Origin of the sequence: Kitasatospora sp. NPDC098652 (genome assembly GCF_044760155.1) — a bacterium.
Lineage (GTDB): Bacteria > Actinomycetota > Actinomycetes > Streptomycetales > Streptomycetaceae > Kitasatospora.
Genome location: NZ_JBIWAQ010000029.1, coordinates 1 through 54305 on the forward strand (window position 1 = coordinate 1; position 54305 = coordinate 54305).

Consider the following 54305-nt stretch of genomic DNA (forward strand, 5'->3'; position numbering starts at 1 on the left):
GGGGCAGGCCCTAAGGGCCTTACCCCCGGCCTGGCGGCCGGGGCGCCGCTGACGCGGCGTCAGCCGGGGGTGCCGCCTACGGCGTCACCGTGCGTGGTGTGGCCTCGGCTGCGCCTCGGCGGGCGGTGGGTGGTTGGGGAAATTCGCCTGCGGCGAATTCGTGGGCGCGGCACGCGCCGTTGGGGTGGGCGTCGGGCGTCGCTGCGCTCCGCCAATCCGGGGCATTGTCCCGAGCCTACGGCCCGTCAATCGGTCGGCTTTCCCGGTCAATTGGCCGGTGTTTTTCACGGCCCTACGGGCCGGTTTGCTGGCAGGGTTTCCCGGGCTGCGCCCGGGGGTGAGCGTTGACGATGTGACGCGGAATTCGGGTAGTAGCCCCTTCCCCCGATCGGGAGGGGTGCCGGCCGGGGCCTGCGGCCCTCGGCGTTGACGATGTGTCGCGGACTTCCGGTATCAGCCACAACCCCACCCCCGGCCCGCTCCCCCGGTCCCGGCCGGTGGCCGGTCCCGCCTTGCGGTTGCTGGGCTGTCGGCCCATCCGCCGCCCTCGGGGCGGGGCCTGCGGCCCTCGGGTGCCAACCCCGGGCCACCCGCCCGGCCCGCTCCTCCCCGGCCCCTGTGGCGGGCCCTCACGAGCGGCCCGGACGGCGGTCCCTGACGGGCCCTCAACCGGGAATCTCGGCCGGACACTCGAAGCGTTTCCGGCGATGCTTCCCGGAGCGCCGTACGGCTCTATCCTACCGGTCCGCGAACGGGCGCGGGACGCGAACACACAACCTCGCGGCAACCGCCCGTCCCGGCCCTATCCGGCGACACTCACGGCGGGAATATAAATTCCCTTCCGCTCTCTTTCTGACCCCCAATCCGAAAGCCCCGAGCGGCGCAGCGGACAGAAATTCCATTCAGGCACGCCGGAAAGGGGCCTACGGCCCTCGCCTCCGACACCACGACCGCCATTCCACGCCGTCCAGAAAATCCCGCCCCGCGCCAACCGAGCAATTCCCGGAGCAGCGCCACCAAACCGAACACCGAGCCAGGACGGCCGGGCCCGGACGGCGGCCCCGGGCAGCAGCACGGGCGGCGGGCAGAGCGCGCCCGGAGGCGGCCGGGACGGCCAGGACCGGCCACCAGGGCCTCCAAGCGGCACCGCCTGGGCGGCGGCCGAGCCGGGGCGCAGCGCGGCCCAGACGGCGGGCGGGGCCGGGACGGCGGGCCCGGCCTGGACAGCGGCGACCGAGCAGGGCGCAGCAGGCCCGGACGACGCGGAGCCCGACCCCCACCAAACCGAACACCCACCCTCGCCACCGCCTCCACCCCGCAAACCCGACCCGAATTCACACCACCACCCAGCCGCCAATCCGCCAAAACAACCAGACGGAATTAACGGCGGAATTCACCCCCAAATGCAGGCCCGCAACACCCGACCGGCCCCCGAGCACCCCCACCAGACCCCCGACCCACCCAGCCACCACACACAGTCACCAAACCAGCCCGACCAGCGCCACCCGCCACCACCTCAACAGGTCCAACCAAAGGTCCAGACAACCCCGCGTACGAGGCCAAAACACGCCCACCACAACCAACAGGTCACACCCTGCGGTGGAGGATGAGCTACTTCTCCCCGTGGCTCGCCCGCGCGGCTCGGCGTCGGGCATCCGCCTCTTCTGCGCGGGCCTGCTTCGCTGCCCGCTCGGCCAGGCGCGCGGGACAGAACTCCTCCTCCGTCCGGTAGTTCACCGCCTGGCGCAGCTTGCGGCCGGCGGGCCAGCGGGAGCCGCGGGCGTGGCGGCGTACGGCTCTGGGGGACACGTTCAGGAGGGCCGCGAGCAGGCGGACCGCCCGCTGGGTGGTCTCGTCGGGGCTGAACCTGTAGTCCATGCTCAGCGTGCCGTCGGCGTACCGCTCCAGCAGCGCCAGGAGCCGTGTCTGAACGGTGCGCAGCTCTGCCACCGGGCAGTTGCCCCAGCTGTCGGCGCCGTGGGCCTGGCAGGGCGCCGTAGCCTTCTTCGTCGTCATCATGGCGGCCACCATGGCCGAGGTCGGCTGTGGACAGCGGTGCCGACGACGCAGCAGCGCGCCCCAGCCAAAGGTCACCGGCTTGGGACGCGCTGCGGAAGGGTCGGTCAGAACTGGCTGCGGCGCCCCCTGGTCACGGCCGTTCCTCCTCAACACGCACGATCCGGTACAGGCCGTCGCCGTAGAGGTGGCCGTCGTGCTTCTTCCTGGTCAGGCGTACCGCGTCCTCCACCGAGGTGGCACAGGCGTGCGTGACGATCACGGAGACCCCGGGGTGTGCCGGGTCCACCCGCCTTGCCGTGAGCTGGTAGTTCCACAGCTTCCGGTCGGGGTCGTCGTACTCGTCCGTCGGGTCGAGGCGCAGGGCGTCGGCGGACATCTTCCGGAGCAGGAGGAGGAGGCGGTCGGCGGTGCCGGGCGAGGTGGGTCGGCGAAGGTCGCCGGTGCGCGGGTTGAGGTCGGCGCGCCACTGGGTGGCGGCCGAGTACAGGCTGTTGACGCGGCCTTCGGGCAGCAGGGCGGTGTTGAGCTTGAGGCGGCGCAGGGCGTCGTAGAGGGGGTCGAGGTCGATGGGGGTCCACAGGACGACGGTGCGCTCGGCAAGAACGTTGGTGAGGTCGGCCAGGGCGGGGGCGGGGTCGATGGCGTGGTCGGGGGCCCCGGGGGTGCGGGGGCCGGTCAGGCGCACGGTGCGGTCGTAGAGGGTGGCGCCGGTGCGGTCGATGGCGGTGAGGCGGGCGGCGGCCGGCGGCCGGGGCGTTCCGGCGGCGGTGGGCTCGCCGGGGGTGTAGTCGATCTGAAGAACGGCCAGGTGCTCGTCAGCCAGGAGGCGGGCGGCGGTCTCGGCGACGTCCTGGGCCGCGGCGCGGATCTCGGCCTGGCGGGTGCGCAGGCGGGTGATGTGGGCGCAGGTGCCGCACAGGGCCCGGCCGTCGGCCGCCGGGGTGCACGGCGTCTCGGGGTGGGCGCCGCAGTCCTCGCAGGTACGGGTGTTGGTGGTGCGGCGCGTGCCGGCCGCGAGGAACTGCGCGGCGGTGGCTGCGGTCGGGACCGACTCGCGCACGTCGTACAGGTCGAATTCGTCCTTGCGTCCGGTGCCGGGGTTGCGGGTCTCGATGGTGGCGCGGACCGGGCCGGCCGCCTGGCGCGGCAGGTCCAGCGCGGCGAGCTGGGTCCTGGTTCGCAGGTGGTCGGGTACCTCGGCCCACCGGGCGTAGGACGGGACCGGCTTCACGGCTTCTGGCATGTTGGTGCCTCCCCTTTTCTCGGCTGTGCGGTTCAACGCGGCCGCCACCGGGTGGTGGCGGGTGGTGGCGGTCAGCGCCTCCACGGCTCCGGGGCCAGATCGGGCGGCGCGGCGGGGGTGAGCGACTGATCGGCGCAGCGGGTGATCTGGTGGTTGCGTACGCCGCACTCGGGGCCGCGGTCGAAGGCGACGACGTACGGGAACGGGGTCGGGTAGCGGCGGACGTGGGTGATGACGCCGAGCGTGCCGGCCGGGACGTCCGCGCGGACGCGGGCGTCCTCCTCCCAGTACTCCTCGGCCGCCAGGTCCTCGTCGATCCACGTAGCGCGCACCGGCTCCAGCAGCTCGACCCGGTCACCTTCCTCCAGGCGCACGTGGCTGGTGAGGACCTGGGCCTGGTAGCGGAGCAGCTGCACGAACGCCTGCTCCCGCTCGACCGGGTCGGCGATGGTGCCGGGGTCCAGCACCAGCACCCGCGGGGAACTGGGTGTGCTGGTGCCGGTAGAGGCCGGGGAACGCTGGGCGCCCGGCCGGGCCGCTGTCGGTGCGGGGGTGGGCCGCGTGGTGGTCGAGGTGGTCGGGGTGGTGGTGTCGGTCATCGCGGGTGCTCTCCGGCAGGTCGGGGCCTGGGTGCGGGGTGGTGGGTGGTCAGCTGCGGAAGGGCCACGCCTCTGCCATGTCCTCAAGGAGGACGTCGGGCAGGACGCCGTTCCATGCCTGGGCGAGGGCCAGAGGCTGGCGGGTGAGCAGTTCGGCGAGGAGCAGGCCCTCGGGCTGGCGGACCAGGACGTAGCGGGGGCCGGGCCAGCCGTCCGGGTCGCGGTCGTGGGTGGTGCCGTGCCCGAAGTCGCGGTGGAGTTCGCGCAGTTCCCGTTTCCGGGTCCGGACGAAGGCGGTCAGGGTGTCGGTGTAGCCGGGGTGGGTGGTGAGAGGAACGAGTGCGTCGAGGACGGCGTCGGTCAGCTCGGCGTCGTGCGGCTGCGGGCCAGCCAGGCCGTGGAACAGTGCCAGTGCCGTCTCCAGCACGTCGACCGGCTCGGTCGAGGCCGCCGTGGCGGGCTCGGGTTCGTGCGGCGTCGGTCCCGGTGGGACCGCGAGGCCGCCGCTGCGGGCCTGGAGGCGGGCCCGCTCGGCGTACTCGGCCAGGCGGGCGCTCGCCGCCTCGGTGGCCTCCTGCCAGCCCGCCTCGTAGTCGGGCGTCCGGCCGTCCGGGCATCGCCAGCCGGTGCTGGTGACGTTGCTCTGCGCCCAGTCCAGGATGTCGAACTCGGCCCGTGCGATGGCCGCCGCGGCGGCCTCGGGGCGGTGGCCGGCGGCCACCAGGAGCCGGCTCAGCAGGGTGTAGCCGGCGCCGCGCATCCGGGTCCTCCTTCGCGAAATCGGGGCGGGGCGGCCAGGCACGCGGGCCGCCCCGATGGCGTGGGTGCTACTGGTCGGCGTGGCAGTCGTGGTCGGCCTCGACGTAGTCGCCGTCGGCGAAGTCGGTCTCCAGGGACCAGCCGCAGCTGCCGCACTCGGCGCGGCCTTCCCACGCGATCTCGGGTTCGCCGTGGTCGCAGTCGTGGTCGGCGTCCACGATGGTGCCGTCATCGAACAGCGCGTCGCCGCCGTCGCCGCAGGTGTGGCAGAGGTACTGCGCGTACCAGGACACCTTCGGCTGTTGGGTGGTGGTCACTTGTCTCCTTCCAGGGAGCGAGCCGTCCCGGCCTGGGTGGGCTGGGACGGCGTGCGGGGTCTTGCGGGGTGGGTCAGCCGGTGACGGTCTCGGCGTGCCGGGTGAGCGCGTCCAGGAGCGCGCTCTGGTGGTCGGTCAGCTTGCCCTCGGTGCGGGCCCCCGCCTGCTTGCGCAGCCAGGTGCCGGGACGGAAGGCCGGGTCCGCCTCGCCGCCGGTGCGGTTGGCGGGGCCGTCGAGGGTTCCGCCGGCGGCGAGGTAGGCGAGCAGGCGGCGGTACGACCTGTTCCAGTCCGGCTCCAGGCGCCACAGCTCGTCCAGCGCGTCGAGCTTGGCGGTCTGGTCGGTGGTGAGGTTGTCGGCCTTGCGCTGGCGGCGCATCCAGGCGCCGACCGCGTAGTCGTCCAGCTTCGCCGTGGCGGGGATCGCCAGGTGGCCGTGCTGGTGGTGGAACGCGGCGGCGTAGGCGTAGCCGCGCTCCCAGGCGTTGGCGTTCTTCGACCAGATCATGCCGAGCGCGTCCAGCTCGGACACCCGGGCGGCGTCGAGCAGGCCCTGGCCGTAGAGGTGGCGCTGGCGGGTGAGCCAGGAGATCAACTCGGCGTGCTTGGCCTTGTCGGTGGGGTCGAGGTGGCCGTGCTGGAGGTGGAAGACGGCGGCGACGGCGTGCATGCGCTGCCACTCGACCGCGCGCGGGTTGAACGCGCGCAGCTTGACGGTCTGGAGGATCTTCGCGGCGTGCTGCTTGGCGTTGATCCGCAGCCACTCGATCGGCGATTCCACCGGGGCCGGCGGCTGCTCCCCCTCGCCGCCGGGCTCGCCGGCCTCGCTCTCGGCCGGCTTGGCCGCAGTGGTGTGGGCGGTGCCCTGGGAGCGGCTGGCGCGCAGCTCGGTGATCCGGCCGACCACCCGGGCGTCGTGCGCGGCGAGCGCGCGCAGGACCCGCCAGATGGTGCGGAAGGAGCTGGCCTCGATCTCGGCGTCGGCCTCGGCCTTCACGGCCTCGCCCGCGTCGTGGACCTCGGCCGGGTGCGCGGTGGCGGTGTCGTCGCCGACCTCCGGGGTCGGCAGGTAGACCGGGATGATGACCCAGCTGACCTTGCCCTGCCGGTAGGACTGGCGCAGCGCCCGCCCGACCGCCTGGACGATGTCGATGACGCTCGACTTGGGATCCGCGAAGCAGATGGCGTCCACGGCGGCGACGTCGATTCCTTCCGTCAGGAGCCGAGCGTTGCAGAGGATGCCGCACTCCTCGCCGTCCTCGCCGGTGTGGGCCTTGAAGTCGGCGAATGCGGCCCGACGGTCCTTGAGCCGGTCGGTGCCGGCCACCGCCTTCGCCCAGATCCGCTCCGGGCGCTCCGCGTCCTCCAGCAGCTCGGAGGCCTCCAGCAGGGTGCCGGCGAACTCCCGGGCCGCGGTCACCCGGGAGTGGAAGGTGATGACCCGGCGCAGGCCGAGATCGGCGACCGCGCGCAGCACCGCGATCTGCAACGCGAGGCGCAGCAGTTCCTCGTTGCTGCGCTGGGAGCGGAGGTCGGCGACGGCGGGGAGGTTGAGGAGCTCGCGCAGGTCCTCATCGGTCACCACCGGCACGAGCACCCGGTAGTCGGCGAGGTAGCCGTGCTCGATCCCCTGTCCGAGGGTCCAGGTGAAGCAGACCTTGCCGTAGATCTCCTCCGAGTCCATGGAGCAGAGCACGGGCAGCGCCTGGCCGTCGGCGTCGGCGAGGTCGGCCAGGCCGTCCTTCGCGCGCCGGTCGTCGGCGATCCGCGGGGTGGCGGTGAAGTACAGCCGGCGCTTCGCCGGGACCTGAGCGTCGTTGTGGATCGCGGCCCACGCTTTCCCTTCGGAGCCGGCCGTACGGTGGGCTTCGTCGATGATCACGAGGTCCCACTGGGCCAGTCCCCAGCCCTGGTGGGCCTGGACGATGCGCTCCAGCGAGGCGTAGGTGGCGTAGACGGTGACCGGCTGGTCGTCGGGGGCGCCGTTGACCAGATCGGTGATCCGGACGGCCTGGGTGGTCACCTCGGCGTGGACCCGGCCGCCGGCCTCCGCGCTCTCCAGCGCCTCCTCCCGCGAACACGCCGCCACCGCCAGGCCCCGGCGCCCGCCCCGCAGCGACCACGCTTCGGCGGTCTGCTCCAGCAGCTCGATCGTCGGCACCAGCACCAGCACCCGGCCGCGAGCGGCCAGCCGCCGGGCGCAGCCGGCCGCGATGAGGGTCTTGCCGGAGCCGGTCGCGGCCACGACGGTGGCGCGGCCGCCGTCCTTCACTTCGCGCACTGCGGCCGCCACCGCGTCCTTCTGGAACCAGTGCAGCGGCAACGGGTTGAGGGCCGCAGACGGCTGCTGCGGGACCGACTGAGCGGCTGCGGCGCGGAACGCGGCCGGCACGTCGGCCTCGGTGGCGGTGGTGGTCTCCACGGCGGTGCTTCTCCTTCGGATGCTGGGACGGCGGGGCGAGGCGCTCGGTGCTGTGGGAGGGTCGGGGCGGGCGGCCTCTCCCCGGGGCCAGGTCATGGATGGGGAGAGGCCGGCCGGACCTACTGCTGGTCCTCGGGGATCCAGCCGCGGACCTCGAGGTAGGCGATGTCGGCTTCCTCGACCGCGCGGCCGGTCTCCACCAGCCAGGCCCGCATCGCCTCGGTGACGTCGCCGTGGTGGTCGGCGACGCGCTGGGACCACTCGGCGGCGTCGAAGCCGCCGGTGCTGGCGGAGCCGTAGGTGCGCTCCTCCGTGCCGTCGGAACGCGGGATGAAGCCACGGCGGATGCCGCCGGAGTCTTTCTCCGACCCGGCCGAGTAGACGTACTGGTCGGCCTTCATCCGGACGGTGAAGGCGAGACGGCCGCCGGCCTGGCCGGTCTCGTGCACCACCGGGGCGAGGTGGGAGGCGCCGGACTTGATGGCCTGCTTGCCCGCGCGGCCGGCCATCGACTCGCCGGGCTTGCCGACGACGTCCTTGCCCCGCACCCGGGCCTTCTGGCCCGTCTTGGTGGTGCGGCGCTTGGTGTTCGCCTCCGCGATCCCGGACAGCGCCTCGGTGTCGCGCTCGCCGCCGCGCACCGCGCGGACGACCTGGCGCAGCGCGCCGACGAACGCCTTGCCCTTGCCCTTGGTGAAGAACTGGCTGACCAGGCTGGCGTCGCGGCCGAGCATCCGGGCGACCTGGCGCCTGGTGAAGCCCTGGTCGATCAGCTCCTGCGTCAGGCGCGCGGCCTCGTTCGGCTGGTCGGGGTCGGCCGGGCTCACCGGTCAGCTCCCGTCTGCGCGAGTTCGGCGCGGCCCAGGCCGCGCAGCTTGAGGTACTGCTCCTGGCTGGTCGGGTGCTCCACCGGGCCGGTCAGGTGGCCCTTGAGGAGGTAGTCACCCGGCTCGCCCCGGTAACGGCCAGGGCTGGCGCTCCGTCAGGGCGATACCGTCCGTACCGAAGTACACGACCGTGCCCGGCTTGGCGTGCAGGGCACCGGCGTAGCCGACGATCTGCTTGCCGTCGCGGTACTTCATGTCCAGCAGTGCCGCCCGCGCCCCCGACCACACGGACGCCGCCCACTCCGGGTGCGCGTACGGGTCGCGGGAGAACCCGGCCTGCCGCTGCCAGGTCACCACCTCGCCGTCCTGGCCCAGGATCTCCACCCCGGCCGGGAGCGCCTCGCCGACCGGCGTGGTGCCTGAGACCAGGCGCGGGCGCTGCGCGAAGCCGCCCAGGCCGAACAGCAGCACCGACCGGACCGCGCGGGAGGCGAGGTAGGCCGCCTGCCGCTGCCGCTCGTCGCCGTGCAGCTTCGACAGGTTGGTCAGGTCCGCCCACGCCGACTTGAGGCGCTTGCCCCACTCGTCCAGCGGCTTGCCGTCCTCGAACAGCAGGCCGCCGAGGACCTCAATCCGCCAGGGAGCGAGGTGGTTCGACAGCGCGAGGTAGACCTCCGCCCCGCCCGCCCACGTGGTGAACGTGGTGCCCGGCTCCGAGGGGTAGACCCAGGCACGGTCACCGGTCACCGGGGCGGGCAGCAGGCCAACGTGGTTCCAGTCGGCCGGGACGGTCACCCGCACATTCCAGTGCGAGCACGACATCAGCGCCTTCACCTGCTCCTGCCCGGTCATCGCGGCGAACGCGGCCGCGGTGATCCGGCGCGGGGTGCCCACCGGCGACTTCCACAGGTGCTTGGCGTAGGCGAAGGTGCGGTCGTACTCCACCAGCGCCGGGAGCTGCTCGGGGACGCGCGGGGGCAGGATCAGCTCGGTGCGGCCCTGGCCGCCGGTCGCGTGCAGCAAGCCCCGCAGCTCCTCGGACAGGACCGGGTAGCCGCCCGCCCACCTCCCGGTGGTGGGGATGGTGCGCGACCACAGGTCCCGGCCGGTCTGCGACGGGGAACCCATCAGGACGGCGTCGTCCCAGTGGCGGCGCAGCGCCTGCCACAGCAGGGTGAACGCCTGACGGCAGGTGACCACGTCGGCGCCGTCCGGGTCGAACCACTCCCCCATGCTCCGGATCTCGGTGCTGCCGCCGTCCGGCGCGGCTGCGGGGGCGTAGCGGCCCACCGGCTGGCGCTGGTGCACAAAGTGCCCGGCCAGCTTGTCCCGGCCGGAGCCGACCGCCGTCGTCCACCGCTCGCTGGGGGTGTTCAGCCAGGCGGCGACCGCGTCCTTGAGGGTGCTGTAGCGCTCGGCTCCGTCGTGCCACGGGGCGCCGGCCGTGATGTAGATGCGCTCGGTGCCGGGCGCGGCGTGCAGGACGGCGTCCAGGATCTCGCCCGGGGTGCGGGCCCCGAGGTCCAGGCGCACCACCCGGTCGCGCACCGCCAGATCACCGGTCGCGGCGTCCAGGAACACCGTGCTGCGGGCCTGCTGAACGAAGTTCGGGCGCTTGGAGACCAGGCCCGTGGTGACGGCCTCGAACCGGGCGCCCGCCGGGCCCTCCGGGAGGGTCGGCAGCTCGCGCGGCCCGGCAGCGACCGGAGCGACCGGAGCCGTCGGGACGACCGGCGCAGCGGCGGGCGCGGCCGGGACAGGCTGTTCGACGACGGCGGCCTGGTCCTCGACCTCGGTCGGCGCCTCGGTCACCGGGGCGGCCGGGGCCTGCTGCTCGACGACGGGGGCCGGGCGAGTCAGCGCCGGGGCGACCGCGGTGGCGGGCTCGGCGACCGGCGCGGTCTTCGGCGCCTCGACGGGCGCGACGGGCGCAGCGGCGGCGGCCTGGTCGTCGGCCTTGACTGCGCGGACGGCGGCCGGGGTCGGGTCCAGCAGCGGGGCGATCCGCACGACGTCGCCGACCGACAGCCCGGAGGCCTTCGCGATGGCCGGCGCCTGGGCGCCCTCGTACCCCGCGAGCCCGGCAACCCGGCGCGCGCGCTGGGCGGTGAGCTTGTCCAGCTCCTTCTGCGCGGCCGCGACCTGCTTCTCGGCGGCCGTGATCTCGGTACGCAGCTCGCGCAGACCGGCGAGCTCGGCGGTGTACGACTTCCGGTCCATCAGCGGGTCACTCCCCCTCGTCGGCGGTGTCGGTGGTCGGGTTGGTGGTGACGTAGGCGATCGGGCCGCCGGACACGGAGGCCAGGCGGGTGCCGAGCAGCAGGCCTGCCAGGCGGGCGTCCTCCGGGTCGGCCGGGTCAGCGGCGTTCGCGGGGGCGGTGAGGTCGGTCAGGTAGCCGGCCATCCGCGCCTTCGGGAAGCGGAACCGGGCCGCGGTTCCGGCGGTGCCGTCCGACTCCCACTCGGTCAGGCCGGTCAGCACCGCGACGACGAACCCGGCGACCGTTACCGGCAGCACTTCGCCGGCCGCGACGCGGGCCGGGTCGCAACGCCACCAGCCGGACAGCGCGGCCAGCAGCTGCGCCTGGTCCAGCCCGGCGCCGAAGCCGATCCAGTCGCGGTCCGGTTCGTCGACCCGGGTCGGGGCGTCCGAGCGCAGCACCGCCACCTCCGCCGTGCCGAGCACGGTCAGGTCGGCGGCCGGGCGGGTCTGGAGTGCCTGGAGAGCGGCCAGCGGGAACACCTGCCGGCCCTGCTCGCGCACGCCGGGGACCACGCCGGTGGCCATCAGCTTCTTCACCGTCGGGATCGAGCACCCCAGTGCCGTCCCGGCTTGACCGGTCGTCACGAACACACCCACAACCTCCACGCCTATTCATCTAACTTGAAACGCTAGGGCGACTCTACGCCTCCCCTCCGACACTGTCCACGCCTTTTTAGTAAGTCGTACAAGCATGCCTTGGCCGTTGTCCCTCGGAAGTGGCCATATCCGCCGAACCTGCCTCCCCCCACTCGTGCTGCCCGTACGGTCACCACGAGCGCGGCCCAACTGGCAGCGCGCAACATGGCGAAAGGGAGAGTGCGTGTACCGTCCCCCACCAACCGGCAGTCAGCAGACAGGTCTGGTCGCACGGTTCGAGCGGCCGGAGAACCGGATGGTCTCGAAGCCGGTCGTGACCTTCGACGACGGCGCGGCGATGATTCTCAGCGCGGAGAATCGTCTGGTCGCGGCCTATCGGCAGCCCGGCTACGCGGGGTTGAAGGCTGTCCCGACCGCGATCGGTGCTCTGCCGGCGGAACCGGGCGTGCGGGTGCGCCGCTGGAGCACGGGAGACGACCAGGATCCGGCCTGGACCACCTGGACCGTACCCGTCGTCGGCTGGCTGGCCTACTCCGACGGTGGCACCCTGCCACTGCTTGCGGTCGGTTCGGTTGAGTCTGGAGGCTGGGTCCTCGTTCACCAGGACGGGACGGAGTCGGACGGCGGAGAGGTCCTCGACTACCTCATCTCCTGGTGCGGCCAGTGCGCCTCCATGGCTCGGCGCTACACCGCCGACGGCGGCTTGTGCCCCACATGCCATGCCGACCACCCGGCCCACGGCGGCACAGAGCCGAAGAAGGCCGAGGAAGCACCGCTGGACTGATCAAGCGCAGCGCTGCCCCCGCCGCCAGGTACTCCCCGTGTCCGGCGTGGGCAGCGCTGCGTTGGCAGGGTGTGACGAAGACCGCCCCCGCCTCCGTGCCGGCGCCGCGCCGACGTGGCCCCGACGGCCGCTTCCCCGCCTACCGCGGCCACACGTGCCAGCCCTACACCGGCTACGAGGAACACTGCTGGCACCTGGACTACCGCCTCCAGGACGATCCCGACTTCCGGATCACTTTCAAGCGCAATCCCTGGTGCTGGTCACCAGAGCTCGGCTTCCACCGCGCCCGCACGCCCCACGTCCCGGAACGCCTGACCGGGCTGACCGACGGCAAGTTCGTCGGCCCGAAGGGCATGAACATGTGGCAGGCCGTCCGGGTGGGTGCCGGGTGGGGCACCAACAGCGGCGGCCCGGACCCAGCGCGCTGGAAGGAGCAGACCTGGCGGGTGATGGTCGCCGTCGACTACCGGTGGAGCGGCGACCTGGAGCCGGTCGCCCAGCTCGGCCGACTCATCGGTGCCCTGGTCGACGGCGGCGGCCAGAAGCGCATCGCGGACGACGACGATCTCCTGCGCGGCTGGTTCCGCGACAGCACCCGCGAGTTCCTCCCCCACCCGGCCATGGGCGGATGGAACGACGTTCTGCTGCGGGCCTGCGACGGCCAGGCCGACCTGGAACAGGACGGCGCCTGGGTCCGCTCCCAGCAGCCCGCGCCGGTGCCGCGGCGCCCCGGGGAACCCGAGCCGTGGGAGTACCGGATCGACCTGTGGAACAACCTGGTCGGCATCGCCGCCCACCCCGGCGGAATGCGGATCGTCTGCGAGGTCTACAAGCTCACCCAACCCAGCCCCGAACAGGCCATGAACTGGATGACCACGGCCGTCCGGCACGCCCTGCGCTGGGGCCAGGTCGACACCATCCCCGCCTCACGCCCAGCCCCCGACAACGAGGATGAGGACGACGACTGACGACCAGGCCCCGACCGCCACAGCAGACGGCCGGGGCAGCCACAGTCACGGCAGCAGACGCAGCAGCGCGGCGGCCATGGCGATCAGTGACTCCACCTCGGTGCGGCTGTACCGGTAGTCCCTGGTGCCGGGGTCGACGTGCATGGCGCCGCTGGCCTGGTCCTCCAACGCGCAGCGGATCAGCGCCCACCGCTCGTCCGCGGTGATCTGGCCCTTGTCCTTCTTGCTGCCCGGCCGGTTCCAGCCGGTGATCTTCTCGATGGTCTCCAGGGCCTTGCGCACCATGAGCATCGCGGGGTCGATCTCGCCGGCGCCGAGCAGGCGCTGGGCCTCCCGCAGGAAGTCGGCGGCGCCGCGGCCCGGTCCGTCATCCTCGGGGAAGGGGATGGTCATCTCCACGCCGAGGTTGCGGCCGAGCGCGGCCAGTTGCTGGCGCCAGCGGCTCTCCGCGACGCTGATGTGCACAGTGGCCTGGCTGCCGCCCGGGTGCCCAATGGCCTGGGGCAGGACGGCGCGGACCTCAAGCTCGAGGTGGAGGTCACCGCTGCGGTGCTGCTCAAGTGCCAGGATCTGAGCGCCGGTCAGCAGGAAGCGCAAGGTCGGGCGCTCCAGCCCGGTATCGGGCACGAAGGCCAGAGCTTGGGACGTCGAGCCGAGCCATGCCTTCGGGCCGGCATCGCGGGGTGCGAACAGGTCCGTGTCCAGGTGCAGCACCCGGCCGGCGTCCCCTCCCTTCGGAACACCGACTTCCAACTGCATCTGCAGGCTGTGGGTGCCCAACGCCCGGTGGATCATCAGGGCGTTCTCCGGGACGTTCACCGTGAACGTCCCGATACCCCCGTCGAACCTCAACTCGTCCATGCCTTGCCCGTCCTCGCTGTTCTGACTGTGCAGCGATTCTGGCGTGAGCCGGCGGTCGGCGTGAGGGGATTTCGGGCGGCCGGGCTGTGTACGGGCCCGACCACCCGAGGGCTTCACCATGCGGCGCCCGGACCGTGGGGGTGTACGTGCCGGGCAGTGTGGAGCAGGCGCAACCGCACGCCCTGGTCGGGGCGCTCGGCAGGTTCAACGAACGGGTGGCACTGCGGATGCGGCCAACGGCCCGGGGACTGTGGCGATCGGGGAGTCTGCGACAGGTGATCTTCAACTTGCCCTAGGGTTGCGGGAGTTCCCGGTGGCGAGCCTGCTGCCGGGACTTCGTGCTTTCCGGACGGGTGTGGATCTTGCGATACGTGCGGCTGCTTCGGCGGGGCCCGGTTCTTCTCCTGTGGGGCGCGCAGACGGCGTCGGTGTTCGGTGACCGGCTGTACGCGCTGGCGGTGATGTGGCTGGCCTGGCAGAGATCCGGCGGCGCGGCGATGGGCCTGGTGGCGATCGCGGAGTCGGTGCCGTACATCGTGCTCGGCACCGTGGGACGGCCGCTGATGGAGCGGTTCACCACGTTGCGCTCGCTCGCCGGGGTGGACTTGGTCCGGATGGTGCTGGTCGCGGCGCTGCCGTGGACGTGGGAGGTGTTCGGCACGCCGGGGCTGCTGGTGTCGGCCGGTCTGCTCGGTGTCGGCGGGGCGTTGTTCGATCCGAACCTCGGGGCGCTGGTGCCGGACCTGGTGCGGCCGGAGGAGGTCCAGGCCGTGAGCGGGTTGATGGACTCGACCAACCGGATCGCGCGGGTCGCCGGCCCGGGTTCGGCCGGTGTGCTGCTCGCGGTGATGCCGATGGCCGGGCTGTTCTGGCTGGACGCGGGCACGTTCGCGCTCTCCGCCGTTGCGCTGGCCGTGCTGGGCGCTGGTGCCGTGCGCAGGCAGGCCGGGCCGGCCGGAGCGACGGCAGCGTCTGCTGCCAGGCCGCGGGCCCGGGCGCTGGTGCGCACGCATCCGGAGACCGGGGTGGTGCTGGCCGTCCACGGGATCGCGATCTTCGCGGGTGCGGTGTCGATCGTGATGCCCGCGCTCGTGGCGGTACGGCTCGGCGGCGGGGTCGGCACGTACGGCGTGATGCTGGCCGCCACCGGGGCCGGGTCGATCCTCGGCAACGCCGTCGCCGGGAACGTCCGTCTCCCCCGGGCCCTGCCGGTGTTCTACTGCGCCGCGTGGGCCGCCTCCGGGGTGCTGATGGCGGTGACCGGCTCGGTGAGCACGGTGGCCGAGCTGGTGGCGGTGTCGGCCGCGTACGGGGCCGTCTCGCCGTTCCTCGCGGTGTCGCTGTCCACGCACCTGGCGCAGTTCCCGCCAGCCGCCCGCAGGCGGCTGCTGACACTCGACCAGACGGTCATCCGGACCATGGGCACCCTGGCGATGGCGGGGATCCCCGCGCTGGCCGCAGCCCACCCGCGGGCCGGCTTCACCGCCGGCGGCCTCGTCACCGCCCTGGTGGGCGTCGCCGGGTGCGCGGTCGTGGTGTGGTGGGCGAAGACCCGCACGCCGCTGCCGGGAGCAGAGCCGGTGCTGGAGAGCGTGCGCGGCTGAAGACGCGAGCGGGGCCGGACTCCTGGTGGTGCGGGAGTCCGGCCCTTTCGTTCTGTTCGGTCTCAGATCACGCGATCAGGGACCAGTGGGTGACGGTGATGTCCTCCAGCGGGATGCCCAGCTGCTGGTAGATCCGCTGGTGCATCGCGCCGAACCAGGCGTCGCGCCGGTCGGCGAAGAACGCCGGGTCGTACCAGGCGACGCCGAGCAGCACGGTGCCGCCGCCGTTGGGGTTGCCGGGCTCGGGCTCCCAGTAGGTGCACTGCCAGTCCCAGAGCATCAGCTCCTCCGGCCGGCTGCGCAGCCGCTCGTCGGACTCGCGCAGGGCCTCGATGCACCGCTCGGCGGTGGCGGCGTCGGGGCAGTAGTAGGTGCAGTCGGACTTGCCGATCGGGGTCTTGTCGGCGCGGCGGGCCGCGTCGGCGTCCTCCCCGGTCAGGACGCGCACGCGGGTCACCGCGGTCGCCTGGTCGAGCGTGTCGAGGATGGTCACAGTGGTGCTCTCCTCTCCCTTGTCCTGCCGGACTGCCAGCCCGTGCCGCTGATCGGCACGACGCTGGGGCTCTTCGGGTCGCGCCGCACGATGCCGCCCGGCGCGGTGTAGCGGACGTTCAGCCCGATGCGGGCGCCGCTACTGGTGTTGGTGGCGGAGCGGTGCACCAGACGGCTGTCCATGAGAACGGCGCAGCCGGCGCGCAGCGGCACGGTGATGGTGGTCTCGGGGGTGAAGCCGACGGCCTGGTCGGCCCGGCCGCGCCCGGTGCCGTTCGCCGGCTCCTTCTCGACCGGCAGGTAGCCGGCCGACTGCGATCCCTGGGCTACCTCGAGACAGCCGTTGGCCTCGGTGGCGTCGGTGACGGCCAGCCACGCCGAGACGGAGCGCTCGGGGTCCAGCTCCAGGCGGGCGTCGATGCCGTCCTGGTGCCAGGGGATCTGGAACGCCTTCCCCGGCCACTTCGCGACGAGGAACGTGTTCTCCACGGCGACGTCCGGCCCGAGGACGGCCTGGACGGCGGCGAGCAGGTTCGGGGCGCGGACAGCGGAGGCGGCCCAGTCCTCGGTCAGGTGGGGGTTGCGGACGATCTCCTGGTCGCGGTGGGCGGCGACCAGGAGGGCGCCGCGGCCGCGCGCCGCGCCGGGAGACGACCACTCGATGGGCGAGCTCATGCCGCGTCGGCCGAGGATGCCGTCAAGCTGAGTGAGCACGGTTTCCTCCGTGGATCGGGCAGGAGCAGGTTGGCCAGCCGGCGGCGGGGTGGGTGGAGTGGGCCGGGACGTCGTCGGGGTCGAGGGTGACCTGGCCGGTGTCGTGGGATCGGGTGCCGTCAGGGCCGACACAGTAGGTGCGGATGGTCAGGCCCGGCCGTCGCTTCTCGGGCGGGACGAAGTCGGCGCTGTTCACCGCGGCCGCCGGCCGCGCAGCTCGCGGAACAGCCGGGCCCGGCGCAGGGCGGCGCTGTGGTTCGGGATGCGGACCACCGTCTGGCCGTCGACCGTCACCACCAGGTCGTGGCCGGGGTGTCGAGGATGCGGTCTGCTCGCGGGCATAGCGGTGCTCCAGCACGTCGCGGGGGTTGGTCGCCGCCCGGGGCGTCCACGGTGCCGAGGGGGATCGGTTCAGTCCTCGCACCGGGCGGCATCAACGACGGTAGGGAGTAGCGAAGTAGTCACTCAACGAAGTTGCACCGGATTACACGGATTCATCCGAGGGCGTCGATCGCCGCCGTGATCAGGGCCCGTGCCGGCGCGCCGCGTACCGCAACGTCGGACAGCTCGGCGAAGACCTTCTCGTACATGGCGATCTCGCTGGGCTGGGTGATCGTCAGATACCCCGAGACGAGCTCGACGTTGACCTGGGTCTGGTCGTAGATCCAGAACCCTTCCACCGGCCAGCCGTTGTCCCGGTCCGGCCGCATCGGCACCACGCCGAGGCTGACGTTGGGCAGCCGGCCCACCGTGAGCAGGTGGCGCAGCTGCTCCAGCATCACCGGGCGCCCGCCGAGACCGTTACGCAGAACGCTCTCCTCGATCAGCAGGGCGAAGCGGTGCCGGCCTTCGTAGAGGATGTGCTGGCGGTCCATCCGCTCGTCGACGGCGGCCTCGACGTCGTCGACCAGGCCGCGGCGGTCGCGGATCGCGGTGAGGACCCTGGTGGTGTAGGCGCGGGTCTGCACCATGCCGGGCAGCACCCACGGCGCGTAGGCGCGGAAGGAGCGGGTGCGCTCGTAGAGCGGCCGGACGGCCTGCTGGGCCTGGCGCAGGCCGGAGCGTTCCATCCGGCGCCACTCCAGGAACATGGCGTCGGCCTGGCGGCTGCGGGCGATGAGGTCGGCGGCCTGGTCGTCGGCGCCGCACGCCGCGCACCAGGCGCGGATGTCCGCGTCCGAGGGCGGGGTCTTGGCGTTGATGATGCGGGAGGTCTTGGCACCGGTCCACCCGCACCGGGCGGCCAGCTGCTTGCCGTTCAGGCCGGCGTCCAGCATGAGCTCGCGCAGGCGCTCGGCGACGGCCTTGCGGGCGGCCTGGGCGCTGGACGACGGGGAAGCGGGCATGGGACCTGGCTGCCGGTGCGGGTGGGGGTGCTCGGGTCAGACCGCGTACCGGTCGTGCGGGACGGCGCGCTCCCACACCGCCTCGAACGCCGCGGCGCAGTGCCTGGCCAGGGCGGGATCCTGAAGGATCTCCTCCCCGTCCTCGGCGAGCTGCCCCTCCCCGGTGAAGTGGTGATAGTGCACCACCTGGTCGTCGAAGACCCAGAAGTCCAGCCCCGGCAGGCACAGGTCCTTGGTGTTGCGCCGGGGCAGCCAGCGGACCTGTTCGCCGGCGGCCAGGTTGCCGAAGGTCAGGTCGTGCTCGTAGCGGATGTAGTCGTGGACCGGCTCGGAGACGATCCGTGCCCGCCGCACCACCACCCCGCGGCCAACCGCCTCGGCCACCGCGTCGTGCCACCCGTGCCACCACGACCCGCGATCGGCCTCATCCAGGCGCTTGCCCTGCTGGAAGGCGATGAACTCCGGGTCGTCCAGCATGTAGTGGTCGCGCATCTCCAGATGCACCGCCGAGCGCTGCGCCCGGGCGAGCGCCTTACGAACCGGTGTTGCCACGTGGGGCCTCTCCGTCGGGCCGCGGGATGAACTGGAGCATGTTGGCGGGCAGCCGGATCACCGTCTCGTGCTCCGGGACGTCGGTGGTGTGGCCGGGCACCGAGCCGACCTCCTGGGCCTGCCGGACAGTCTCGTCGTCGGCCTTCCAGGACTGGATGATCAGGTCTCCGGTCTCTTCCTCCACCCAGATCGTGGGGGACTGGTCGGATGGGGTGTTCGGCCAGATCCCCAGAAAACGTAGCGTCACGGTGGCCTCCCGTACCAAGTCGGTTACACGGACTTGCACGACGCTCCACCCACGGGTGACGACACGTCAAGGGGCGTGCGGGCGCAGCAGAGCGGCACGCGCCGTACGACCGGGCCCGAAGCGGAATCGTCCGGCCTCGGGCCTGCGGCGCGGTCAGGCGGTGCGGATCTTGCCGTCGGCGATCAGGCGGCCGATGTAGCCGGGCCAGTCCCGCTCCAGGGTCTGCTGCATGAACGCGCGGGCCTTCTCCCGGGTCTCGGGGGTGACTTGCTCGACCGTGCCGTCGCCGAAGTAGATCTTCGTCCCCTGGCGACTGGAGTCGGCCAGGATCGCGTGGTGGTACTGGCTGAGGGTCAGGAAGAGCGCGGGGGCGGGGGCGTCCTCCAGCTGGCGCAGGCCGCCCTCCCAGTCGGTGCCGCGCCGGCCCCAGTCGCTGCCGTGGCCGTCCAACCACAGCGTCAGGTCACTGAAAAAGACCAGGCGCCGGGTGGGGTGTGCCTTCTGGTAGGCGTCGGCGACGGCCAGGATGTCCGCGACGTCCCGGGACACCATCTGCCTCGGGATGATCGACGGCGCGAGCGCCTGGGCGCACTCCCGGTACGGGCCCTCACCCTGCGGCCACTCCAGAGCGTGGGCGAGCCAGTAGCGGGGCTTAAGCAGTGCAGTGGACACGGTGGTCCCCCTTCGCCGCGGGCGTGGTCCGGGCACGGCCGCCCGGACCCGGTCACCGTAGCGAGAACGCCACCGAACGTGTCCGCGAACGAACAAGACGCCCGCCGTCTGCGGGCACAGGACAGCCCTCGGGCCTGGACCCGTCACCCCGCCACCACGGGAATTCAGCCCGCAGGGTGGCCCGGCCGTTTGACGGCGACGGCCTGCGGCAGCTCAGCCGGCGCTGTTCTGCTCGGCCTGCCACTGGTCGGCGAGCTGTTGCTTCCAGCCCTTGGGCGGCGGCCACGGCACACCCCAGGCGGCAAGCTGCGCCCGGGTCCAACCGCCGGCGGGCGTACGGGCGGCTTCGATCTCGTCAGGCGAAGGAGTCATGATCCGATGATGCCCGGAGCGCGGCTGTCCGATGGCTCGGGTAGGGTGCGCTGAGTACGCAAGAGGGCGCCCGGCCACCACATTTGGCCGGGCGCCCTTTCTTGCTCTGCTCAGCTGGCGGCCTTCTTCATCCGGTCGAAGACGGCGTCGAAGACCCGGCTGTCGTCCTCGTCTGCGAACGCGGCGAGCAGGTGCCCGAGGACCTCCTGGCGGTCGATGCGCCGACGGTCGAGCCGGTCGGCGAGGGCCACGGCCCGGCGGTCGACATCGCGCTTCAGCTCGGCTGGCAGGGCCGCGGGCGGCTTCGGCTGCGGCGGCTCGGCCGACTCGATCGCATCGTTCAGCGCGTGGGCGATGACCTCCGGGTCGTCCTCGTCACTGAGGGCCAGGTCGCCGGGCAGCAGCCGCACGGTCTCGCGGATGCGTTCGGCGGTGACCTTGTCGGCCCCGACGGCGTCGACCACCAGCTGGTAGACCCCGACGGCGGCCTTGAGGCCGTGCCGGTTCTTGAGCGGCACCAGCTCGCGGACCTGGCCTTCGGGCGCCTTGTAGCCGCTGGCGTTGAGGACCTCGCCGAGCTCCCACCCGGCGCGCAGCTTGCTGGCCCGCGACTGCTTGATGCCGTGCTCGAGGTTCGCCCACTCCTCGATCGTGGCGTAGCAGCGGGACGGCTCCAGCTTGTGCGGGAGGCGGCGGAACAGCCGGCCGACCGCCATGGTGTCCAGCGACTTGCCCGCCACCCAGTAAGCCGTGGAGAGCAGCTCGACGCCTGCAATGCAGGCGGTCAGGCGCTCCTCCTCCTCCGGGGTCAGGTCGCCGTCGCCGGAGGGCTCGACCGGGTCGGGGACCTTGTCGAGGCCTGGCCGGGCGGCGTCGACCGCCTTCTTGATGCGCTCGGCCATCTCCTGGTCGGCCGCGGATCGGCGTTCCTCGGTGGCGCGCCGGGAGGTGTTCTCTAGGGTCTTGACGGCGGCCTCGGTGGCCTCCTCGTCGTCCCAGCCGTCGATCTCGTACTCGCCGCTCATGCCGCCTTCACCAGTCCGGTGTTGACGGCGATCTCGCGGAAGAAGCCGGCGGTGTCGGTCCGGGGCCGGTGCTGGACGACCGGCAGGCCGACGGCGCGGGATTCCTTCAGGTCGGTCGACCGGATCGGCACCTCGCCGATGCAGCGGATCCGCGGGTGCTGCTGGAGCTGACGGTAGATCCGGGCGTCGATGTCACCCATCGGCTTGACGATGCGCCCGATCACCAGGCCGAGGATGGTGAGGTCGCCGTCCGGGCGCTGCGCCTTGCGCATGACGGTGATGTGCTGCGCCGTCTGCATCTTGACCGCCTTCATGGCCCACTCGTCGACATCCACCAGGATGATCGCCGCGTTCGCCGCGGCGGTCTGCGCGTCGGTGTCGGTGTCCAGCGCCGGCCGCAGGTCGAGCAGGATCACGTCGTAGAGGTGCAGGACGTGGGAGAGCAGCATGCGGTACAGGGTGATGCTGATGCCGGTCTCGCGCATCCGGCTGGGCAGGAAGCACATGTCCATGCTCGCGGGCAGGATGTGGATGTTCGGCACCTTGGTCTCGGCGATGAGGGGGCGCGGGTCGCCCATCTCCAGGAGCACCGTGGCCTGGGTGGGGCCCTTGTCCTCGTCGAGCAGGGGCACCTTGCACGCCATGGTGGCGTTGCCCTGCGGGTCGCCGTCGACCACAAGAACTCGCTTGCCCTGCTCGGCGAGTGCACCGGCAAGGTTGATGGTGGTGGTCGTCTTGCCGACGCCACCCTTCTGGTTGCACATGGCGATGATGTACGCCTCGCCCGGGCGCGGCCCGGGCAACGACGGGGCGCCGGTGAAGGTCGCTGTTGCGATTTCGGTCATGCAGGGACGATAGCCACTGGCCCCACGGCCACAGGCCGTCCCCTCCGGACAACACCCCGACGAGTGCCCCTTCATCACGCGCGCGCTCCACTCGACCAAGATCATTCTTGCCCAATTGTGCAAGAATGATCTTGGTCGAGCTCCCCAGAAACGCGAAAGGGCCCGCTTCTTCCGGCGCCGAAGCCGAAGGAAGCGGGCCCTTCACTGTGCTGGAGGTCAGGCAGGGATGAGAACGCCTGCCCGGTCGAGGCCGATCGCGTGGCTGACGGTGACAAGTGTGTCAGCCCAGTCGCCAGCGTGGTGGACAGCGCGGTCGTCGATGTAGCAGGCCGCACCCAGCTTGGTGCTGGTCACGAGCACCGGCCCGCGGGTGGTCCAGTACGCCCTGCCCTCGGACTGGTCGACGAAGGCCTCCAGCCCGCTGTACCAGGTGACCCAGTCAGCGATCTCCGGCAGCCAGCGTTCGGGCCGCACGGTGAACACGAAGACGGCGCGCTGCTGGGCGATGGTGCGCAGCGCCTCGATGGCGCCGGGCTGGGGCAGGCCGATGCGGCCTCCCTGCCATCCGTTGTCGACGGCGAGAGTGCCGTCCAGGTCGAAACCGACGGCCTGCGAGGCGGGGCTGTCCGGGCGAGGGGCGATGACGGTGCGGTGCATGCGGTCCTCCATCGGATGCTGGGCTGGTCTACAGGAAGGCGAGCTGGTTCTCGTCCGGCTGCTCGGGGGCGTCCTCGGGGCGGGCCTGGGCACGGGCGTCGTCGTGGGCATCGTCGGTGCGCTCGCACACCAGCCGGCCATCGGGCAGCTCGTCCCACTCGCGGCTGCCGACGGCGTCGTCGGCGGCGGCCTCGGGGGTGTCGTGGTGGGGGATGAACTCGTCCTCGACGACGTCACCGCAGATGCTGCACTTGGCGGTCCAGCACAGCGACGGGACGGCGATGCCGGCACCCGGGCGGGCCGCGCCCTCGCGGCGCCAGGCGTAGCCGTGGTGGAGGACCAGGGCGTAGGTGACGGGCTCGAGCGGGGAGCCGTCGTCGAGGTCGGCGGTCAGGGCGTTGTGCTCGGCGGCGGCCATCAGCGCGGTGGCGAGGTCGGGCATCGGCAGGAGGGCGTTGGGGCCGGTGAGCCACAGCTCCCAGGCCCGGTCCGGGGTGCCGGGGCGCAGCCGCTCGTCGGGGTCGCTGGTGAACAGGCCGCGGCGGGGAATCGGGGCGAGGGTCATGTCTGGGGGTCTCCTTCGGCGAGGTGGCCCGGCCCGTACGGTGCGGGCCGGGCCGGGGTTGGTGGTGGCGGGCGGTCAGGCGCGGTGGGCGGCGGGGCGGTGCAGGAGCAGCTGGAGGGCGGCGGTCAGGTTGGGGTGCTCGGTGGTGGCGGGCCTGCCGCAGTTCCAGCAGTCCGCTTCCGCCCCGGCCCAGGTGGTCTCGCAGGTGTCGCAGGCGAAGTGCGTGCGGCCGGCGGGTCCGGCGAAGGGGTCTTCGCTGACCTTCGGCAGGGCGAGGAGCGGGGCGGTCTTCGTGTCGTGGTTGCGGACGGGGGCGGGGCGGCGGGTGTGCCGGCGGGTGGTGGTGCGGGCCATCGCGGTGACTCCCTGATCGGTTCGGACGGGGTGGGGCCGGGCGGCCGGGTCCTGGCTGGGCCGGCCGGGTTGGTGCCGGTCAGGGGCGTGCGTCGGCCCGGGCTTCGGTCTCCTGGTCGCGGTGGTCGTCGGCCTGGTCCTCGTCGGTCTCCGTGTCGTCGTCCGTGACGGTCCCCGGGGTGGTGGTGTCCTGGCTGACGGCTGCCCACGGGTCGTCCTCGTCGCTGCCGTCCAGCGGGCGGCGGTCGGCGTGGCGCTGGAGGAGGTCGGCGAGCTGGGTGACGGTGGTGACGACGATCGGGTGCTCGCCGTCGGCGACCAGCTCGTAGTAGCGCGGCCGTCCGCTGTACTCGGCGAGTCCGCTGTCCGTGCCGGACGGCTGGTAGAGCAGGTGCGCGGCGGGGGTGAGCTCGCAGGTGGCGGTGCCGTCCGACTGTCCCTGCCAGTTGCGCGGGTTGGTGAGGCAGCCGGAGCTGAAGTCGAGGTGGATCGCGCCGCTGGCGGCCCGCGCGGCGGTGTTGGCGGTGGCGTCCTGGGCGAGCTGGGCCAGCGAGGGCGCTGCGGTGGTCGGTGCGGGGTGGCGCTCGATGCCGAGGCGGGCGCGGAGCGGGGTGAGGAGGTGGTGGGTGTGCTGGTCGGTCAGGGCGGCGGCGAGGCCGGCTGCGGCCAGCGCGAGGGTGGTGCGGGTTTCGGCGGGGTGGGCGGCCAGGGCGCGGTAGGCGGTGAGGCCTGCGGCGGCCGCGGCGGCGATGGTGGCGGCCGGGTCGGCGAGGTCGAAGAGGGCGCGAAGCGCGCGGGTGCGCAGGTCGGTGGTCTGCTGGGTCATCTCGGTTTCCTTCTGGTGGGTGCGGGGCTGGTGGGTGGTCAGGTACAGGCGCCGGTGGGGGCGTCGCGAACGCCTCGGGCACGGCCTGTGCCGGGGCCGGTGCGGCTGTTCGGCGGGACTGTGTCTGGGGTGGTGTCAGCGGGCCAGGACGGCGGCGGCGATGGTCTCGAAGGCGTGGTGGACGGCGCCGTCCATGCAGTACGCGCCGTTCATGCCGTAGTCGGTCAGGCGGTAGAAGTTGCCCTTGCCGGTGGCGTCGGCGAACCGCTGGAGGAGCCCGCGCGGAACCCTTCGGTCGATGGCGTAGTGCGTCAGACCCGAGATGGCGAGGGCGGCGGCGACCTGGCCGGGGCGCAGTCGCAGGCCGAGCGCGCGGGCGCCGAGGAGGAGGGCGGCGGCCTGGGTGGCCGAGTAGGTCAGGCAGTGGACGGCGCACGCCTTGCGGCCGGCGGCGGTGCCGTGGACGGTGCCGTCGTCGCCGGTGACGGGGGCGGCGTCGGTGGCGCCCTTGGTGCGGGCGCAGTGGTCGGTCTGGACGAGGTGGTCACCGACGTCCGCCCCGGCGCGCAGCAGGGCGTAGGCGGCGGCGAAGCGGGCGGCGCGGGCAGTGGTGGTCACGGCGGGTACCTCCTGGGCGGTGGGTTCGGCCGGGCGGCCGCGCCGCTCACCACCGCGCCCCGACCCTGTGGCCTGGCTGGCTCGGGGGGCGGGGCGCGGTGGTGGGCGGCGTCAGTGCCCGGTCAGATCGCGGTGCCGGCGGGGTCGGTGTCGGCCGAAGCCCCCTTGAGGGCCGTGGCGAGGATGGCGGCGTGGTCGAACGCCAGCTGCTGCGGCAGGTCGTCGTGCCGCCACCAGCGGGCCGCACGGGCGTCGTCCCCGGCGGTGATCGCGGTGTCTTCGGGGACGACGGCGAGATAGGCGACGGTGACGTACCGGCCGCGCGGGTCCCGGCCCGGGGCGTCCCAGACGCCGAGCTGGAGCAGGTCGGCGCTGTCCACGCGCACGCCCGTCTCTTCCTCCAGCTCGCGAGCAGCCGCCGCGCGGCTCGTCTCCCCCGGGTCGACGTGGCCACCGGGCAGCGCCCAGGCGCCCTCGAAGGGGGCCCAGCCCCGCTCGATCAGCAGGACGCGGCCGTCCGGCGTCATGGCGACCACGTCGGCGGTGTAGCGGATGGACTCGAAGGCCTCGGTCATCTTCTCGGCTCCCTGGTGAAGGTTTGTGGGTGGTGTCGGCCGGGCGGCCGCGCCGCGCACCATCGCGCACCGCCGCCGCGGCCTGGCCGGCCGGACGGTGGGGCGCGGTGGTGGGCAGCGTCACTGCCCGGAGGAGGCGACGCATCCGCAGGTGGGGGCGAACTGCCAGCCGTCGGGGGTTCGCCGGCCGATGGGCCCGGCGCCGGGGATGCCGCTGCCGCCGCAGGTGGTGCAGGTGACGTCGGCGCCGGGGTCGAGCGCCCATTCCAGGCGGCAGGCCGGGCAGCGGGCGCAGTCGGCGTAGTCGTCGGTGCCGGAGATCGCCTCGCCGTACTCCTCGACGCCCTGGTGGTGGCAGCGGGGGCAGGTGATCCTGTGTCGCCGGGTGCGGACGGCGTGACCGAGGGGGTCGGCGATCACACCGAGCAGCACCTGGTGGGTGATGGCCTCGTACTCGGCGACCCGGTGGGCGAGGGCCAGGGCGTCCTCGCGGGTGTGGCGGTAGGCGGCGGCGCGGCCGATGTCGCTGACCGGCCGCCAGCCGCCGTCCTCGCCCTCGGTCCAGGCCCGCAGCCCGACCATGGCGCCGTCGGTCACCGCCCAGCCGTCTCCGGTCTCGTCGCGGCGCACGACGACCTCGCCGTACCCGCGGGCCGGCACCATCTGGGGAATGGGTACGCGGAACTCGACGGCGAGCGCCAGCTGCTGGTCCGCGGTCAGGGTGCTGTCCATGTTTCTCCTCTTCTTGCAGGGGGTCGGGGTCGGGCTGGTTGGGCGGGCGTCAGTCCAGTCCGGCGCGCAGCTGGTCGGCTCGCTCCTGGGCGAGGCGGGCGGCCTCGGGGTTGGCGGCGGCGCCTCGGGCGGCGGCCTCGGTGAGGATGCGGATGAGGGCCTTGCGGCTGTCCGGGTCCGGGGCGGGCATGGGCCGGCCGTCGCGCTGGGCGGCCCATCGGACGGCGAGCGGCTCGAGGTCGCGCAGGTCGGCCCGGTATCGGGGGTCGGCCGGGGCGGGGTCGTGGGCCTGGGGCATGGGGATTCCTCTCCCTGCGTGGTGTCGGCCGGGCGGCCGCGCCGCGCACCACCGCGCCCCGCCGCCGCGGCCTGGTCGGCCGGACGGTGGGGGCGGTGGTGGGCAGCGTGAGCGTCCGGGACGGCGGTCAGCGCTCCACGACGGCCTTGTCGATGTCGCGGTGGGTCACGTGCACGTCGTGGCCGGCGGCGGTGAGGCGCTCGCCGAGCTGGTCGGCGAGGTAGCCGGCGCGGTGTTTTCCGCCGGCGCAGCCCACGGCGATGGTCAGGGGCGCGGTGTCGGCGGCGGGTCCGGCGGCGAAGGCCTGGGCGGCGGCGACGGTGGCGTCCAGGAGCTGGGGGATGCCGGGGGTGGTGGCCACCTTGTCCTGGATGGTGGGGTGGCGGGCGGTCAGGTGCCGTACGGCCTTGTCGCGGTGGGGGTCGTGGAAGTGGGCGCGGACGTCAAGGGCGAGGTGGGCGGCGGGGGCGGGGCCGTGGAGGTGGCCGAAGGAGATGATCTCGATGCGCACGGGCGTGGTCCTTCCTGGTGGTGTGAACCGGCTGGGTGCTGTCAGTGAGCGTCGGTGCAGGCGGCGGGGGCGGGCCTGGCAAAGCAGTCGCGGGCGTGACCGGTGGCCTCGATGCGCATCAGGTCCAGGTCCTGCGCGAGCCTGCCGCTGGACATCCGGCAGCCCGTACAGCGCCACCAGGCCGGGCCGGGGGCCTGCTGCTGGTAGTCCGGCCACGGGTCGGCGCCGACGATCTCGACCTCGGCTCCGCGGCTGGTCTCCAGCCGGATCCAGGTGTGTTCCGGGCCACCGTCGCTGGGGGCGTCGGAGCGCAGCAGGATGTGGCCGGTGGCGGTGATGCGGATCTCGCGGTCGGCGGCGGCGTTGCGCAGCAGGGTGCGCAGGGTGCCGCGTCCGCCGAAGACGTGGCTGCCGTCGAGCTGGTGGATGGCGGTGTGGAGTTCGTCGGCGGTGGTGCGGGTCTGGCCGGTGGTTCGGGCGTGGGCGAGGAAGCGCAGCAGGACGTCGTAGGCGTCGTCCGGGTCGAGCAGGCCGGAGTGGCGCTGGGCGGTCAGTCCGGCGAAGACCTGCTCGATGTCGTCGGTGGTGTGGGTGTTCACGGGGCGGCGGTCCCTTCTGCGGGTGGTGTCGGGCGGACGGTGTCCGGTCAGGCGTAGAGGTCGTGGGTGCGGGTGGCGGGCCGGGCCGGCCATTGCGGGGTGTTCCAGGCGGCGTTCGGGCCCCACTCGTACTGGCAGCTCGCGCAGCGCCAGAAGGCGGGCGGGTGGTGTTCCAGGTCGTGGCCCCAGCAGTGCGGGCAGACGATGCGGGGTCGGCGCAGCCGGGTGGCGGCCCGTTGGAGCAGGGTGTGGATCACCGGGTGGCCGGGGCGGTCTGGGCCGGGGCCGGAGCGGGCGCGGGGATGGTGGCGTTGGCGGCCCAGCGCAGGGCGGCGAGGGAGGCGACGGCGAGCATCACGCCGACCAGGAGCAGGACGAAGAACCGGGCGTCGCGCCGGACCGCGGCCCGGACGGCGGCGACGTCGGCCGCGGTGGGCTCGTTCCGGTCGGCGAGCGGCTGGTCGGCGGGCAGCTGCACGATGATGACCCGCTCGCCGGGACCGGCCTGGCCGGTGTACGGGGCCGGCTGCTGCGTCCGGTAGGGGACCGGGGTGTGTGCGCCGGGGCGGGGCTGCTGGCGGGGGAGGGTCACGGGTTTCTCCTGGTGGTCGACGGGAATGCCCGGCCGGGTGGCCGCGCCGCGCACCGGAGCGCCCCGCCGTCCCGGCCAGGTGGCGGGGTCGGCGGGGCGGCCGGTGGGCAGCGTCAGTGCCCGGAAAGGGGGACGGTCAGCGGGCGAAGGAGGGTGGGGCCGCCCGGTGCTGTACGGGGCGGCCCTGGGGTGGGATCAGGCGTGCTGGCCGTCGTCGCCGGTGAGGCGGCGGCCGTTGATGTCGACCTGGAGCTGCTGGACGTCGACGACGACGGCCTCGATCCGCGGTTCGGGCACCTCGACGGTGACCGGCACCGTCACCGGCGGCGCCGGGACCGGAGCGGGGGCGGGCGGCGCGGCGGGCGGCTCGTTGATGACGGTGGTGTGGATCCAGGAGCCGGTCAGGGCGAGGGCGGCGAGCACGGCCCACGCGAGCGCGGCCAGGCCGGCGGCCACCGGCTTGCCGGGGCCCTCGGTGCCGGACCAGACCATGGAGACGGTCAGCGCGCCGAAGACGAGGGAGCCGAGCTGGACGCCGACGGTGGCGCCCTGGCGCAGCGCCCGGATCAGGATCACGGCGCCGGCCAGGCCCCAGAAGGTGAACAGGGTCCGCGCTCCTGCGGGCAGGCCGGCGGAGTGGATCTGGAGGTAGTGGTAGATCGGGTCGTTGACGGTGTGCCACAGGCGGGAGGCCGGGACGGTGGAGTGCTCGGGCTGGGTGATCCAGTGGAGGGCGCGGAGCACGTAGGGGCCGACGGCGAGCGACAGCGCGATCAGCATCAGCAGCGCGAAGAAGGCGAGGACGACGGTCGCCTTCACGCTGGGCGTGCCGTAGATGTCGCGGATCATCCACCGCGGGGTGCGGCGGGGGGTGCGCCAGATCAGGTCCGGGTCCTCGGTGTCCGGCTCGATGACGGCCTGGTCGAGCAGCGGGTTGGGCTGGTTCACGGCGATCTCCTGCGCTCTGTGTGGGTCGGGTCGGTGATGCGGACGGCCCGGCCGCGTCGTGCGGCCGGGCCGGGATGGCTGGTGGTGCGGTGCGGCGGGGTTCAGCCGTCGAGGCGGATCGGCATGAGCAGGTGCTCGTAGTCGCTGTCGGCGAGGTCCCCGGCCCGGCCGGTCAGCAGCGCCGGCTTGTGCTGGTGGGTGATGTGGAAGGTCGCCTCGGGGGCGGCCAGGGACTTGAGCGCGTCGGTGAGGTACGCGGGGTTGAATGCGATGGCGGCGCCGCCCTCCAGTGCGCCGTCGGCGTTGCAGGGGATGCGGTCGGTGGCGTGGGCGTCGTCGCCGTGCCCGGCCTCCAGCAGCAGTTCGGTGCCGCCGTCGGACGCGGTGGCGACGGTGAGGCGGATCGGGGTCTTGGCGGAGGCCACCAGGGAGACCCGCTTGAGGGCGGCGAGTGCGTCGTCCACGGCGACGGTCAGGGTGAGGGCGGCGTCCTCGGGGGTGGGGAAGACGTTGCGGAACTTGGGGAACTCGCCCTCCAGGAGCCGCGTGCCGAAGGTGTTACCGGGGGTGGTGAGGGTGAGCTGTCCGTCCGACCAGCCGAGGCCGATCGGGTGCTCGCCGGCCATCGCCTTCGTGGCCTCGAGGAGGAACTTCGCGGGGACCAGGACGGTACGGCCGTCGTCGACGACGTCGTCGGTGTCCTTCTTCTTGCCGCGCTTGGGCTTGGTTGCGGGCAGGGTTCCGGTCGGTTTCACGGTCAGCTCGCGCACCGCGAAGCGGTAGCGGTCGGTGCCGGCCAGGGTGAGCCGCTCGCCGTCCAGAGCCAGGTGAACGCCGGTCAGCACCGGCAGCGAGGCATCGGTGCTCGCGGCGATGGCGACCTGGGCGACGGCGTCGGCGAGCGCGTCGGCCTGGACGGTGAGCACGGTGTCCGGCGCGGCGGGCAGCGCCGGGTACTCCTCGACCGGGAGGGTGGGCAGGGTGAAGCGGGCGCTTCCGCAGGTGAGCAGCAGGCGGGCGCCGGATACCTCGATGTCAACCTCACCGCCCTTGGGCAGGGTCTTGGCGATGTCGTTGAGGAGGCGGCCGGAGACCAGCGCGGTGCCGTCGTCGGCGATCTCGGCGCCGGTGCTGGTGGTCGCGGCGACCTCGTAGTCGAACGCGGACAGGGTCAGGCCCTTGTCGCCGGTGGCGAGGAGGATGCCGGCCAGGACCGGCACCGGCGGCCGGGCGGGCAGGGCGCGGGCGACGTAGGCGACGGCGTCGGCGAGCGGACCGGCGAACAGGCGCAGCTTCATGAGCACTTCCTTCGGGTGTGGTGGCGACGGGTTGCGGGTGCGGTTGGGGGGCGGAGCGTCAGTCCTCGTCCTCGTCGTCCTCGTCGTCCTCGTCGTCCTCGTCGAGGACGCCGGTGTACGGGGTGTGCAGGTGGAGGTCGCCGTCGTAGTCGGTGTCGGTCAGCACCTCGCCGTCGGCGGTGACCGGTGCGAAGTCCGGCGCCTGGGCGAGGCGCTCGCGCAGCTCGCCGACGTCGAGCAGCCGGGTGCGGGTGCTGCGCCACACTGAGGCCAGTGCGACCGGCAGGCCGGCGCCGGGCACGGGCGGGGCGGTGCGCGCGGTGTGGAGGTGGACGGTGCCGTCGTAGGTGCTGTCGGTCAGCGGCTCGCCGTCGACCATGACCGGGGCGCAGTCGGGCAGCTCGGCCAGGCGCTCCAGCAGGTCGGCGGCGTTCATGCGGTTGCTGCGCCAGGACGCGGTGGGCAGGGGGCCCGCAGGGGCGGTGTGCCGCCCGGCGGCGGCCTGGACGGCCTTGGTAATGGCGGTGACGGCGGCTTGGGCCACGTCACCGGGCTTGGTCGGGTCGGCGGTGACGGTCACGGTGACGCTCACTGGGGTCCTCCGGACGGGGTCGTGGGTGCGGCCGGGCGGCCGGTGGCGCCACCAGAGCGCCCCGCCCACCGGCGGGGCGGGGTGGGCGGGGCGCGGCTGGGGACGGGACCGGTGGTCCGGTTCAGGAGTTTCGGCGGCGGGTCAGCAGCTGAGCGCGAGGTCCTGGGCCGCGGGCTCGGCGACGTCGATGCAGTTGCCCGCCTTGGCGAGGAACGCGTGCTGGACTGGTCCGGGCTCGGCGGTCAGCGCGTCGTTGAGGTAGATCGCGGCCTGGTGGAGCTCCTCGGCGTAGTCGAAGTACGGGGAGACGGGGATGCGGTCGAGGTAGGCGGCCGCGTCCTCGACGAGCTCGGTGAAACGCTCGGGGGTGAAGCCCTCCTGGGGGATCGTCAGGGGGCCGTTGTCGCCGCCGGCGAGGTAGGCGATGTCCTCGGAGTAGCGGCGGATGAGGGTGTCGAAGGTGACGTCCACGGCTGGGTTTCCTCTCGGCTGCGGGTTCGGCCGGTCGGCCGGCCCCGCCCCCGGAAGCCCACCGCCCGCCCCGGCCTGGGTGGCAGGGGCGGGCGGTGGGCGGCCGGGGGCGAGACTGGCCGACCGAGTCAGCTCTGGGTGGCGCCAGCCGGCACCTCGTGGTCCCGCTGGTCACAGCAGGCCTGGCAGTTCCAGGGCCGGGGCTCGCTGACGTCCTCGTCGTCCTCAGTCGGTTCCGGGTCGGTGTAGTAAAGGTGGCTGGCGCAGAAGTACTTGCCGCAGCCGTCCTCGGGGGCGCCAGGCGTGCTGCCGCAGAGGTAGTCCAGACCGCGGTCGATCTGCGCGGTGCAGCCCTCGTGTTCGCAGACGGCGTCGACGCCGTAGCCGGCCTCGATCTCGATGCCGTCTGCACGGATGACGGTGTAGTAGGCGTATCCCATGGCGGTGGTTCTCCCATCGGAGGTGGGGTTCGGCCAGTCGGCCGGCCCCGCCCCCGGAAGCACGCCGCCCGCCCCGGCCTGGGTGGCAGGGGCGGGCGGTGGGCGGCCGGGGGCGAGACTGGTCGGCCGGGCTCAGCGGCCCTCGACGGCCGCGTGGCGGCGGGCCTCGGCCTCGGCTTCGGCGGCCGCGAGGAGGTGCTGGACGGCGGGGTCTTGGCGCCAGGTGCACCAGTCGGGTTCGCCGTCCGGGTCGGGGGCCGGCGGCTCGGCGCCGGCGGGCAGGTAGACGCTGGGCAGGTCGTCCTCCCACAGTGGGGCGGGGCGGCGGTCCAGGCGCTGGAGCAGACGGGCGAGTCGCGGTCGCAGTCGCACGGGCGGGTCTCCTTCGATGGGCGGGGCTGTCAGCCGACGTTGTTGGTGATGGAGCCGCGCCACCCCGCGGACTGCTTGCCGATGGTGGTGGTGTGGGTGCGGTGGACCAGGGCCAGGACGGTGCCGGTCGCACTGGAGCCGTCGCCGCCGGCACTCACGGACGCCCCGGTGCTGGCCCCGGCGGCGACGGAGCGGAGCTTGCCGAGCAGGGCGGCCACACCGATCACCACGGTGGCCACGGCGATCGACGCCCACTTGAGGACTGTGCCGAGCTGGTCGGCGTGCGGGGCGACCTCTCCGACCGCCGCGCCGACCATCCACATCAGCCCGCCCGCCGCCAGCGCCGCGGCCGAGCCGTACAGAACGCACTGGCGCACCGCCAGCGGCAGGCCGGGGTCGGTGGCCGGCTGCGCCGGGGCGGCCGGGGCCGGGGTGGGCTGCGCCTGCGCGGCGACGGCGGCCAGCGGGTTGTGGACGGGGACGGCGATGACCTTGCCGTCGACCAGGGCGGGGATCAGGGCCGGGGTGGTCGGGGTGGGCTGGAGCGGGACGGCGACGACCTGGCCGTCGAGGAAGGCGGGGACGAACCCCTCCTGGAGGAGGTAGGCGTTGAGGTCGACCGCCGTGTCGGCGGCGGGGACGGCGGGGGTCTCGTAGACGCTGCTCACGGCAGCCTCCAATCCGTGCGGGAAGCGGGCGGGGAGGGTTGTGCGGGGCGCCGCGGCGCCTTCTGGGGCCGCCGGGCCCACCTCGTGGCGGGGCGGGGTCCGGCGGCCCCCGGAGAGGCCGGGAGACGGGGGTGTGAGGCCTGGTCAGGTGGACGGTTGTGCCCGCCGCCCCTGGTGTGCGGAGCGGCGGGCAGGGGTTGCGGTGCCGGGGGGTCAGGCGGCGGCCATGGCGGCGGGGGAGGCCCAGGCGCCGTGGCCGAGGTCGACGACCTCGTTCTTCTCGGCGGCCCGCTTGAGAGTGGAGGAGACGGTGGACAGCGGCATGCCGAGCCGGGCGGCGATGATGCCGGTGGTGGCCTGCCCCTCGGTCTCGAGGAAGGCGAGGATCGCCTTCTTCTTGTCCCCGCGGGCCGGGGTGCTGCCGTTGGTCGCAGTGGTGGTCAGTTGCTGCTCGAAGCCGGGCCCGGCCTGGGCCGGCAGCTTGGCGAAGGAGACCCTCGCCGGAGCGACGGTGCCGCTGCCCTTCTTCTGCGGCTTGGCCTTCGAGGCCGGGGCGGCCTGGGTGGTGGTCTCGGCGTCGTCGGTGACGCCGGGCACCGCCGGGAGCTCGCCCCGGCGGCGGGCCGCCAGGCGGTCGCGCCACTCGGTGTAGGCGGGGCCGATGTGCTCGGCGGCCTCCTCGGAGATGACGGCGGGGGTGCCGCGCTTGGCCCAGCGGGTGGCGATCCCGGCCCGCTCCGGCGCCCAGCCCCGGAACATCGCGGCGCGCTCTTCGACGCCCTTGAGGTAGCCCATGCCGGAGGTCGGCACGCCGGGCTCGTCCGGCCAGGTGGCGGGGATGTCGTTCGGGTCGGCGGGCAGGTTGATGACGTACCCGGCGGAGCGCTCGGTGGTGCGGAAGGCGATGTTGTTGCCCGCTGTGAGCGGCTGGCGCAGCTTGCCCGTGCCGAGGGAGTCGAGGGTGGGCAGGTGGGTGACCAGGCGCAGCTTGACGCCGACCTTGCGGCCGAGGATCGCGATGCGCACGGCGTAGTCGAGGGCTTCGGGATAGTTGCCCCAGACGTCCTGCCACTCGTCGATCGTCACCGAGATGAGCGGCTCCTCGGGGGTGGGTGACCAGTCGGTGTCGCCGTACATCAGGTCGCCGTCCTCGTCCTCCCACACCGTCAGGGCGGAGGCCTTGGAGCGGCGGGTGAGCTCGGCGTCGGCGGCGATCAGCATGGCCATGCACTCGTCCACCCCGGGGGCGAAGTAGGACAGGTAGTCCTGCCAGAACCCGAAGGACTTGCCCTCCTGGGGGTCGCCGCCCCAGGAGGTGACGAGACCGGAGTGCCGCTCGATGGAGAACAGGCTCCGCAGGAGGGCGGACTTGCCGGAGCCGGTGGCGCCCGAGATGTGGGTGTGCACGGCGCCCCAGCCGGGCCGCCACATTTGGTACTGCGCCGGTCCGCCGTCGATGTGCAGGCCCAGGCGGGCGATCCCGGTCTTCACGTCAAGGGCCTCGGGCCCCGGGAAGACCGGCACGGTCTTGAGCGGGTTCTTGTCGTAGACCAGCAGCTTCGCCTTGTCGGCGGCGCCGCCGGGCACGCCGTCGACGGCGATGGAGGAGATCGGCAGGCCGTAGGCGGAGGCGATCATCGTGGTCGCGGCGATCGCGGTGGCGGTGGTCTGCCTGCCGCCGTCCAGCTCGATCAGCGCCTCCCACGCCCCGTCTCCGGTGTCGACCGGGTTGACCAGGCGTGAGCCGGGCAGGGCGCCGCGGGTGGCGACCTTCTCCTCCCAGCGGGCGATGCGCTCCTCCTGGCCGAGCGGCTCGACGGTGGCGCGGATGCGGCGGCGCCACCACCACGGGATCGCCGTGGCGGGGGTGAGCGCGAGCCACCACAGCCCGGTCATCGGCGCCTCGAACGGGCCGGTGCCGGTGACGGGCATCGCGGTCAGCAGGGCGCCGGCGGCGACCGCCGCCGCGGAGGTGCGGATCAGTTCGGCGCGGCGCATCGGCCGGTTCGGCGGGGTCGGCAGCACCCGGTGCCGGTTCAGGAAGCGGGCGGTGCGGCCGGTGTAGGGCTGCTTGGCGCGCCAGGCCCGGGTGGCGAGGACGGCGGCCGGCAGGGCGGCGTCGACGGCGAGCGCGCCGACGATGCCGTGCTGGGCGACCGTGAGTGCCTGGCCGTAGCCGGCCAGGGCGAGGGAGGCGGCGATGGGCGGCAGGTGGCGGCGGTTGCGGTGCAGCCGGCGCCAGGCGCCGCGCGCGATACGGGTTCTGAGAGTGCCGCCTTCGGCGGCGCCGGCCCCGGCCGGGGCAGCGGGGGCGGTCGTGGGCTTCTTCATCACGGCGGTCGTGGTTCCTTCCGGGTTTCAGTGGGCGAGCAGGATGAACAGCAGGACGATGACCGGCCCGAACATGCCGAGCAGGTAGATCAGGTCCATGGGGTCGCGGCGCATCGTGCGCCCCCTTTCCGTGGTCGACGGGTGTCCGGGTACCGGGTGCGGCACCTCGGCCGGGCACCGAACCGCCCGCCCCGCAGCAGGTCGCGGGGCGGGCGGGCGGTGCCTGACCGGGAGGTCACATGCGGTTGTTGTAGGCCTCGCGCTTGGCGGCCGGGACGGGGGCGGAGGCGACCGCCCGGTCGAAGCCACCGTGCCGGCGCTCGATCGCGAGCCCGGCGGCGCGGGCCATGCCGTTGAGTTCGATCGCGGAGTTCGCGGCGGCCGCCACCGCCTGCGCCTGGCCGACCAGGGCGCCGCCGACCTGCTGGAAGTCGTTCAGCGTCAGCGGGTCGAAGCCGAGCTCGGTGATGGCGTGGTAGTTGCGCTCCGCCTCGACGACCTTGGCGTTCAGGCGCTCGAAGCGGTCGCGGGCGGCGGCCTCCTCGGCGGCCGTGGCGGACGCCAGCTGCACCAGGTTCTCCTGGATCTGGCTGTAGGTGATCTCTGCCATGCAGGTCCTCGCAGTTCTTCTCGGGCGCTGACCTGTGGTCAGTCGCCGTAGGTGGTGGTCTCGGCCATGTCGACGTCGGAGGCGTTGCGGGCCTCCTGGATGCCACCGTGGCGGCCCCACACGTTCGCCGACGCCTGGGTCGCGTTGCGCTCGGCGAGATCGGAGGCGCGCAGGTCCTCCTCGCGGGTGCCCTTCAGCTCGGTGAGCTTCTCGACGATCGCGGCGAGCTCGCCGAGCGTCGCCTTGTCGTACTTGGCGGCCGCGGCGGCGTTGTAGGCGTGCTCGGCCTTGGCGCGCAGGTCGGTCAGGCGGGTGACGGCGGCCATCGCGTCGTCCTTTTCCATCCGCGCCCAGCGGGAGAGCTGGGCGAGGTACTGCATCAGGGAATCGACGCCGGTCACCTCGGTGACCCGCGTCGCGGCGGTGGGCAGGTTGCTCATGCTGCTCCTCGGGGTGCTGGCGGCCCCGCCGGCGGCGGGGGCCGTGGGTGAGGTGCTGCCGTCGTCCTTGACGATCCGCAGGTGCGGACCGCCGTCCGGGGTGGCCGGGGACGGCGGCGCCCCCACCGGCGCGGTGTCGGTGGGGGCGGTCCTGGGGGGCGGCACCGGACGCGATCCGGTGCCGCTGGCGCCATCGGCCGGCGGGCTCTCCGGCGCCGGGGCCTTCGGGGGCGCCGGCGGGTCGGTGGTGACGTGGACGTGCACGGTGGCGTCCGCCTTCGCGGCCGCCTCCGCCGCTTCCTTCGCCTCGGCGGTCTTCTCGGCGGTCGGGGCCTTCGGGCCGCCGGTGTTGACCACCTCGTCCTCGACGATCTCGGCGTCGATGATCCCGTCATCGGCCGCCTCCGGCCCGGAGGCGCCGGCCGCCTTGTCGGCCCCGGCCTTCTCGCGAGCGGCCTCCCGCTCGGCCTTGGCAGCCTTCACCTTCGCCCGACGCTCGGAGACCGCCGCCTTGGTCTCCGGCCACGCCTTGCGCCAGCCCTCGATCGCGCCGGAGGTGAAGGTGTAGACGCGGGCCACCGAGTTGATCGCGCCCTCGGCGACCTTGCGGCCGGTGTCCGTGCGGTCGATCGGCCTCGGCGGCTTCGGGGTCTTGGTGTGCTTCGCCGCGCTCTCGCGCCCGGCGGTGACCCCGCCGCCCAGCGCGTACGCGAGCGCCATCGCGATCAGCAGCTCCATCGCTGTGTCCCCTTCCTCTACTGCATGCCGAAGGCGGAGGCGACCAGGTGGCCGATGAACCGGGCGACCGTCGTGATCGCGGTGGCGGCGCCGTCGCCGACCTTGCCGGGGATCGCGGTGATGAAGAACGGCATGCAGGCGGCGAGGGCGAGGGTGCGCGGGGTGCACTTGTCGTCCCGGATGTCGATCAGCAGGATCACCGCGGCGCCGAGCGAGATCAGCCAGCCCAGTCCGACGCCGACCCAGTCGGTCATCAGGTGCGCCGCCGTGTCGTTGGCCCAGGTGGTGCAGGTGGAGATGAGGTGACCCAGGCCGGTGCCGGCCAGGCCGACGCCGCCGGCGGTGAACATCGCGATGTGCAGGCGGGGCATCTCCAGCTTCGACAGCGCCCCGTTGATCGCTCCCGTCACGCCGCCGCCGCTGCGGCCGCCGGTGCGGTGGCGCCGGCCCATGCCGGCGGTGACGGTCTGTCCGCCGCTGGCGAGCACCTGCATCGCCACCGACAGGGCCATGCTCGCGACGCCGACTCCGGCGCCGACAACAGCTTCGATGACAGCCATGATCGTCCCCTCCCAAGGGGGTGTAGTGGATCACCAAACAGGGGTCGCGGGCCGTCCGGTGACGGCCCGGAAGATCGGGTGCGCCGCGCCTTGCGGTTACGCACCGTGGGCGGGTACTCTCGCGCGCGCCCGTGCGCCCGCCTACGCGTTGGGGGCGGGCAGATACGCGTACTTGCGAATGCGCGATGCGAAATTCGCGATCAGGATCGGCGTTCCGTCACTTGCTGTGACGCTTGGCCAGGTTCGTCGACAGGTTCTGCAGTGCGGTGGCGATCTGCATCCACTCGCCGTCCCGGGCGGCCTCCGGCAGCCGGCCGATCACCGACCGCAGGATGTTCCACTCGGCCGCCGCGACCGCCGACGGGCCGCCCGACGCCGCCTCGCTGCGCAGCTGCGCCGCGTGGGCGCCGACCCTGCGGGCCCGCTGTTCGCTGCGCTTCTCGGTCCTCTTGCGCCGCCAGGCCGGCGGCTGCGCGGTGCTGCTCACCGCTGTCTCCCTCGTGTCGGTCTCGCCGGCCGGACGGCCGTGACCGCCCCCGCACCCACCCGCATCGGGTGGTCGGGGGCGGCTACGAACAGCCGGACGCGAGTGGTGCTGTGACGTGCCGTTTTGCCGCGCGGCAGGCCGGTCAGGTGGTTGGATGGAGGGCCGGACGGGGGCGGTATGAACGCCCCCGTCCGGTCTCGTGTCCGCTCACTCCTGGGTGCCGGCCTCGCCGCGCCGCTCGGCGAGGATCTGCCGGGCCCGCTTGCGCCGCTCGCTCGCCGTGGTCTGCGAGACCCCGAGCTCACGCTCGATGTAGGAGAGCGTCACCACGCCCTCGCCCTCGGCCTCGATCCAGTCGGCGACCTTGCGCGCCTCGCGCTCCGCCGGGGTCAGCCGCGCCTTCGCCTCCGCTTCGGCAGCGGCCTCCCGGGCTTCGGCGGCCCGAAGCTCGGCGAGCGCCGCGTCCTCCGCGGCCTTCGCCGCCGCCAGGCGCTCCTGCTCCGCCAGACGCTCGGCCTCGGCCTTCGCGGTGGCGCCGGCGGCCTGCGCTTCGGCGGCCTTCCGGGCGGCTTCGGCGGCCCGAAGGTCCGCTTCGCCAGCCCGGAGCTTGGCTTCGGCCTTGGCCCGCTCGGCCGCTGCGGCGGCCGCCTCGGCTTCCTTGCGCTCCTTCTCCGCCCGGGCCTTGTCCGCCTCGGCGCGGGCCGCCGCGGCGGCGGCCTTCGCCTCCGCTTCGGCGGTCCGGACCCGCTCCTGCTCCTGCTCGTCCCAGCGGGCGATGCGCTGCTCCCGCTCCCAGCTGAGCTGGGCTTCTTCCGCCTCGCGGCGGGTGCGGGCGAGTGCGGCCTCCGCGTCGGCGGCCACCTTCAGCGCGTCCGCGTCGGCCTGCGCGGCGAGCCGCTTGGCCTCCGCCTCGGACTCCGCTTCGCGCAGCCGAAGCGCCGCTTCGGCCTTGCGAAGGACCTCCGAAGCGGCCGATTCGGCCTCCGCCTTGGCGATCTCCAGCGCCGCCTTCGCGGCCAGCTCGTCCGCCTGGGCCTTGGCCTTCGCGGCGTTGATCTGGGCCTCGGCTTCGACCCGGCGAAGCTCAGCTTCGGCTCGGCGAAGCTCCTCCGCCGTTTCCGCTTCGGCCTTCCGAAGCTCGGCTTCGGCTTCTCGAAGGCGCTCGGCGGCCTCCTCGGCGGCTGGCTTCTCCAGCGCCTCCTCGACCGTGAGCCCGTACGGCGCCAGCGTCAGCGGCAGCAGCTCGTTGGCCCGGGCCTTCTTCTTCCAGCCGCGCTTGCCGTACTTCTGCTTCAACCGCTGCCGGTAGACCTGGCGGGCCTGGAGCAGCTCCAGGGCTTCGGTGTAGGAGGTGATCTCCCACAGCTTCATCTGCCGGGAGATCGCCGCCGTCGCGAACGGGGCGAGGATCCAGCGGGAGAACCTGATCCCGTCCATCCGCGTCCGGCCGTTCACCGCGCCGATGTGCGCGGCGTAGATGTGCGCGGCGACCTCGGAGAACACGACCCAGAGGAAGACGAGCGCGGCGTGGCCGAGCTGGCTGGGCAGCGTCGCGGCGGCCTGCCAGTTCAGGTAGACGGTGGCGGCCGCGCCCAGGCGCGGCACCCACTTCACCCAGGCCAGCTCGCTGTCGGCCTTGATGAGCACCAGGTTGATGATGGAGAACGCCAGGATGCTCAGGTCGAGGCCGACCGGGAGCATCCACGGGTCCTCCCACGCCCAGCCGCCCTTGGCCACCGGCAGGGCGGCCTTGCGTTCCAGGGCCTTGTAGGAGGCCATCAGGCCGATGGTGGACACTCCGGCGGCGAGCAGGCCGCCGATGCCGGCGAGCGTCCAGTCGCCCTTCCCGAAGTCCAGGCCCTTCTTCGTCCCGGCCTCCGCCGCTCCGGTCGCCGCCGGGGCGGGGACCGTGCGGTCCTGGACCGGCAGGCCCAGCGTGTTCAGCGGCCGGCTGCTGCCGTTCACCGCGGCCGGCGGGGCCAGCGGCGGCGGGCTCTCGTACGTCGTGCTCATGCGATTCGTCCTTTCGGGGAAGCGTCCGCCGGTCAGGCCGGCTGGCCGACGCGCGGGGCGCGGTAGTCGATGTAGTGAGCGCCGAGCCGCTCCAGCAGGTCGGGCAGGCTGGCCACCGGGTACAGGTCCCGGCGGTGGCTGTCGAGCAGGCAGATCCGCTCCGACTCCGGAAAGGAGTGGGACCGGCTGGTGCGGAGCTTGGTGCGGCCGGGGTGGTAGTGCAGCCACCGGCCGTCGCCGAGGTAGTGGACGGCGCTGCCGTCCGGGAAGCCGGTCCAGCGCTCGGCCAACGCCAGGCCGAGCACGTTCTCCTGGTCGAGGTGCTGCTCGGCGAAGTCGGCGGCCCGGCAGACGGCCTCGTCGCGAACTCCGGCGTCGACGTACCGCAGGACGGCGGCCCGGTCGCCGTCGACCGGCGGCTCGGGCGGCGTCCAGCCGGCGGCCTGGGCGGCGAGGATGGTGACGGCCGCCTCCAGCTCGCACTCGGTGTCGAGCAGACGGCGCCGGGTCGCGGTCCAGGTGGTGGTGCGGATCAGACGGAACACGGGGTCCTCCTCGTGATCGTGGGGCGGTGCGTCGGGCACCGTCGAACACCGCCGCCCCGCGCCCGGTGCTGCTGGGCGGGGGCGGCGGTGAACGACAGCAACCGGCGGGGCTCAGATCCGGTTGGGCTGAACGTCGAAGAAGAGGGTCGAGGCGTTGGCCATCTGCGGGGCCTGGCGGACGATCTCGCCCATCAGCCACTGGTAGCAGTCCTGGCGGGTCATCCCGGTCGGCGAGAACGTGCCCGCGTAGGTCTGGATCGCGAAGCCGTTGTGGATCGGCTTCTGGACCGTCAGCACGTAGTGGTGGGTGCCCTGCGACGGCGCGGAGGCGGGGGTCTGGGCGGGGGCAGTGGTCTGGGACATCGAACGTCTCCCGTGGTTGAAGGGTGATGCCGCCGACCGGGAGGTCGGCGGCGGGGTCGTCAGTGCTGGTCGCCGGCCTTCTCGGCCTGAGCGCGCTGGTGCATCTCCCGGGCGCGGCGCAGCAGCTCGTCCATCTGCTGGCCGGTCCAGGCCTGGTCCTCGGGGCTGCTCACCGGCCACCGCCGGGGGTGGGGGAGGGCGGGGCCGGGGGCGCGGGCGGGTTGGTGGTGCCGCCGCCGTTGCCGTTGGCGTACGCGCGCCAGGCGGCGAGGTCGGTGCGGGTCACGGCGTTCCCTCCTGGCTGGTGGGCGCGGGCTGGCGGATCTGGTCGGCCTGCTGGCGGGCCCGCTCTGCGGCCTCGGCGGCCTGGCGGATCGACTCCAGCCGGCGGGCGAGTTCGGCTTCGCCGAGGTGCTGGCTGCTCATCGCGGTCACCCGGCCAGCGGGAGGGTGCGGAGGGCGGCGACGGCGGCGGAGACGGTGGCCGGGAGCGGCCGGACGGTGGGGATCGCGGTGGCGGGCGCGGTGTCGGCGAGCTCGTCCAGGTCGATGACGACCTCGCGGATCGCCTGGGAGGCGGCGGCCGACCGGGTGCGGACCCGGCGGACCTTGTCGCGCAGCAGGATCATCAGCCCCGCGAAGCCGCGGGCCTCGTCGGGGTAGTTGCCGGCCTCGACGTCCTCCCAGACGGCCTCGGCCAGGTCCTCGTCGAGGTCGGCGGCGGCCGGGTTGATCTCGGCGAGCTGCTCCGCGGCGGCCACCAGCAGTCGGCCGGCGTACCGCGTGTAGAGGTCGTCGAGGTCCGGGGTGGCCTGGTGGGCGGCGGGTGCCATGATGGTGTCCACGGTCGTTCCTCTTCTCTGCTTGGGGTTGCTGGCGACCGACAACGGCCTCGGGGGCGCAATCCCCGAGGCCGTTCTTGTGCTGGCTGCACGAGCAGCCACGGCCGCCGCCCACCCCGCAGGTCGGGGTCGGCGGCGGCCGTGGTGGTTCGTGCGGCTGATATTCAGTCGGGGCGGTGCTCGGACCAGGTCTCCTCGGACTCGGGAGCCAGGCCGAGGTAACGCCCGATGAGGAAGCCGGGGACCACGGCCGCACATTCGTGCCACGACGGCCGGCCCCGTCCCGAGGGGACGCGGGCCACACCCTGCTCCTCGCCTTCGCTGGTACGAGCCAGGTAGACGACCAGGTGGATACGCATCAGCTACTCCCGGACTTGGATGGGGAAGGGACGGTTGCTGTACCAGTGGCACGGCCGCCGCCCACCCCGTCGTGCTCGGGGTGGGCGGCGGCCGTGGCCGTTCGTACCGGTGATGGCGGGTCAGGCGGCGGTGCGCTTGCGCACCGGGCTCGCTGCGAGCACCTCGTCCGCGGTGGGCCTCTGAGCGATCGGCCGGGCCCCGACCGGCAGGGCCAGCGGGAAGATCGGGCCGCGCGCGCCGTGCAGCGGGATGCGGCGCAGGGCGTCGGCGACGAACACGGGCAGCAGGACCTCGGCCCACTGCTCGGCACGCTCGGCGGCGGTCGGCGCCGGGGCGACCGGACGGGGCTGCGCGATCTGGACGACCGCCGGGGCAGTCGGCGTCTTGACCTTCTTCAACACCGTGGTCGGCCGACGCGCGGCGACGTCCGCGACGCCGTCCTCGATCCGCTTCGCCCACTGCTCGGGGGTGACGTCCTTCTCGACGCGCTGGGCGCTGGCCGGGCAGTACGTCGTCTCGTCGTCCAGGAAGTGCGGCTGGATCTTGCTGCGGTTGATACGGCGCCAGACCGAGCAGTCGGGGCAGACCAGGGAGGCCGGCAGGCCGGGGGGCATCTCGATCTGGTTGGGACGGAGGGTGCTGAGCCGGAGAGCCGGCCGAGAGTTGCTGCGCATCACGGTCTCCCGAGGAGTCGGAGGGGCGGGGCGGCTGTGGTCTCCACACCTCACGGGCGACACGTCGTCCGTGAGGTCTGGGCAGCACAGCTGCTGGGCTGCTCCCCTGTCGCAGGCCCCCGGGTCTGGTCTTCACCTTCAGCCGGCGCAGGGTAAGAGCTATGAAGTTTGGCTAGGCCGAGTAGATTGACTACTCAATGCCCGCTGCGATGAGACTTGCACACTCAGCAATCGACCGTCAAGCGCATCGGCTATATTGACTAGTCATTGAGAGAGAGGTAGACATCTGCCATGGCAGTCAGCAGTAGGGCAAGGGCCCTCTACCAGCGCATTGCGGACAAGATCCGCTCCGAGATCGCAGACGGAACCCTCGAACCCGGCGCGCGGCTGCCTACAGAAGCGGAGATCGCGGCCGAGTGGGAGACCACTCGCTCGACGGCCGTTCAGGGGCTGCGGGTCCTGGTGAACGAGGGCCTGATCGTGAGTGACCGTCCGCGCGGGTACTTCGTCCGCAGCCGCCGACCGATGGTCTACCGGCCCCAGGCGGAGTTCATGAAGCGGCCGTTGTCCCCCGAGATGGACTCCTTCCTCGACCAGATGAAGCAGGAGGGCCGCGAGGCCGGCCAGCACATCGAGGTGAGCGTGGTCGTTCCATCCCCGGAGGTACGGCGCCGACTGCAACTCGGCGACGGTGATCTGGTGGCCGTGCGTCGGCGTGTCCGGTTCATCGACGGTGTCCCGTACAACACCAACGACTCGCATTTCCCGTTGGAGCTGGTGCAGGGCAGCGAGATCATGAGCCCGGACGACATCGCCCGCGGCGCGAACGTCGTGCTGGCGGAGCTGGGGTACGAGCAGATCCGGGCGCTGGACGAGATCCAGGTGCGGATGCCGACCCCGGATGAGTCCGACCGTCTCCAGCTCGGCCCCGGCACCCCCGTTGGCGTTCACCTCTGCACCGGCTACACCGAGGAAGGCCGCCCCGTGCGCGTCGTGACCAACGTCCTGCCGGGCGACCGGCACGTCATCTCCTACGAGCGAAGCAAGCCCAAGCTGAGCGGAAGCCCCACCATCCGGCCGGCGGTCGAGGGCGACCTGGAGACCGTGGTGAACCTGTGGGGGCACGCGGCCTCCTGGCTGCGCGAACTGGGCACCGAGCAGTGGCAGTACCCCCCGCGTGCTGAACGCATCGCGGAGAACATCACGGCGGGCGAGTGCTGGATCGTCGAGGACGAGGGCGCCCCGGTGGCCACCGTCACCGTGGACGAGCATGCCGACCGGGACTTCTGGAGCCCAGAAGAGGCAAACGACTCCGCCCTGTACGTCCACCGCATGGTCGTCCGCCGTGACGTCAGCGGCCTGGAGCTCGGCTCGGCGCTGCTGGACTGGGCCAGCCTTCGCGCCGCCGAGCAGGGCAAGCAGTGGCTCCGCCTGGACGCTTGGCGCGACAACACCGACCTCCAGGCCTACTACAGCAACCGCGCCTTCACCCACGTCCGCACCGTTGACGTGGCCGGCCGGGGCAGTGGCGCCCTGTTCCAGCGACCCGCCGGTCGCACCCGCAACGTCGGACCGAAGCTGACGGAGAAACCCCATTGATGCCCCTTGCATGGACCTTTTGCTGACCAGGCCAATCCCAGCAGCTGGGGATCTGACGGAGAATCACAGCTGCGTCATCAGCTCCATCAACGGGGCCGTACACACGTATTCACATCTGCATACACATGGGTTTTGGCTGGTCAGCCCTAGGCTGCCGGGCATGGTGACACTGGAGGGTGGGGGGATGGCGAAGGAACGTGCAGGGTGGCGGCCTGACCTGCTGCGTGCGCAGCGGGAAGCACACGGGCTGACGTTGGAGAAGGCGGGGGAGAAGCTGCGCCAGGTCGCCGAGGAGGCGAAGCTCAGGGGCATCCCGGCCGCGAATCCGCAGACGCTGTGGCAGCACGAGCAGGGCGAGGTCTACCCCGGGCCGCACTACCGCCGGGCGTACTGCCTGCTGTACCGGGCGACGGATCCGGAACTCGGGTTTCGCGCGGCGTTGCCGGGCGAGGAGACCACGTTCCGTCTCACCCCGGCGAGCGACGACCACAACGGCTCCCACGTGCTGGCTGTCGAGCGGGCGATCCACCGGATCGGGCCGGGTGGTGGTGAGGCCGACCACATGGGCGTGCAGCAGCGGATCCTGGACGCCTGGAAGCGGAGGCACACCGGTGGTGACCCGCACCGCCCGGTCGTGGTCCTGGTCGGCGGGTACGCCGGCAGCGGTAAGACGGAGTTCGCCCGGTTCCTCACTCAACTGACCGGCTGGCCTCTGCTGGACAAGGACCCGTTGACCCGACCCTTGGTGGAGCAGCTCCTGGTGGCTCTCGGCGGCGATCCGAACGACCGGCACACCGATCTGTACCGCGAGCAGGTGCGCAACGTCGAGTACGACTGCCTGATGCAGGCAGCCTGGGCCAACATCAACTGCAAGATCAGCACCGTGCTGACCGCACCGTTCATCTCGGAGATGACCAGCGCGGACTGGATGCGGCGGCTCACGAACAAGTGCGCCTCGCTCGGCGTCGACGTCGCGCCGATCTGGGTCCAATGCGACCCGGAGTCAATGCGCGAGTACATCACCTTCCGCTCGGCTGCCCGCGATGCCTGGAAGCTCCAGCGGTGGAACGAGTACTTGCAGACGATCGACGTCGACTTGCGGCCGGCCGTGCCGCACCTGGTTGTCGACAACCGGCTCGGCGCCGCGATCTCCCTCGCCGACCAGGCCCGCCAGGCGATCCGGGAGGTCTACGCGTGAACGAGGCGCCCGCCGTACGCGGCGTGATCCTCTACGGGCCGCCGGCGGCAGGAAAGGACACCGTCACCCGGGCCCTGGCCGGTCTCGACCCGATGTTCTCGCTGTTCTCGCGGGTGAAGGTAGGGCCCGGCCGGTCCGCCGGCTACCGAATGGGCACTTCGGAGCAGTTGGAGGAGCTGCGGGCGTCGGGCGCGGTCGTGTACGAGAACTCGCGGTACGACAGCACGTACGTGACTGACCGGCCGGGCCTGGATGCCGCAGTCGTGGCCGGGGTGCCGGTGATGCACCTGGGCCAGGTCGACGGGGTGCGGGCCGTGCTCGACGGCTACCCGGCACAGTGGCTGACCGTTCTGCTGTGGTGCCCGCGGGAGGTGACCGAGGCGCGATCGAACGGCCGGGGCGACGCGGACACTCCGGCACGGCTGGCCGCGTGGGATGCGACCCGGGCTGACCTCGACGCCAACCCGAACTTCCGCTTCGACCTGACCATCCGCACGGACGAAGTTGGGCCCGAGGCCGCCGCCGCGCAAATTCGCCAAGCGCTCACCGCACCGCACGGCGACCTGGTGCTCGTCGACTTCGACGACACGCTGATCGACCGGCTCTCCGCGGTGACGGACTGGGTGGCCAGGTACTGCACAGAACACCGTCTGAGTCCGACGGTCGAGCAGCAGATGCTCGAGGCCATGCGGATCCGAGCGGACGTGAAGGTGATCGAGGCCTTGTGCGCGGAGCTCGAACTCCCGGAATCAGCCAGCGAACTCTGGTCGCGGTACGAGCCGGAACTCGCCGCGTCAGTGACGCCGTTCCCCGGCGTGATCGAGGCACTGACCGCTGTTCGGGAGGCCGGCCACCAGGTCGTCGTCGTCACCAACGGCGGCACTCAGATTCAGCACGCCAAGTTGAAGGCCTCCGGCATCACCGGCCTGGTCGACGACGTGTGCATTTCCGAGGAGGTCGGCGTCCGGAAGCCGGACCGCCAGATCTTCGAGGCAGCAGCCACTCGCGTCGGCCGGGATCTCTCCCAGGGCGGGTGGATGATCGGCGACAACGCCGACCTGGACGTCGTCGGCGGCCGGAAGGCCGGACTGCGCACCGTGTGGATTTCCCACGGCCGCCCCTGGCTTGGCGGCGTAGAGCCGGACCACGTTGTACCCACCGCCGTGGAGGCCTTCGCTCTTGTCCAGGGCGGTGGCTGGTGACGCCGGACCGGCAGGTTCTCGGAGTGCTGCACCCGGGAAGCATGGGCGCGGCCGTCGCGGCTTGCGCGGTGTCGGCCGGGGCCAGGGTGCTGTGGTGCCCATTCGGGCGAAGCGCCGCGACCATGCGGCGTGCCGAGCAGGCCGGTCTGGAGCCGGTAGCCGAGCTGCGCGAGCTGCTCCAGCGGGCCGAAGTCGTGCTGAGCTTGTGCCCGCCGGCTGCGGCCGAGAACGTTGCCCGCGAGGTCGCCGGGCACGGTTTCACCGGGGTCTATGTAGAAGGCAACGCGATCAGTCCGGACCGGGTGCAGCGCATCGCCGACCTGGTGGGCCGCAGCGCCCGAGCAGTGGTCGACGGCTCGGTGATCGGCTCCCCTCCAGTCGGCAACAAAAGCACGCGGCTGTTCCTCTCCGGCCCGTCCGGCGCCGCCGCGCTGGTGACGGCCTTGTTCTCGGACACTCCGGTGTCGACGCCGATTCTGGGCGAAGAGATCGGTCAGGCCTCCGCGCTGAAGGTGTCCTACACGGCCTACCAGAAGGCCAGCCGGGTGCTCGCTGCGCTCTCCTACGGCCTGGCGCGTCACCACGGCGTCGACCAGGCGCTGCTGGATGTGGCCGGCAAGCGGGTCGGCAGCTACCTGGTCGAGACCGACTACATCGCCAAGACGGCAGCCCGGGCGTGGCGGTGGGCGCCGGAGATGGAGGAGGCTGCCGACACGCTGCGCACGGCGGGGCTGCCGGATGAGGTGCTGCGCGCAGTAGCCAGCACGCTCAAGTGTTGGGCGGATACGAAGGACAACGACGACCTGTCGCTGGAGAGCGCCCTGGACCTGCTGCGGAGGTCTGAGTGACAAGGGCTTTGTCGGACCGTCCGATCGTTGGGACGTCAGATCGACACGGTGCGCTCGCGCCTACTCTCCGCGTTGTCCACAGGGGTAGGCTGTCATCGTCAGTAGTGATCCAAAACGCACTTCGCCGCCCGGCCCCGAAGGTCCGGACGGCGTTCAAGTGGATCGGCGCCCCCTGCCAGGGGCCCGTCCCGGTCAACCACGAGAAGGGTGGTGACGCAGTGAAGGGTACCCGTACCCAGAACAAGGCACACGCGCGGCACCCCGCCGTGGAGCGACCGAGTCGGTCTCGCTCCGGCGGGGTGCCGTTCGTCGTGTCTGGACACACCTCTCCCCCGAGGGGGTTTGGTGTGACTTAGTCGTCTTGGGGGCGCCGGCCTTTGGCGAGGCCAGCAACCCCGGGCCGCTTCCAGTGGTGCCTGCCACCGGTCTGCGGTCTTACGTGATCCGTCCGATTTGGCGATCGGACGAGGGCCCGGAACGGGTCTCGGCTTGGCGGCCGGGGCCCGGAAGGGGCGCAGTGCGGTTCGGACTGAACCAGGACCCCCAAGGGGGCCCGCCTTGCTGTTGCTGTACCGGCTCCTGGGAGGGAGCCGTCTTGCCGTACCCCCGCGAGGGGGCCCGTTGTCGCACCCCTGTGAAGGGGGGCGGTTGCCGTATCCACTTACGAGTAGGAGGGCTCTGTCATTTTGCAGCAGCTCACAGCCCCGTTCCAGTCCCACAGTGCCCCCGTCGCGGCGAGTGGTGTCCCCGGTTTGAGCTCGGAGGATGCGGTCCGGGAGGGGGGAAAGATCTCCTCCCCCGTTCCTGCCATGGGATTCGTTGAGGGACCGGTTGGCGGACCGGTTGTCGAACCCGCCGCGCGCACCGTCTGCAATGTGATGCACATCACTCGTTCGGGTGAGGGTTCTGGTGTCACACGATCGGGTCCGAACCATGCGGTTCCGGCCGCTCTGCTCGTTCCTGGCCACCGCCAGGAAGCGTCCGCTGCCGCAGTGGTCCCGGCGAAGAGGGTCGCGTGGGTGCCGGAGCAGCAGCACCTGGTGTCGGGTACGGGTGGACGGATCGTGCTGGACGGCTACAGCTGGATGCAGGCGGTGCACTGGGTGCACGGCGCTGGCCTGTACGTTCCGCCGTCGCGTCGGCCGAAGTTCAGCGAGACGACGCTGCGGCTCGCGCGGATCCTGTCGGAGCTGACTCCGTGCCGGCCGTCGATCGCGTTCCTGATGCGGGCGATGCAGTGCAGCCGGCGCACGGTGCAGTACCACCTGGAGATCCTGCGGGCTACGGGCCTGCTGGCCTGGCGCACCGTCGGCACCCGGTTGCCGATGATGCCCGGTCAGGTCCGGGTGGACTGCCGCGCCAGCGAGTACGAGCGGTTGATCCCGCTCTCCTACGACCAGGCGCTCGGCATCCGGACCACGGGCGAGGGCGTGGAGCGGCGGATGACCGGCATCTCGGAGGAAGGTCGGCCGGTCATCGCGGAGCTCGGGAAGAAAGCCTCGCGAAGGCCCCGCCGCACCCGTCGCACCGTTCGTCACAACCGTGCCCGACAGTCCGTCAGCACACCGCGTTGCACCCCAATGGAGGGCGGTACCACTGATTGCCTGAGCTCTTCCTCTGTGGGTGATTCAAAAACTACGGGCGCGGCCCGTGAGACGACGTCCAGCACCAGGAAGAAGCGCGCTGCGCGGCTGACCGGGGAGCGGCGCCGGACAGTACTCGGGCAGGTCGTCACGGCGGCGATGATGGCGGCCGGTGACCAGCTCGCCCGGGTCGCGTACCGGCGGGTGCCGTGGGTGCGCCAGGCCAGCCACGACCAATTGCGGTGGGTCCTCAACGACCTGGCCGCGAGGGGCTGGACCGAAGGCCGTGTCATGGCCTGGCTGGGCGAGATCGCAGGTCAGTACGGGTGCGCCGGTCTGCTCTGGCGCCCCGAGCGGCCGCACTCGCTGATCGCGCACGCCCTGCGCCAGGACGTCGAGCAGGAACAACACGACCAGGCGGTGTCCGAGCGGGCCGCCGTCCAGGTCGCCGACACCACCGTCGCCGCGGTCCGCGACCTGGCCGACGAGTTCACGTTCATGGCGGACCTGTTCGGTGCTGCGGCCGCCGCCGCACCCGCGACCCGGCAGGACTTGGCCGAAGCGGCCTACCTGCCCGCGGCCGCGCTCGCCCAGATGGAAGCCGCCGGCGACCAGGCCTTCGAGCGCTTCGGAGCCGACCTGGTCGCCAAATACGCCTCCCTCGACGCCAACCCCAACATCCAGCTGGGAGTAACCCGATGACCGACGCCCTGCGCAGCACCACCCAGGAGCAGGGCGGCGCCGACCTCGCCCGCACCGCGCTACGCGCCGCCCGCCGCACCGCCCGCCTCAACGGCAACGCACCGGTGAAGAAGACCGCACCGACCCGCCAGCAGATCGCCCGCGCCGGCCGCGACGCCCGCGACCCCTCCACCATCGCCGTCGTCATGCCCGCCATGGCCGCCGCCCAGGGCTGGGCCCTCGGCACCGCCCAGGGCACCATGCGCTCCAACTGGGCCTCGCTCGTCGGCGCGGAGGAATCCCTCCACTGGTTCCCGGCCGGGTTCAACGCGGACACCCGCACCCTGCGGGTCACCTGCGACTCCCCGGCCTGGGCCACCAAGCTGCGCCTGGAACAGCGCGCGATCCTGGCCAAGCTGAACGGCGCCCGGCCCGATACCGTCCGTGCCATCGACATCCGTGTCGGCCAGACCGCTCCCGTTCCGGCACCCGACACCGAGCCGGCTGCCCCCGTCCGGCCGACGACGAACCCGGCCCCCGCGCCGCCAGCGCCGCCGCTCGCCGACAGCGTGGCCTACCAGCAGCTGCGCCAGCAGATGCGCGACCAGGCCGTCGCCCGCCGGGCCGCCCTCGACGAAGAAGCCGCAGCCCGGGAGGAGATCCTGCGCCGGTACTACAACCGCCTGCGCGAGCCCGAACGGGATCACCGCCCCTCCGCCGAGGACGAGGAGGCCCTGGCCCGGGCCGCCCACGCCCGCGAGCTCCTCGCCCGGCACCACGCCGCGCTCGCCGTCGCCCGCGGTCACGCCGTCCCGCTACGCACCGCCCGCCAGCCACAGTTGACCCCCACCCGCGGTGCTGCGTGACCAGGACCGCTCCACCACTCGCCCGCCGACCGCTACCGTCGAATCTGCGGCCCGCCACCACGGCGGCCGCCACCACCGAGGAGGACCAGGTGACCACCCAGCCCGACCACCAGGACGCGGCCGCGCCCCGGCCGGCCACCCTCCACGAGCTGCGCACCGTCCTGTCCCGCTACGGCCTGCCCGGCGACCGCGAACTGTTCGAGCGGGACCTGGCCGCCGCCCTCGACGCCTCCCCGATCGGCGACCTGGCCGTCGTCGCCGAGGTCATCGCCACCTACCGCCACCGCCTGACCCTGCGCACCAGCGCCGAAGCCATGAACGCCCTCGCCGCACCCATCGGCGGCCAGCAGTGGACCCCGGCCAGCGAGGCCTTCGCCCGGCTCCGCGCCGCCGTCGGCGACCGGTGACCGACCAGCCCGAACAGCAGCCAGCCCCGCTGCACGTCTTCCTCTCCGACGCCGCCGAAGCCGCCCTCGCCCAGCTGCGCCCCGGCGAGCTGGACGCGGTCGAGAAGCTCGTCGAGCGCCTGGCGATCTTCCCCCGGCTCGGCATCCCGGTGCCCGGCGGCACCGACCCCGAGGTCGACGACTACACCGCCCGCACCGACCCGGCCGCCGACACCGGCGACCGCATCAGCGTCGTCTACCGGGTGCACGAGACGATGAAGTCCGTGTTCGTGACCTGGGTCATCGCCGGACCCTGACCCCCACATCAGCACAACCCGGAAGGATGGCCGGGCGTATTTACCCAGCTCAGCGGGCAGTGCGGGGCAGGCTACGCTGAATGACGGACGGCCGAACAGGGAGGGACCTGGGACGATGGCGGATATGAGCGAGATGGACGACCTGCGGGCGCGGCTGGCGGCGCTGGAGGCGGAGGTCGACCGGCTTCGGGAGGAGTCCGCGGCCACGCGCACGATGGCGGCGATGGCCGACCGGGACAGCGCCGAGGTCCGCGCCTCCCTGCGCGGGCACACCCAGGTGCTGAACGCGATCCGGGAGGACCAGATCGAGCAGCGCCAGGCGGTGACCGGCCTCGCGGAGGCCGTTGGCGCCCTCGTCGCCGGACAGACGGAACACGCCCGGATGCTGGAGACCCTGGTGACGGGGCAGACAGCAGTCCTGGAGGAGCTGCGCCGCCTGAGCGGCAAGCAGTAGGCCCAGTCGACGCGAAATGGGTGAGGCGACCCCCGGCCCGGGGGTCGCCTCACCCATTTCAGCGTGCGGTGCGAAGGCGCTCTTGCCGCTCGGTGACGAGGGCGTGCCACCGGTTGCGGACGGTCTCCTCGTCGTCGAGCCACTGCGTGGTGGACGGTGCGGGCAGCGGCAAGCCGGCCATGAAGTGGGCGATGTCCAGGTAGTAGGTGAAGTCGCCGCCCGCGGTGGCCTCGCGCAGCCGGGCGAGGGTGGCGGTCAGATCGTTCTCGGCGCCGCGGACGGCGTGGTGGAAGGCGAGGGCGGTCTCCAGCAGCGGGATGAGCCAGGGCAGGCCGGCGACGTCGATCTGGGCCCGCAGGACGGCGGCGCGGTCGGCGATGTCGCGGTCATCGGTACCGGCGTCGCGGACCAGGCCGGCGACGTGGGCGTGCAGCACGGTGGCGCGCTGGTCGAGCGGCTCCAGGTACTGGCGGGCGAGGGCGATCTCTTCGCCGGCCCGGTCGGGGTCGGCGAACGCGGTGACCAGGGCCAGCCGGGTCTGTGCGATGGCCCGCTCACCGGGCGCGTTGTACTGCTCGGCCTCGGCTCGCCCGTCGCGGAGGGCCTGGGCGGCTGCGGTGAAGTCGCCCTGCGGCCACAGGATGTCGCCGCGGACGCGGTGGCGGCGGCTCTTCCAGGTCAGGGTGGAGGCGGCGGCGAGTGCGGCGGGGAAGTCACCCGCGATGCGGGCGAGGTTGGCGATGCCGCGCTGGGCCTGGGGGGCGAGGCGTCCTCCCGCGGCGGCAACGTGGCGCATCCCTTCGAGGGAGGCGGCGGTGCGGCCGAGGTCCTTGTCGGCCTTGGCCCGGTAGTAGCGGGCGAGCTGGGCGAGTTCGTCGGAGAGCAGGTTGCTGTCCAGGACGGCGCTCAGGCGGCGGGCGGTGTGGGCGCGGTGTTCGTGCTGGCGGCGGCTGATGGCGGTGAGCAGGTCGGCGAGGGCGTCGGCGGGGGTGTCCGCGGCCTGGCCGTCGCCGTGGGCGGGGGCGGGTGGGGCGATGGGCTCCCACACGGAGTCGTCGACGTAGGCGTGGGCGGCGTCGGTCAGCCAGGCGAGGTCGTCCAGGTCGTGGTCGCGGGCCAGGCGCAGGCCTTGGCGTAGGCACGCGACGAGCCAGGCTCGGCCGGCTGCGGGGGAGTGGGCCCGCCACTGGCCGCCGAGCGCGGCCAATGCCCGTTCTGCGGCCTGGTGCCAGTCGGCCGCCGTCCAGCGGTCCGCCGTTGTGGTGTCGTCCGTACGCAGCGCAGCGCGGATGGCGCCGTGCAGGTGGTACGGCCAGATCGCGTACGGGTCTTCGCTGATCATGGGGCGTTCGACGAGGCGGCGGGCTGCTGCCTGGTGGGTCAGGCCGGCGGCCTGGGTGGCCAGGTCGAGGTCGAAGGCGTCCAGCAGGGAGGCGCTGCGCAGGACGTGGCGCTCGTCTGGGGTGAGGTCGGACAGGGTGCGGGCGATCAGGGCTGGGAAGGTGTGGTCGAAGTCGCCGGGGGCGGGGGTGCGGCCGGTGCGGCGGATCTCCAGGAAGCGGGCGACGGCCAGGTCGAGGTGCAGGGGCAGGCCGTGGGAGCGGGCGGTGATGACGGCGCGGACGTCCTCGGGGATGAGCGGCTGGCCGTCGTGGGTGAGGCGGCGGGCAAGGTAGCTGTCGCAGTCCATCCGGGAGAAGTCGCCGAGCAGGTGCTGGCGCTGGCCGCCCGCCGTGCGGGCCGGCTGATGCCTTTGGGGTGTCAGGTGCGGCCAGGCCTGGGGGCCGGTGTAGTCGAGCTGCCCTTGCAGGCCGTCCTCGCCCCAGGTGAGGCGGTTGCGGCCGGCGATGACGAAGAAGCAGTTCGGCAGCAGCCAGATCAGGCGCTGGAGCAGCCGCTCCAGGTCGCGGTGGCGGTCCTCGGTGTCCTCGAAGGTGTCCAGCAGGATGACCGGTACGACGGCGTGCTTGGCGGGCAGCCGGCTGATCTCCCAGGCCAGCAGGTGCGGATAGTAGCTGAGCGCCTCGAGGTCGGGGTCGGCCTCCAGCAGGGCGGCGGTGCGGGCGGCTCCTGCCAGCGCGCGGGCCCGCTCGCGGCGCTCACGCAGCGCCGTGACGAGCGCGGTGGCGACCTGGCCGGCTGCCGAGCCCACCAGGCCGGGCAGTTCCAGCGAGCCGGCGACCTCGCTGACAGCCGCTCCGAGCTGGCCGGGCAGCAGTTGGCCGACCTTGCCCATCAGCCCGGTGCGGCGGATGTACTCCTCCAGTGGCTCGCCGGGGTGCTGGGCGTCCCAGTAGCGGCGCAGTGCCAGGTCGAAGCTGGGCATCGGTCGGCCGACTGCGCCGGCCAGGGCGAGGCGGATGGTCAGGACGACGCGCTCGAAGTCGGATCCGGTGGAGGCGGAGCGTGCGAGGTCGATGCGCACGGGCAGCAGCCGCTCGCCCGCGCCGATGCCGGTGCCCCACTGCGGGGGGCGCTGGTCTGCGGCGGTGAGCGAGGCCTCCAACTTGCGTAGGAGCGTGCTCTTCCCGATGCCGCCGACGCCGTAGAACACGGCGACGTTG

General features: G+C 72.9%; 65 protein-coding genes (1 of these 65 running past the window's edge). 12 read left to right on the forward strand and 53 right to left on the reverse strand.

What is annotated here, in order from left to right; all coding sequences use genetic code 11:
- Positions 1–1611: 1611 nt before the first annotated feature.
- From ACIQWA_RS36410 to ACIQWA_RS36450, 9 genes are all read right to left on the reverse strand, one after another.
- On the reverse strand, positions 1612–2019 hold the full coding sequence (locus ACIQWA_RS36410; protein WP_402490233.1) for a hypothetical protein: 408 nt from the start codon (positions 2017–2019) through the stop codon (positions 1612–1614).
- A 130-nt stretch (positions 2020–2149) separates the two neighbouring features.
- The gene (locus tag ACIQWA_RS36415) at positions 2150–3262 is read right to left on the reverse strand and encodes a hypothetical protein (protein WP_402490235.1); all 1113 of its coding nucleotides are present in this window, start codon (positions 3260–3262) and stop codon (positions 2150–2152) included.
- Positions 3263–3333: 71 nt separating this feature from the next.
- Positions 3334–3861 (reverse strand): hypothetical protein, encoded by a 528-nt coding sequence (locus ACIQWA_RS36420; protein WP_402490237.1) that lies wholly within the window; start codon positions 3859–3861, stop codon positions 3334–3336.
- Between the two features lie 49 nt (positions 3862–3910).
- Complete coding sequence (locus ACIQWA_RS36425; RefSeq protein WP_402490239.1) at positions 3911–4621, reverse strand: hypothetical protein; 711 nt, start codon at positions 4619–4621, stop codon at positions 3911–3913.
- Positions 4622–4688: 67 nt separating this feature from the next.
- Entirely contained in the window at positions 4689–4937 is a 249-nt protein-coding gene (locus ACIQWA_RS36430; RefSeq protein ID WP_402490241.1) for a hypothetical protein, read from the reverse strand.
- A gap of 73 nt (positions 4938–5010) precedes the next feature.
- Positions 5011–7359 carry a Helicase associated domain protein gene (locus ACIQWA_RS36435; protein WP_402490243.1) on the reverse strand — a complete coding sequence of 783 codons (2349 nt, stop codon included), beginning with the start codon at positions 7357–7359 and terminating at the stop codon, positions 5011–5013.
- Between the two features lie 119 nt (positions 7360–7478).
- Positions 7479–8186 (reverse strand): helix-turn-helix domain containing protein, encoded by a 708-nt coding sequence (locus ACIQWA_RS36440; protein ID WP_402490245.1) that lies wholly within the window; start codon positions 8184–8186, stop codon positions 7479–7481.
- Positions 8187–8300: 114 nt separating this feature from the next.
- Entirely contained in the window at positions 8301–10406 is a 2106-nt protein-coding gene (locus ACIQWA_RS36445; RefSeq protein ID WP_402490247.1) for a hypothetical protein, read from the reverse strand.
- Between the two features lie 7 nt (positions 10407–10413).
- The gene (locus ACIQWA_RS36450; protein WP_402490250.1) at positions 10414–11034 is read right to left on the reverse strand and encodes a DNA-binding protein; all 621 of its coding nucleotides are present in this window, start codon (positions 11032–11034) and stop codon (positions 10414–10416) included.
- Positions 11035–11269: 235 nt separating this feature from the next.
- Here ACIQWA_RS36450 and ACIQWA_RS36455 point away from each other — a divergent pair, with 235 nt between their 5' ends.
- Together ACIQWA_RS36455 and ACIQWA_RS36460 are read left to right on the forward strand one after the other, a co-directional pair.
- Positions 11270–11830: a hypothetical protein gene (locus tag ACIQWA_RS36455; protein ID WP_402490253.1), complete on the forward strand. Its 561-nt coding sequence runs from the start codon at positions 11270–11272 to the stop codon at positions 11828–11830.
- A 71-nt stretch (positions 11831–11901) separates the two neighbouring features.
- Positions 11902–12798, forward strand: coding sequence for a hypothetical protein (locus ACIQWA_RS36460; RefSeq protein ID WP_402490257.1), 897 nt, complete (start codon positions 11902–11904; stop codon positions 12796–12798).
- A gap of 45 nt (positions 12799–12843) precedes the next feature.
- Here the strand turns inward: ACIQWA_RS36460 and ACIQWA_RS36465 are convergent, their stop codons facing one another.
- Complete coding sequence (locus ACIQWA_RS36465) at positions 12844–13659, reverse strand: hypothetical protein (RefSeq protein WP_402490260.1); 816 nt, start codon at positions 13657–13659, stop codon at positions 12844–12846.
- 371 nt (positions 13660–14030) lie between these two features.
- On the opposite strand from ACIQWA_RS36465, the gene ACIQWA_RS36470 reads away from it, so the two are divergent.
- Positions 14031–15263, forward strand: coding sequence for an MFS transporter (locus ACIQWA_RS36470; protein ID WP_402490263.1), 1233 nt, complete (start codon positions 14031–14033; stop codon positions 15261–15263).
- Positions 15264–15330: 67 nt separating this feature from the next.
- On the opposite strand, the gene ACIQWA_RS36475 is transcribed toward ACIQWA_RS36470, so the two are convergent.
- The 42 genes from ACIQWA_RS36475 to ACIQWA_RS36680 form a co-directional block, all read right to left on the reverse strand.
- Complete coding sequence (locus ACIQWA_RS36475) at positions 15331–15756, reverse strand: hypothetical protein (protein ID WP_396540047.1); 426 nt, start codon at positions 15754–15756, stop codon at positions 15331–15333.
- On the reverse strand, positions 15753–16469 hold the full coding sequence (locus ACIQWA_RS36480) for a phytanoyl-CoA dioxygenase family protein (protein WP_402490265.1): 717 nt from the start codon (positions 16467–16469) through the stop codon (positions 15753–15755). The genes ACIQWA_RS36475 and ACIQWA_RS36480 overlap by 4 nt, the downstream gene beginning before the upstream one ends.
- Before the next feature lie 192 nt (positions 16470–16661).
- Positions 16662–16811 carry a hypothetical protein gene (locus ACIQWA_RS36485; protein WP_402490268.1) on the reverse strand — a complete coding sequence of 50 codons (150 nt, stop codon included), beginning with the start codon at positions 16809–16811 and terminating at the stop codon, positions 16662–16664.
- Between the two features lie 152 nt (positions 16812–16963).
- Positions 16964–17815 carry a helix-turn-helix domain-containing protein gene (locus ACIQWA_RS36490; RefSeq protein WP_402490271.1) on the reverse strand — a complete coding sequence of 284 codons (852 nt, stop codon included), beginning with the start codon at positions 17813–17815 and terminating at the stop codon, positions 16964–16966.
- Positions 17816–17851: 36 nt separating this feature from the next.
- Complete coding sequence (locus ACIQWA_RS36495; RefSeq protein WP_402490273.1) at positions 17852–18367, reverse strand: DUF6879 family protein; 516 nt, start codon at positions 18365–18367, stop codon at positions 17852–17854.
- Positions 18348–18614, reverse strand: coding sequence for a hypothetical protein (locus ACIQWA_RS36500; RefSeq protein WP_402490276.1), 267 nt, complete (start codon positions 18612–18614; stop codon positions 18348–18350). The genes ACIQWA_RS36495 and ACIQWA_RS36500 overlap by 20 nt, the downstream gene beginning before the upstream one ends.
- A gap of 153 nt (positions 18615–18767) precedes the next feature.
- Positions 18768–19286, reverse strand: a complete 519-nt coding sequence (locus tag ACIQWA_RS36505) for a hypothetical protein (protein WP_402490279.1) — start codon at positions 19284–19286, stop codon at positions 18768–18770.
- 213 nt (positions 19287–19499) lie between these two features.
- A complete protein-coding gene (locus tag ACIQWA_RS36510; RefSeq protein ID WP_402490282.1) occupies positions 19500–19658 on the reverse strand; it encodes a hypothetical protein in 159 nt (52 codons plus the stop codon).
- A gap of 110 nt (positions 19659–19768) precedes the next feature.
- A complete protein-coding gene (locus ACIQWA_RS36515) occupies positions 19769–20683 on the reverse strand; it encodes a hypothetical protein (protein WP_402490285.1) in 915 nt (304 codons plus the stop codon).
- Entirely contained in the window at positions 20680–21528 is an 849-nt protein-coding gene (locus ACIQWA_RS36520) for a ParA family protein (protein ID WP_402490288.1), read from the reverse strand. Before ACIQWA_RS36520 ends, ACIQWA_RS36515 begins: the two co-directional genes overlap by 4 nt.
- Positions 21529–21744: 216 nt before the next feature.
- Positions 21745–22185: a hypothetical protein gene (locus tag ACIQWA_RS36525; RefSeq protein ID WP_402490291.1), complete on the reverse strand. Its 441-nt coding sequence runs from the start codon at positions 22183–22185 to the stop codon at positions 21745–21747.
- Between the two features lie 28 nt (positions 22186–22213).
- On the reverse strand, positions 22214–22750 hold the full coding sequence (locus ACIQWA_RS36530; RefSeq protein ID WP_402490294.1) for a hypothetical protein: 537 nt from the start codon (positions 22748–22750) through the stop codon (positions 22214–22216).
- 75 nt (positions 22751–22825) lie between these two features.
- Positions 22826–23104 (reverse strand): hypothetical protein, encoded by a 279-nt coding sequence (locus tag ACIQWA_RS36535; RefSeq protein ID WP_402490297.1) that lies wholly within the window; start codon positions 23102–23104, stop codon positions 22826–22828.
- 79 nt (positions 23105–23183) lie between these two features.
- Positions 23184–23930: a hypothetical protein gene (locus ACIQWA_RS36540; RefSeq protein ID WP_402490300.1), complete on the reverse strand. Its 747-nt coding sequence runs from the start codon at positions 23928–23930 to the stop codon at positions 23184–23186.
- 135 nt (positions 23931–24065) lie between these two features.
- Complete coding sequence (locus ACIQWA_RS36545) at positions 24066–24548, reverse strand: hypothetical protein (RefSeq protein ID WP_402490302.1); 483 nt, start codon at positions 24546–24548, stop codon at positions 24066–24068.
- A 122-nt stretch (positions 24549–24670) separates the two neighbouring features.
- Entirely contained in the window at positions 24671–25123 is a 453-nt protein-coding gene (locus tag ACIQWA_RS36550; RefSeq protein ID WP_402490305.1) for an NUDIX domain-containing protein, read from the reverse strand.
- A gap of 120 nt (positions 25124–25243) precedes the next feature.
- Positions 25244–25855, reverse strand: coding sequence for a hypothetical protein (locus ACIQWA_RS36555; RefSeq protein ID WP_402490308.1), 612 nt, complete (start codon positions 25853–25855; stop codon positions 25244–25246).
- A gap of 49 nt (positions 25856–25904) precedes the next feature.
- The gene (locus tag ACIQWA_RS36560) at positions 25905–26153 is read right to left on the reverse strand and encodes a hypothetical protein (protein WP_402490311.1); all 249 of its coding nucleotides are present in this window, start codon (positions 26151–26153) and stop codon (positions 25905–25907) included.
- Between the two features lie 127 nt (positions 26154–26280).
- Positions 26281–26664: an ATPase gene (locus tag ACIQWA_RS36565; protein ID WP_402490313.1), complete on the reverse strand. Its 384-nt coding sequence runs from the start codon at positions 26662–26664 to the stop codon at positions 26281–26283.
- Positions 26665–26705: 41 nt separating this feature from the next.
- The gene (locus tag ACIQWA_RS36570) at positions 26706–27263 is read right to left on the reverse strand and encodes a hypothetical protein (protein WP_402490315.1); all 558 of its coding nucleotides are present in this window, start codon (positions 27261–27263) and stop codon (positions 26706–26708) included.
- Between the two features lie 47 nt (positions 27264–27310).
- Positions 27311–27520 (reverse strand): hypothetical protein, encoded by a 210-nt coding sequence (locus tag ACIQWA_RS36575; RefSeq protein ID WP_402490317.1) that lies wholly within the window; start codon positions 27518–27520, stop codon positions 27311–27313.
- Positions 27517–27855: a hypothetical protein gene (locus ACIQWA_RS36580; RefSeq protein ID WP_402490319.1), complete on the reverse strand. Its 339-nt coding sequence runs from the start codon at positions 27853–27855 to the stop codon at positions 27517–27519. Before ACIQWA_RS36580 ends, ACIQWA_RS36575 begins: the two co-directional genes overlap by 4 nt.
- 195 nt (positions 27856–28050) lie before the next feature.
- Positions 28051–28803, reverse strand: a complete 753-nt coding sequence (locus ACIQWA_RS36585; protein WP_402490322.1) for a hypothetical protein — start codon at positions 28801–28803, stop codon at positions 28051–28053.
- A gap of 101 nt (positions 28804–28904) precedes the next feature.
- Positions 28905–30101: a DNA polymerase III subunit beta gene (gene dnaN / locus ACIQWA_RS36590; protein WP_402490324.1), complete on the reverse strand. Its 1197-nt coding sequence runs from the start codon at positions 30099–30101 to the stop codon at positions 28905–28907.
- A 58-nt stretch (positions 30102–30159) separates the two neighbouring features.
- Entirely contained in the window at positions 30160–30693 is a 534-nt protein-coding gene (locus tag ACIQWA_RS36595; protein ID WP_402490326.1) for a hypothetical protein, read from the reverse strand.
- A gap of 141 nt (positions 30694–30834) precedes the next feature.
- Entirely contained in the window at positions 30835–31164 is a 330-nt protein-coding gene (locus ACIQWA_RS36600) for a hypothetical protein (protein ID WP_402490329.1), read from the reverse strand.
- A 128-nt stretch (positions 31165–31292) separates the two neighbouring features.
- A complete protein-coding gene (locus ACIQWA_RS36605) occupies positions 31293–31604 on the reverse strand; it encodes a hypothetical protein (protein ID WP_402490332.1) in 312 nt (103 codons plus the stop codon).
- Positions 31605–31736: 132 nt separating this feature from the next.
- Entirely contained in the window at positions 31737–31976 is a 240-nt protein-coding gene (locus ACIQWA_RS36610; protein WP_402490335.1) for a hypothetical protein, read from the reverse strand.
- 29 nt (positions 31977–32005) lie between these two features.
- The gene (locus ACIQWA_RS36615) at positions 32006–32644 is read right to left on the reverse strand and encodes a hypothetical protein (protein WP_402490338.1); all 639 of its coding nucleotides are present in this window, start codon (positions 32642–32644) and stop codon (positions 32006–32008) included.
- 213 nt (positions 32645–32857) lie between these two features.
- Complete coding sequence (locus ACIQWA_RS36620; protein ID WP_402490341.1) at positions 32858–34975, reverse strand: hypothetical protein; 2118 nt, start codon at positions 34973–34975, stop codon at positions 32858–32860.
- A 27-nt stretch (positions 34976–35002) separates the two neighbouring features.
- Positions 35003–35140 (reverse strand): hypothetical protein, encoded by a 138-nt coding sequence (locus ACIQWA_RS36625; RefSeq protein WP_402490344.1) that lies wholly within the window; start codon positions 35138–35140, stop codon positions 35003–35005.
- Between the two features lie 70 nt (positions 35141–35210).
- Positions 35211–35585, reverse strand: coding sequence for a hypothetical protein (locus tag ACIQWA_RS36630; RefSeq protein ID WP_402490347.1), 375 nt, complete (start codon positions 35583–35585; stop codon positions 35211–35213).
- Positions 35586–35623: 38 nt separating this feature from the next.
- A complete protein-coding gene (locus tag ACIQWA_RS36635; protein WP_402490350.1) occupies positions 35624–36763 on the reverse strand; it encodes a hypothetical protein in 1140 nt (379 codons plus the stop codon).
- 17 nt (positions 36764–36780) lie between these two features.
- A complete protein-coding gene (locus tag ACIQWA_RS36640; RefSeq protein ID WP_402490353.1) occupies positions 36781–37323 on the reverse strand; it encodes a hypothetical protein in 543 nt (180 codons plus the stop codon).
- A 217-nt stretch (positions 37324–37540) separates the two neighbouring features.
- Positions 37541–37810, reverse strand: a complete 270-nt coding sequence (locus ACIQWA_RS36645) for a hypothetical protein (RefSeq protein ID WP_402490356.1) — start codon at positions 37808–37810, stop codon at positions 37541–37543.
- Between the two features lie 207 nt (positions 37811–38017).
- On the reverse strand, positions 38018–39823 hold the full coding sequence (locus ACIQWA_RS36650; protein WP_402490359.1) for a DUF2637 domain-containing protein: 1806 nt from the start codon (positions 39821–39823) through the stop codon (positions 38018–38020).
- 32 nt (positions 39824–39855) lie between these two features.
- A complete protein-coding gene (locus tag ACIQWA_RS36655; protein WP_402490361.1) occupies positions 39856–40368 on the reverse strand; it encodes a hypothetical protein in 513 nt (170 codons plus the stop codon).
- A 111-nt stretch (positions 40369–40479) separates the two neighbouring features.
- The gene (locus ACIQWA_RS36660) at positions 40480–40731 is read right to left on the reverse strand and encodes a hypothetical protein (protein WP_402490364.1); all 252 of its coding nucleotides are present in this window, start codon (positions 40729–40731) and stop codon (positions 40480–40482) included.
- A 282-nt stretch (positions 40732–41013) separates the two neighbouring features.
- A complete protein-coding gene (locus ACIQWA_RS36665) occupies positions 41014–41157 on the reverse strand; it encodes a hypothetical protein (RefSeq protein WP_402490367.1) in 144 nt (47 codons plus the stop codon).
- Between the two features lie 5 nt (positions 41158–41162).
- Positions 41163–41576 carry a hypothetical protein gene (locus tag ACIQWA_RS36670; protein WP_402490369.1) on the reverse strand — a complete coding sequence of 138 codons (414 nt, stop codon included), beginning with the start codon at positions 41574–41576 and terminating at the stop codon, positions 41163–41165.
- 161 nt (positions 41577–41737) lie between these two features.
- Complete coding sequence (locus ACIQWA_RS36675; RefSeq protein WP_402490371.1) at positions 41738–41932, reverse strand: hypothetical protein; 195 nt, start codon at positions 41930–41932, stop codon at positions 41738–41740.
- A gap of 120 nt (positions 41933–42052) precedes the next feature.
- Positions 42053–42607 (reverse strand): hypothetical protein, encoded by a 555-nt coding sequence (locus tag ACIQWA_RS36680; RefSeq protein ID WP_402490374.1) that lies wholly within the window; start codon positions 42605–42607, stop codon positions 42053–42055.
- A gap of 291 nt (positions 42608–42898) precedes the next feature.
- Between ACIQWA_RS36680 and ACIQWA_RS36685 the strand changes: the two genes are divergently transcribed.
- From ACIQWA_RS36685 to ACIQWA_RS36725, 9 genes are all read left to right on the forward strand, one after another.
- The gene (locus ACIQWA_RS36685) at positions 42899–44206 is read left to right on the forward strand and encodes a GNAT family N-acetyltransferase (RefSeq protein ID WP_402490377.1); all 1308 of its coding nucleotides are present in this window, start codon (positions 42899–42901) and stop codon (positions 44204–44206) included.
- Positions 44207–44390: 184 nt separating this feature from the next.
- Positions 44391–45404, forward strand: a complete 1014-nt coding sequence (locus ACIQWA_RS36690; RefSeq protein WP_402490460.1) for an AAA family ATPase — start codon at positions 44391–44393, stop codon at positions 45402–45404.
- Complete coding sequence (locus ACIQWA_RS36695) at positions 45401–46606, forward strand: HAD-IA family hydrolase (RefSeq protein WP_402490380.1); 1206 nt, start codon at positions 45401–45403, stop codon at positions 46604–46606. Before ACIQWA_RS36690 ends, ACIQWA_RS36695 begins: the two co-directional genes overlap by 4 nt.
- Positions 46603–47454: a DUF1932 domain-containing protein gene (locus ACIQWA_RS36700; RefSeq protein ID WP_402490383.1), complete on the forward strand. Its 852-nt coding sequence runs from the start codon at positions 46603–46605 to the stop codon at positions 47452–47454. The genes ACIQWA_RS36695 and ACIQWA_RS36700 overlap by 4 nt, the downstream gene beginning before the upstream one ends.
- 809 nt (positions 47455–48263) lie before the next feature.
- A complete protein-coding gene (locus ACIQWA_RS36705) occupies positions 48264–49739 on the forward strand; it encodes a hypothetical protein (RefSeq protein WP_402490385.1) in 1476 nt (491 codons plus the stop codon).
- Complete coding sequence (locus ACIQWA_RS36710) at positions 49736–50584, forward strand: DciA family protein (protein ID WP_402490387.1); 849 nt, start codon at positions 49736–49738, stop codon at positions 50582–50584. The genes ACIQWA_RS36705 and ACIQWA_RS36710 overlap by 4 nt, the downstream gene beginning before the upstream one ends.
- Complete coding sequence (locus tag ACIQWA_RS36715; protein WP_402490390.1) at positions 50581–50991, forward strand: hypothetical protein; 411 nt, start codon at positions 50581–50583, stop codon at positions 50989–50991. The genes ACIQWA_RS36710 and ACIQWA_RS36715 overlap by 4 nt, the downstream gene beginning before the upstream one ends.
- A complete protein-coding gene (locus ACIQWA_RS36720) occupies positions 50988–51287 on the forward strand; it encodes a hypothetical protein (RefSeq protein WP_402490392.1) in 300 nt (99 codons plus the stop codon). The genes ACIQWA_RS36715 and ACIQWA_RS36720 overlap by 4 nt, the downstream gene beginning before the upstream one ends.
- Before the next feature lie 124 nt (positions 51288–51411).
- On the forward strand, positions 51412–51741 hold the full coding sequence (locus ACIQWA_RS36725) for a hypothetical protein (RefSeq protein ID WP_402490394.1): 330 nt from the start codon (positions 51412–51414) through the stop codon (positions 51739–51741).
- A 58-nt stretch (positions 51742–51799) separates the two neighbouring features.
- Here the strand turns inward: ACIQWA_RS36725 and ACIQWA_RS36730 are convergent, their stop codons facing one another.
- Positions 51800–54305, reverse strand: partial view of an ATP/GTP-binding protein gene (locus tag ACIQWA_RS36730; RefSeq protein WP_402490397.1) — the 3' portion only. Its footprint extends 167 nt past the window's final position; only the last 2506 of its 2673 coding nucleotides appear in the window; its start codon lies beyond the right edge, outside the window; it ends in the stop codon at positions 51800–51802.

Coding starts and splice junctions, on each gene's coding strand:
- ACIQWA_RS36410 (WP_402490233.1), bottom strand. CDS start 2,019: ATGATGACGACGAAGAAGGCTACGGCGCCCTGCCAGGCCCACGGCGCC.
- ACIQWA_RS36415 (WP_402490235.1), bottom strand. CDS start 3,262: ATGCCAGAAGCCGTGAAGCCGGTCCCGTCCTACGCCCGGTGGGCCGAG.
- ACIQWA_RS36420 (WP_402490237.1), bottom strand. CDS start 3,861: ATGACCGACACCACCACCCCGACCACCTCGACCACCACGCGGCCCACC.
- ACIQWA_RS36425 (WP_402490239.1), bottom strand. CDS start 4,621: ATGCGCGGCGCCGGCTACACCCTGCTGAGCCGGCTCCTGGTGGCCGCC.
- ACIQWA_RS36445 (WP_402490247.1), bottom strand. CDS start 10,406: ATGGACCGGAAGTCGTACACCGCCGAGCTCGCCGGTCTGCGCGAGCTG.
- ACIQWA_RS36465 (WP_402490260.1), bottom strand. CDS start 13,659: ATGGACGAGTTGAGGTTCGACGGGGGTATCGGGACGTTCACGGTGAAC.
- ACIQWA_RS36485 (WP_402490268.1), bottom strand. CDS start 16,811: ATGCCCGCGAGCAGACCGCATCCTCGACACCCCGGCCACGACCTGGTG.
- ACIQWA_RS36490 (WP_402490271.1), bottom strand. CDS start 17,815: ATGCCCGCTTCCCCGTCGTCCAGCGCCCAGGCCGCCCGCAAGGCCGTC.
- ACIQWA_RS36510 (WP_402490282.1), bottom strand. CDS start 19,658: ATGACTCCTTCGCCTGACGAGATCGAAGCCGCCCGTACGCCCGCCGGC.
- ACIQWA_RS36515 (WP_402490285.1), bottom strand. CDS start 20,683: ATGAGCGGCGAGTACGAGATCGACGGCTGGGACGACGAGGAGGCCACC.
- ACIQWA_RS36520 (WP_402490288.1), bottom strand. CDS start 21,528: ATGACCGAAATCGCAACAGCGACCTTCACCGGCGCCCCGTCGTTGCCC.
- ACIQWA_RS36525 (WP_402490291.1), bottom strand. CDS start 22,185: ATGCACCGCACCGTCATCGCCCCTCGCCCGGACAGCCCCGCCTCGCAG.
- ACIQWA_RS36530 (WP_402490294.1), bottom strand. CDS start 22,750: ATGACCCTCGCCCCGATTCCCCGCCGCGGCCTGTTCACCAGCGACCCC.
- ACIQWA_RS36535 (WP_402490297.1), bottom strand. CDS start 23,104: ATGGCCCGCACCACCACCCGCCGGCACACCCGCCGCCCCGCCCCCGTC.
- ACIQWA_RS36540 (WP_402490300.1), bottom strand. CDS start 23,930: ATGACCCAGCAGACCACCGACCTGCGCACCCGCGCGCTTCGCGCCCTC.
- ACIQWA_RS36550 (WP_402490305.1), bottom strand. CDS start 25,123: ATGACCGAGGCCTTCGAGTCCATCCGCTACACCGCCGACGTGGTCGCC.
- ACIQWA_RS36555 (WP_402490308.1), bottom strand. CDS start 25,855: ATGGACAGCACCCTGACCGCGGACCAGCAGCTGGCGCTCGCCGTCGAG.
- ACIQWA_RS36560 (WP_402490311.1), bottom strand. CDS start 26,153: ATGCCCCAGGCCCACGACCCCGCCCCGGCCGACCCCCGATACCGGGCC.
- dnaN (WP_402490324.1), bottom strand. CDS start 30,101: ATGAAGCTGCGCCTGTTCGCCGGTCCGCTCGCCGACGCCGTCGCCTAC.
- ACIQWA_RS36605 (WP_402490332.1), bottom strand. CDS start 31,604: ATGGGATACGCCTACTACACCGTCATCCGTGCAGACGGCATCGAGATC.
- ACIQWA_RS36620 (WP_402490341.1), bottom strand. CDS start 34,975: ATGAAGAAGCCCACGACCGCCCCCGCTGCCCCGGCCGGGGCCGGCGCC.
- ACIQWA_RS36630 (WP_402490347.1), bottom strand. CDS start 35,585: ATGGCAGAGATCACCTACAGCCAGATCCAGGAGAACCTGGTGCAGCTG.
- ACIQWA_RS36635 (WP_402490350.1), bottom strand. CDS start 36,763: ATGGAGCTGCTGATCGCGATGGCGCTCGCGTACGCGCTGGGCGGCGGG.
- ACIQWA_RS36640 (WP_402490353.1), bottom strand. CDS start 37,323: ATGGCTGTCATCGAAGCTGTTGTCGGCGCCGGAGTCGGCGTCGCGAGC.
- ACIQWA_RS36650 (WP_402490359.1), bottom strand. CDS start 39,823: ATGAGCACGACGTACGAGAGCCCGCCGCCGCTGGCCCCGCCGGCCGCG.
- ACIQWA_RS36660 (WP_402490364.1), bottom strand. CDS start 40,731: ATGTCCCAGACCACTGCCCCCGCCCAGACCCCCGCCTCCGCGCCGTCG.
- ACIQWA_RS36665 (WP_402490367.1), bottom strand. CDS start 41,157: ATGAGCAGCCAGCACCTCGGCGAAGCCGAACTCGCCCGCCGGCTGGAG.
- ACIQWA_RS36675 (WP_402490371.1), bottom strand. CDS start 41,932: ATGCGTATCCACCTGGTCGTCTACCTGGCTCGTACCAGCGAAGGCGAG.
- ACIQWA_RS36680 (WP_402490374.1), bottom strand. CDS start 42,607: ATGCGCAGCAACTCTCGGCCGGCTCTCCGGCTCAGCACCCTCCGTCCC.
- ACIQWA_RS36685 (WP_402490377.1), top strand. CDS start 42,899: ATGGCAGTCAGCAGTAGGGCAAGGGCCCTCTACCAGCGCATTGCGGAC.
- ACIQWA_RS36690 (WP_402490460.1), top strand. CDS start 44,391: ATGGCGAAGGAACGTGCAGGGTGGCGGCCTGACCTGCTGCGTGCGCAG.
- ACIQWA_RS36705 (WP_402490385.1), top strand. CDS start 48,264: ATGGGATTCGTTGAGGGACCGGTTGGCGGACCGGTTGTCGAACCCGCC.
- ACIQWA_RS36710 (WP_402490387.1), top strand. CDS start 49,736: ATGACCGACGCCCTGCGCAGCACCACCCAGGAGCAGGGCGGCGCCGAC.
- ACIQWA_RS36725 (WP_402490394.1), top strand. CDS start 51,412: ATGAGCGAGATGGACGACCTGCGGGCGCGGCTGGCGGCGCTGGAGGCG.